37 protein-coding genes and 1 pseudogene (2 of these 38 only partly in view) are annotated in these 57,671 nt (G+C 66.9%); 24 read left to right on the forward strand and 14 right to left on the reverse strand.

Features of this window, described 5'->3' with window-relative positions; genetic code table 11:
- The 9 genes and pseudogenes from ACFFJC_RS00700 to ACFFJC_RS00740 all read left to right on the forward strand — a co-directional run.
- Positions 1-728: the 3' portion of a Crp/Fnr family transcriptional regulator gene (locus tag ACFFJC_RS00700; RefSeq protein ID WP_379485653.1), read on the forward strand. The gene continues 25 nt to the left of window position 1, outside the view; the window shows 728 of its 753 coding nt (coding positions 26-753); its start codon lies beyond the left edge, outside the window; it ends in the stop codon at positions 726-728.
- 211 nt (positions 729-939) lie between these two features.
- Positions 940-3,402, forward strand: a complete 2,463-nt coding sequence (locus ACFFJC_RS00705; RefSeq protein ID WP_379485654.1) for a PhoX family protein — start codon at positions 940-942, stop codon at positions 3,400-3,402.
- Positions 3,403-3,636: 234 nt separating this feature from the next.
- On the forward strand, positions 3,637-5,052 hold the full coding sequence (locus ACFFJC_RS00710; protein WP_379485712.1) for an aromatic ring-hydroxylating oxygenase subunit alpha: 1,416 nt from the start codon (positions 3,637-3,639) through the stop codon (positions 5,050-5,052).
- Positions 5,053-5,278: 226 nt separating this feature from the next.
- Entirely contained in the window at positions 5,279-7,708 is a 2,430-nt protein-coding gene (locus ACFFJC_RS00715) for a glycogen/starch/alpha-glucan phosphorylase (protein WP_379485655.1), read from the forward strand.
- The gene (gene glgB / locus ACFFJC_RS00720) at positions 7,705-9,879 is read left to right on the forward strand and encodes a 1,4-alpha-glucan branching protein GlgB (RefSeq protein WP_379485656.1); all 2,175 of its coding nucleotides are present in this window, start codon (positions 7,705-7,707) and stop codon (positions 9,877-9,879) included. The genes ACFFJC_RS00715 and glgB overlap by 4 nt, the downstream gene beginning before the upstream one ends.
- A gap of 30 nt (positions 9,880-9,909) precedes the next feature.
- Positions 9,910-11,169 (forward strand): glucose-1-phosphate adenylyltransferase, encoded by a 1,260-nt coding sequence (gene glgC / locus ACFFJC_RS00725; RefSeq protein ID WP_379485657.1) that lies wholly within the window; start codon positions 9,910-9,912, stop codon positions 11,167-11,169.
- Between the two features lie 7 nt (positions 11,170-11,176).
- Positions 11,177-12,637, forward strand: a complete 1,461-nt coding sequence (glgA, locus tag ACFFJC_RS00730) for a glycogen synthase GlgA (protein WP_379485658.1) — start codon at positions 11,177-11,179, stop codon at positions 12,635-12,637.
- Positions 12,634-14,433 carry a glycogen debranching protein GlgX gene (gene glgX / locus ACFFJC_RS00735; protein WP_379485659.1) on the forward strand — a complete coding sequence of 600 codons (1,800 nt, stop codon included), beginning with the start codon at positions 12,634-12,636 and terminating at the stop codon, positions 14,431-14,433. Before glgA ends, glgX begins: the two co-directional genes overlap by 4 nt.
- A gap of 46 nt (positions 14,434-14,479) precedes the next feature.
- Positions 14,480-15,106, forward strand: a pseudogene (locus ACFFJC_RS00740) (glycogen debranching enzyme); the annotation flags it as partial.
- Between the two features lie 594 nt (positions 15,107-15,700).
- On the opposite strand, the gene ACFFJC_RS00745 reads toward ACFFJC_RS00740, so the two are convergent.
- The 8 genes from ACFFJC_RS00745 to ACFFJC_RS00780 all read right to left on the reverse strand — a co-directional run bounded on the left by ACFFJC_RS00745 (position 15,701) and on the right by ACFFJC_RS00780 (position 25,556).
- Positions 15,701-16,480 carry a sugar transferase gene (locus ACFFJC_RS00745; RefSeq protein ID WP_379485660.1) on the reverse strand — a complete coding sequence of 260 codons (780 nt, stop codon included), beginning with the start codon at positions 16,478-16,480 and terminating at the stop codon, positions 15,701-15,703.
- A gap of 414 nt (positions 16,481-16,894) precedes the next feature.
- Positions 16,895-18,247 (reverse strand): HlyD family type I secretion periplasmic adaptor subunit, encoded by a 1,353-nt coding sequence (locus ACFFJC_RS00750; protein ID WP_379485661.1) that lies wholly within the window; start codon positions 18,245-18,247, stop codon positions 16,895-16,897.
- 4 nt (positions 18,248-18,251) lie between these two features.
- A complete protein-coding gene (locus ACFFJC_RS00755) occupies positions 18,252-19,979 on the reverse strand; it encodes a type I secretion system permease/ATPase (protein ID WP_379485662.1) in 1,728 nt (575 codons plus the stop codon).
- 77 nt (positions 19,980-20,056) lie between these two features.
- Positions 20,057-21,658 carry a TolC family outer membrane protein gene (locus ACFFJC_RS00760; protein ID WP_379485663.1) on the reverse strand — a complete coding sequence of 534 codons (1,602 nt, stop codon included), beginning with the start codon at positions 21,656-21,658 and terminating at the stop codon, positions 20,057-20,059.
- Positions 21,648-22,790, reverse strand: a complete 1,143-nt coding sequence (locus ACFFJC_RS00765; RefSeq protein ID WP_379485664.1) for a cell wall hydrolase — start codon at positions 22,788-22,790, stop codon at positions 21,648-21,650. Before ACFFJC_RS00765 ends, ACFFJC_RS00760 begins: the two co-directional genes overlap by 11 nt.
- Positions 22,791-22,933: 143 nt before the next feature.
- The gene (locus tag ACFFJC_RS00770; protein WP_379485665.1) at positions 22,934-24,181 is read right to left on the reverse strand and encodes an outer membrane beta-barrel protein; all 1,248 of its coding nucleotides are present in this window, start codon (positions 24,179-24,181) and stop codon (positions 22,934-22,936) included.
- Between the two features lie 62 nt (positions 24,182-24,243).
- Positions 24,244-24,837 (reverse strand): polysaccharide biosynthesis/export family protein, encoded by a 594-nt coding sequence (locus tag ACFFJC_RS00775; RefSeq protein ID WP_379485666.1) that lies wholly within the window; start codon positions 24,835-24,837, stop codon positions 24,244-24,246.
- 278 nt (positions 24,838-25,115) lie between these two features.
- A complete protein-coding gene (locus ACFFJC_RS00780) occupies positions 25,116-25,556 on the reverse strand; it encodes a hypothetical protein (RefSeq protein WP_379485667.1) in 441 nt (146 codons plus the stop codon).
- A 513-nt stretch (positions 25,557-26,069) separates the two neighbouring features.
- On the opposite strand from ACFFJC_RS00780, the gene ACFFJC_RS00785 reads away from it, so the two are divergent.
- The 5 genes from ACFFJC_RS00785 (at position 26,070) to ACFFJC_RS00805 (ending at position 33,965) form a co-directional block, all read left to right on the forward strand.
- Positions 26,070-27,083 carry a polysaccharide pyruvyl transferase family protein gene (locus ACFFJC_RS00785; RefSeq protein WP_379485668.1) on the forward strand — a complete coding sequence of 338 codons (1,014 nt, stop codon included), beginning with the start codon at positions 26,070-26,072 and terminating at the stop codon, positions 27,081-27,083.
- A gap of 404 nt (positions 27,084-27,487) precedes the next feature.
- Positions 27,488-28,645: an acyltransferase family protein gene (locus ACFFJC_RS00790; RefSeq protein ID WP_379485669.1), complete on the forward strand. Its 1,158-nt coding sequence runs from the start codon at positions 27,488-27,490 to the stop codon at positions 28,643-28,645.
- A 92-nt stretch (positions 28,646-28,737) separates the two neighbouring features.
- Positions 28,738-31,413, forward strand: a complete 2,676-nt coding sequence (locus ACFFJC_RS00795) for a family 16 glycosylhydrolase (protein WP_379485670.1) — start codon at positions 28,738-28,740, stop codon at positions 31,411-31,413.
- Positions 31,414-31,554: 141 nt separating this feature from the next.
- The gene (locus ACFFJC_RS00800; RefSeq protein ID WP_379485671.1) at positions 31,555-32,625 is read left to right on the forward strand and encodes an acyltransferase family protein; all 1,071 of its coding nucleotides are present in this window, start codon (positions 31,555-31,557) and stop codon (positions 32,623-32,625) included.
- Positions 32,622-33,965 (forward strand): O-antigen ligase family protein, encoded by a 1,344-nt coding sequence (locus ACFFJC_RS00805; RefSeq protein ID WP_379485672.1) that lies wholly within the window; start codon positions 32,622-32,624, stop codon positions 33,963-33,965. Before ACFFJC_RS00800 ends, ACFFJC_RS00805 begins: the two co-directional genes overlap by 4 nt.
- On the opposite strand, the gene ACFFJC_RS00810 is transcribed toward ACFFJC_RS00805, so the two are convergent.
- The gene (locus ACFFJC_RS00810; RefSeq protein ID WP_379485673.1) at positions 33,876-35,273 is read right to left on the reverse strand and encodes an MFS transporter; all 1,398 of its coding nucleotides are present in this window, start codon (positions 35,271-35,273) and stop codon (positions 33,876-33,878) included. The two genes, ACFFJC_RS00805 and ACFFJC_RS00810, sit on opposite strands and share 90 nt — an antisense overlap.
- Before the next feature lie 240 nt (positions 35,274-35,513).
- Here ACFFJC_RS00810 and ACFFJC_RS00815 point away from each other — a divergent pair, with 240 nt between their 5' ends.
- Positions 35,514-36,626, forward strand: coding sequence for a glycosyltransferase family 2 protein (locus tag ACFFJC_RS00815; RefSeq protein WP_379485674.1), 1,113 nt, complete (start codon positions 35,514-35,516; stop codon positions 36,624-36,626).
- Positions 36,614-37,615, forward strand: a complete 1,002-nt coding sequence (locus ACFFJC_RS00820; protein WP_379485675.1) for a hypothetical protein — start codon at positions 36,614-36,616, stop codon at positions 37,613-37,615. Before ACFFJC_RS00815 ends, ACFFJC_RS00820 begins: the two co-directional genes overlap by 13 nt.
- A 449-nt stretch (positions 37,616-38,064) precedes the next feature.
- Here the strand turns inward: ACFFJC_RS00820 and ACFFJC_RS00825 are convergent, their stop codons facing one another.
- The 3 genes from ACFFJC_RS00825 to ACFFJC_RS00835 are packed head-to-tail and all read right to left on the reverse strand — an operon-like array spanning position 38,065 to position 43,122.
- Positions 38,065-39,525 (reverse strand): lipopolysaccharide biosynthesis protein, encoded by a 1,461-nt coding sequence (locus ACFFJC_RS00825; protein WP_379485676.1) that lies wholly within the window; start codon positions 39,523-39,525, stop codon positions 38,065-38,067.
- Positions 39,526-39,548: 23 nt separating this feature from the next.
- Entirely contained in the window at positions 39,549-40,943 is a 1,395-nt protein-coding gene (locus ACFFJC_RS00830) for a glycosyltransferase (RefSeq protein ID WP_379485677.1), read from the reverse strand.
- On the reverse strand, positions 40,933-43,122 hold the full coding sequence (locus ACFFJC_RS00835; RefSeq protein ID WP_379485678.1) for a GumC family protein: 2,190 nt from the start codon (positions 43,120-43,122) through the stop codon (positions 40,933-40,935). The genes ACFFJC_RS00830 and ACFFJC_RS00835 overlap by 11 nt, the downstream gene beginning before the upstream one ends.
- A 165-nt stretch (positions 43,123-43,287) precedes the next feature.
- On the opposite strand from ACFFJC_RS00835, the gene ACFFJC_RS00840 reads away from it, so the two are divergent.
- From ACFFJC_RS00840 to ACFFJC_RS00850, 3 genes are all read left to right on the forward strand, one after another.
- The gene (locus ACFFJC_RS00840; protein ID WP_379485679.1) at positions 43,288-44,430 is read left to right on the forward strand and encodes a glycosyltransferase; all 1,143 of its coding nucleotides are present in this window, start codon (positions 43,288-43,290) and stop codon (positions 44,428-44,430) included.
- Positions 44,423-45,514: a glycosyltransferase family 2 protein gene (locus ACFFJC_RS00845; RefSeq protein ID WP_379485680.1), complete on the forward strand. Its 1,092-nt coding sequence runs from the start codon at positions 44,423-44,425 to the stop codon at positions 45,512-45,514. Before ACFFJC_RS00840 ends, ACFFJC_RS00845 begins: the two co-directional genes overlap by 8 nt.
- 110 nt (positions 45,515-45,624) lie before the next feature.
- Positions 45,625-46,326: an FMN-binding negative transcriptional regulator gene (locus tag ACFFJC_RS00850; protein WP_379485681.1), complete on the forward strand. Its 702-nt coding sequence runs from the start codon at positions 45,625-45,627 to the stop codon at positions 46,324-46,326.
- A gap of 565 nt (positions 46,327-46,891) precedes the next feature.
- Here ACFFJC_RS00850 and ACFFJC_RS00855 read toward each other — a convergent pair.
- Positions 46,892-48,985, reverse strand: coding sequence for a TonB-dependent receptor plug domain-containing protein (locus ACFFJC_RS00855; protein ID WP_379485682.1), 2,094 nt, complete (start codon positions 48,983-48,985; stop codon positions 46,892-46,894).
- Positions 48,986-49,104: 119 nt separating this feature from the next.
- Between ACFFJC_RS00855 and ACFFJC_RS00860 the strand changes: the two genes are divergently transcribed.
- On the forward strand, positions 49,105-49,659 hold the full coding sequence (locus tag ACFFJC_RS00860) for a hypothetical protein (RefSeq protein ID WP_379485683.1): 555 nt from the start codon (positions 49,105-49,107) through the stop codon (positions 49,657-49,659).
- Positions 49,656-50,645, forward strand: coding sequence for a cytochrome-c peroxidase (locus ACFFJC_RS00865; RefSeq protein WP_379485684.1), 990 nt, complete (start codon positions 49,656-49,658; stop codon positions 50,643-50,645). The genes ACFFJC_RS00860 and ACFFJC_RS00865 overlap by 4 nt, the downstream gene beginning before the upstream one ends.
- Before the next feature lie 123 nt (positions 50,646-50,768).
- Here ACFFJC_RS00865 and ACFFJC_RS00870 read toward each other — a convergent pair whose 3' ends face one another.
- A complete protein-coding gene (locus ACFFJC_RS00870; protein ID WP_379485713.1) occupies positions 50,769-51,440 on the reverse strand; it encodes a hypothetical protein in 672 nt (223 codons plus the stop codon).
- A gap of 318 nt (positions 51,441-51,758) precedes the next feature.
- Here ACFFJC_RS00870 and ACFFJC_RS00875 point away from each other — a divergent pair, with 318 nt between their 5' ends.
- The 3 genes from ACFFJC_RS00875 to ACFFJC_RS00885 all read left to right on the forward strand — a co-directional run.
- Positions 51,759-53,894: a BapA/Bap/LapF family prefix-like domain-containing protein gene (locus ACFFJC_RS00875; RefSeq protein WP_379485685.1), complete on the forward strand. Its 2,136-nt coding sequence runs from the start codon at positions 51,759-51,761 to the stop codon at positions 53,892-53,894.
- A complete protein-coding gene (locus ACFFJC_RS00880; protein WP_379485686.1) occupies positions 53,891-56,236 on the forward strand; it encodes a BapA/Bap/LapF family large adhesin in 2,346 nt (781 codons plus the stop codon). The genes ACFFJC_RS00875 and ACFFJC_RS00880 overlap by 4 nt, the downstream gene beginning before the upstream one ends.
- Before the next feature lie 160 nt (positions 56,237-56,396).
- Positions 56,397-57,671, forward strand: the 5' portion of a protein-coding gene (locus ACFFJC_RS00885) for a TolC family protein (RefSeq protein WP_379485687.1). It continues 255 nt past the right edge of the window; 1,275 of the gene's 1,530 nt are visible here — the first part of the coding sequence; its start codon is at positions 56,397-56,399; the stop codon falls past the right edge of the window.

Below are 57,671 nucleotides of genomic sequence, written 5' to 3' on the forward strand. Positions count from 1 at the left end.
CGGTTTCGGCAGCCGCGATCGCCGGGAGCGATCTGCTTTCCGCCCTTCGCCAGGACGACCTCGCGCTGCTGGAGGCGCGCATGGGCGAATGCCGGCTCAAGGCCGGCGACACCATCTACCACCCCGGCGACGACGTCGAGCACTGCTACTTTCCCACCCACGGGGCGATGTGCTCCTACTTCGTGGAGATGGAGGACGGCACCGCGGTCGAGACCATCCTGGTCGGCCGCGAAGGGGCGCTGGGCGGCATCGTCAGCCATGGCGCGCTGCCGGCCTATGCGCGTGCCAACGTGCTGCACGAAGGCGTGTTCCTGCGGATCGCCACGCGCGACCTGGAGGAGGCGAAGTCGTCCTCGCCGGCGATCTCGCACCTCTTCGCGCGCTATGCCGACTGCACCATGGCGCAGGTGTTCCAGTCGATCGCCTGCAACGCCGTCCACACCATCGAGCAGCGCGCCGCCAAGTGGCTGTCCTCGGCAGTCGAGCGGATCGGCCGCAACGACGTGACGATGACGCAGGAGCAGCTCGCCTCGATGATGGGCATCGGCCGCAGCTATGCCAGCCGCGTGCTGCAGCGCCTCAAGCGCGACGGCATGGTGCGCACCCGCCGCGGCGGCATCGAGGTGCTCGATCGCGAGCGCCTGAGGGCGCGGGCGTGCATCTGCAACCACCAGGTGGAGAGCCATTTCCGCAAGGTGCTCGGCGAAGTCTACCCGCAGGGCAACTGAGCGGCGGCCCGAAAATCGGGCGAGGTCCGGCGCCGCCGACCCGCAGGCGCACCGCGTTTCCCTCGCAGTTCAGGCGGTTCGGACGAGCGGTGCCCTGCCGTCGTCGAATATCCGTCGCAAATCAGCCATCGAAGCGCCATCGAACTTGCGCTTGGCTGTCATGAACCGCCCCTAGCAGTCGCCTCCGCGACCAACACACAGGGGCGACACCATGACCGAGATTAATCCAGCGGAACACTACACCGACGGCGACGTCGACACCAACGACCTGGGCCGGCCCTCGCTCGAGAGCATGGCCGCCGCGCGCTATTCGCGCCGCCAGACGATGTTCCGCGGCGCCGGCGCCACGACGATGGCGTTCATGGGCACGGGCCTGCTCGCGGCCTGCGGCGATGACGACGGCGAGAGCAGCCTGGGCGGCGTCACCGTCTCGGCGGGCGAGAACGCCGCCACCAGCGCGGGCCGCGTGGTCACGCTGACCGGCTCCGCCAGCGGCACGCTCAGCGGCAGCAGCGCGCCGAACTGGACCCAGACCAGCGGCCCGATCGTGCAGCTTTCGGGCACCACCGGCACCGTGACCTTCCTGGCTCCCGCCGTGTCCGCGGCGACCGACCTCGTGTTCACCTATACCGCCACCTCGGCCTACGGCGAGACCTCCAGCGCCAGCACCACCGTCCGCGTCTCGCCGGCGGCCCTGGGCTTCACCGCCGTGGCGCACAGCCTGGCCGACGTCGTCGTCGTGCCGCAGGGCTACACGGTCACCGTCATGACCCGCCTGGGCGACCCGATCACGGCCAACACCCCGGCCTACAAGAACGACGGCACCGACACCGACTTCGGCAACCGCATCGGCGACCATCACGACGCGCTGGCGTGGTTCGGCCTCTCCGCCGCCGGCGGCGTCGACGCCAGCAGCTCGACGCGCGGCCTCATGGTCCAGAACCACGAGAACATCACGCAGAAGTACCTCCACGTCTCCACGATCGTGCGCGACGAGGCGCAGGTCACCAAGGAGATGGAAGCGCACGGCGTCTCCATCGTCGAGTACAAGGACGCCGGCGACCGCAAGTGGGGCTACGTCCAGGGCAGCAGCTTCAACCGCCGCATCACCCCGTTCACCGAGACCGCGTTCCGCGGCCCGGCCGCCGGCTCGGCGATGCTGCGCACCAAGTACTCGCCGGACGGCACCAAGGGCCGCGGCACCATCAACAACTGCGCCAACGGTGTGACCGGCTGGAACACCTACCTCACCTGCGAGGAGAACTACGCCGGCTACTTCCGCCGCGACGCCTCGGACGACGCGCTGCGCTCGCCCCGCGAGCTGGCTTCGCTGCGCCGCAACGGCATCACCAGCCGTACCGGCAGCTACTCGTGGTCGACCGCGCCGACCACCAACACCGCGATCACGCGCTGGAATGCGACGATCAGCAGCGCCACCGCCACGTCGGCCGACGACTTCCGCTACGAGGTCAACCAGTTCGGCTGGGTGCTCGAGATCGACCCCTACGATCCCAAGTCGACCCCGCGCAAGCGCACCGCGCTCGGCCGCTTCGGCCATGAGGGCGCCTTCGTGCGGATCGCCGCCAACCAGAAGGTCGCCTTCTACATGGGCGACGACTCGGGCGGCGAGTACCTCTACAAGTTCGTCTCCACCGCCACCTGGAACGCGGCCGACGCCAACGCCACCGACCGCCTGGCGATGGGCGACAAGTACATGGACAACGGCATCCTCTATGCCGCGCGCTTCAACGCGGACGGCACCGGCGATTGGCTGCCGCTGGTGTTCGGGCAGGTTCCGCCGCGCCCGGCCAGCAGCAGCTACCCGGACGGCTACACCTTCGTCGACCAGGCGGACATCTGCGTGAACACCCGCTTCGCCGGCGACGCGGTGGGCGCGACGCCGATGGATCGCCCGGAGTGGACCACGGGTAACCCGGTGACCGGCGAGATCTATCTCACGCTCACCAACAACAGCGGCCGCACGGCGACCACCACCAACGCCGCCAACCCGCGCTCGTACTCGGATCCGAGGGTCACCGGCGGCGCCTCGTCCGGCAACCCCAACGGCCACATCGTCCGCCTGCGCGAGACCGGCGACAACACCGACGCCAAGACGTTCCGCTGGGACCTCTACATGTTCGGCGTCGACTCGACCGACTACGACGCCACCAAGACCAACGTGAACGTCTCGGGCCTGACCACCGCCAACGACTTCTCCAGCCCCGACGGCGCGTTCTTCTCGCGCGCGACCAACGCGGGCGGGCAGATCAAGCCGCTGCTGTGGATCGAGACCGACGACGGCGCGATGACCGACCGCACCAACTGCATGCTGCTCGCAGCCATGCCGGGCACGGTCGGCGACGGCGGCGCGGTGACGATCGACAACGGCGGCGGCAACACGCAGGCGACCATCGTCGGCGCCAAGGCGACCGCCGCCAACCTGCGCCGCTTCCTGGTCGGCCCGGTGGATTGCGAGATCACCGGCATCGACACCACGCCGGACGGCCGCACCATGTTCGTGGGCATCCAGCACCCGGGCGACAGCGGCACCGCTGCGGCTCCGGGCGGCCACTGGCCCTACACGCAGGACGGCAGCACGCCGGCCGCCAGCGTGCGCCCGCGCTCGGCCCTCATCGCCATCACCAAGAACGACGGTGGCGTGGTCGGGCTCTGACCTGACAGGCTCTCCCTCGGGAGAATGCAGGGGGAGGGGGCGCCACGCGGCGCTCCCTCCCTTCGCGTTCCAGGCATCGCCCGGGCGTTCCGCACACGACGCTCTGGCATCGCTCCCTGGCTTGTCCTAATAGACAGTGGTGTTGAATAGTGCGGTGCTTCGGCCAGGACGTCTCCGCTGCGAAGGGACGCTGACGGACGCCGCCATGGGAGACGTCACGTGAACAAGGGCATCATGAACCCTGGGGCCTTCGAGCCCTCCCGCCTTACCGCCGCCGACATGGACGCGGAGGTGCTCGCGACCTACCCGACCGAGGCGTTCCTCTCGAAGGACTACCTGGCGGCCGAGAAGAAACTGCTCTGGCCCAAGGTGTGGCAGATGGTGGAGCGCGAGAGCGACCTGCCCAACCCCGGCGACTGGATGACCTACGACGTCGCCGACGAATCGATCATCGTCCTGCGCAAGGACGACGGATCGCTCAAGGCCTTCCACAACGTCTGTCCCCACCGCGGCCGCCAGCTCGTCTCGGTGCCGGACATGCTGCCCGGTAAGGTCCACGATGTGCGCGGGTCCAACCGCCGCAACTTCATCTGCGGCTTCCACGGCTGGACCTTCGACCTCGACGGGCAGAACACCTACATCCTCGACCCGCAGGACTGGCAGAACAAGCTGACCCCCGAGATGACCTGCCTGTCGGACGTGCAGGTCGATACCTGGGGCGGCTACATCTACGTCAACATGGACCCCGATGCCGTCCCGCTGAAGGAGTGGATGGGCCGCGCCGGTGAGATCCTGTCGCATTTCGAGCTGGAGAAGATGCGCTACAAGTGGCGGCAGTGGGCGATCTACGACTGCAACTGGAAGACCGCGATCGAGGCCTTCCTCGAACCCTACCATGTCGCCGGCACCCATACGCAGCTGCTGGCCTACGGCGACTACTACGCGCTGTCGAAGCAGTACGGGCTCCACTCGGTATCCAGCTATGACACGCGCGATTCCAAGTTCCAGATGAGCGAGAGCGCGGGCACCACCCGCGCCGGCAAGGGCGACGACCCGCGCGTCTCCACTTACGAGCTGATCCGCGAGAACTACGAGACGGTGAACTACTCCGCCTCGACCGAGACTCTGGTGAACGCCGCCAGCCGCCTCCAGACCGAGCTGCCCGAGACGGCGACCCCGCAGGAGTGCATCGCCCACTGGCTCAAGTCCGCCAAGGCCGACGACGCCGCGCGCGGCGTGATCTGGCCCGAAGTGCCGCCCGAGATCAAGAAGGAGAGCGGCCTGGCCTGGGGGCTGTTCCCCAACCAGAACATCCTCCACGGGGAGACCTTCGCCCTGTGCTACCGCGTGCGGCCCTACAAGGACGATCCGGACAAGTGCGTGTTCGAGAGCTACGCCCTCGAGCGCTTCCCGGAGGGCGAGGAGCCCGAGACCGCGTGGACCTACGCCGACCCGATCGGCGAGAACTGGGGCTCCGTGCTGGCGCAGGACTTCTCCAACATGCAGTTCGTGCAGAAGGGCATGAAGTCCAGCGGCTTCCGCGGCCCGCTGCCCAACCCGCACCAGGAGCAGAAGGTCATCAACCTGCACCGCAACCTGGCGAACTTCATGGAAGGCCGCGGGGCGCCCACCAAGCTGCCGATCGACTGAACGAGGGCGCGGGCATGGGAGGGGCCGACCGCCCCTCCTTACCGACTGCAGCGGCGGGGAATTTCATGTGGCAGTGCACAATCGCACTTGCCGCGCCGTGGGCCTGTGCTAGCCATGCCGGTGAAGCAAAGGGGAGAGGGGGGAGGTCGCCCCGTCCTGGCGACAACCGGCACGTCTCGGCCCGCCGCGCGCGGCGCCCGGGGACGTCCTGCGAAGGAGTGCTCTCGTGGCCAGCGAACCCGTGTCCGACATCCAGCCCGTCACCTCGTCGGAACTCGACCAGCACATCATGCGAGTCCTGCGCAATCGCGTCGGCAAGGACGAGCGTGCCGCAAAGCAGCACGACTGGTACCGCGCCACCGTCTACGCGCTGCGCGACGAGATCATCGACGCCTGGTTCGAATCCACCCGCCGCACCTACGACGCCGGGGGCAAGCGGGTCTATTACCTCTCGATGGAGTTCCTGATCGGCCGCCTGCTGCGCGACGCCCTGTCAAACATGGGCCTGACGCGCGAGATGGAGAAGGCGCTGGCCGCCCACGGCCTCGACCTGGCCGAACTGGAAGAGCTGGAGCCCGACGCGGCGCTCGGCAACGGCGGCCTCGGGCGGCTGGCCGCGTGCTTCATGGAGAGCCTGGCGACGCTGGACATCCCCGCCTACGGCTACGGCATCCGCTACGTTAACGGCATGTTCCGCCAGCGCATCGACGAAGGCTGGCAGGTCGAGCTGCCGGAGACCTGGCTGGCGCACGGCAACCCCTGGGAGTTCGGGCGGGTCGAGAGCACCTACCGCATCGGGTTCGGCGGCGAGGTGGTCGCGCAGGGCGACGGCGTGGTGTGGAATCCCGCAGAGCAGGTCGACGCGACCGCCGTCGACACCCCTGTGGTGGGCTGGCGCGGCAAGCGCGTCAACACGCTGCGGCTGTGGACCGCGAGCCCGCTGGACCCGCTCAAGCTCGAAGCCTTCAACGCGGGCGACCACCTCGGCGCGCTGGCCGAGCAGATGCGCGCGGAAAGCCTCGTGCGCGTGCTCTATCCCGCCGACTCCAGCCCCGCCGGGCAGGAGCTGCGGCTGCGGCAGGAGTACTTCTTCACCGCCGCGTCGATCCAGGACATCGTGCGCCGCCACGTCCAGTATGCCGGCGACATCCGGACCCTGCCGGACAAGGCCGCGATCCAGCTCAACGACACCCATCCCTCGGTCGCCGTGGCCGAGCTGATGCGCCTGATGGTGGACGTCCACGGGCTGGAGTTCGGAGAGGCGTGGGAGGTCTGCAAGCGGACGATTTCCTACACCAACCACACGCTGCTGCCCGAGGCGCTGGAGACCTGGCCGCTGCCGCTGTTCGAGCGCCTGCTGCCGCGCCACATGCAGATCATCTACGCGATCAACAGCCGCGTCCTGCGCGAGGCGAGGAAGGCCGGCTGCACGGATGCGCAGATCGCCGCGATCTCGCTGATCGACGAGAGCGGCGAGCGCCGCGTGCGCATGGCGAACCTCGCCTTCGTGGGCGCGCACTCGATCAACGGTGTGGCCGCGCTGCACACCGAACTGATGAAGGAGACGGTCTTCGCCGATCTCCACGCGCTCTATCCCACCCGCATCAACAACAAGACCAACGGCGTCACCCCACGCCGCTGGCTGCAGCAGTGCAATCCCGGCCTGACGGGCGTGATCCGGGACGCCATCGGCGATGCCTTCCTGGACGACGCGGCGCGGCTGAGCGATCTCAACCCGCTGGCCGGGGATGCCGCGCTGGGCGAGCGGGTCGCGGCCGTCAAGCGGGCGAACAAGGTCGCCCTGGCCGATCACATCCGGCGGACGATGGGCATCCGCCTCGATCCGGACGCGCTGTTCGACGTCCAGATCAAGCGCATCCACGAATACAAGCGCCAGCTGCTCAACCTGATCGAGACGGTCGCGCTCTACGACCAGATCCGCAGCCATCCGGAGCGAGACTGGGTGCCGCGCGTCAAGATCTTCGGCGGCAAGGCGGCGCCCAGCTACCACAACGCCAAGCTCATCATCAAACTGGCGAACGACATCGCCCGGCGCGTGAACTCCGATCCTTCGGTGGGCGGGCTGCTCAAGGTCGTCTACGTCCCGAACTACAATGTGAGCCTGGCCGAGCGGATCATCCCGGCGGCCGACCTGTCCGAGCAGATCTCGACCGCCGGCATGGAAGCCTCGGGCACCGGCAACATGAAGTTCGCGCTGAACGGCGCGCTTACCATCGGCACGCTCGACGGCGCCAACGTCGAGATCAGGGACCACGTGGGCGACGAGAACATCGTCATCTTCGGGCTCACGGCTGAGGAGGTCGCGGCCAAGCGGGCGCAGGGCTACGACCCGCGCGAGGCGATCGAGCGCTCGCGCGAGCTGAGCCAGGCGCTTTCCACCATCGCCTCGGGCGTGTTCTCGCCGGACGATCCCGACCGCTACGCGGAGCTCATCGGCGGCATCTACGACCACGACTGGTTCATGTGCGCGGCCGACTTCGACAGCTACGCCGCAGCCCAGCGCGCCGTCGACGCGCGCTGGACCGACAATTCGGGCTGGCGTGCATCAACCATCAGGAACATCGCCAATGTCGGGTGGTTCTCGTCGGATCGTACGATCGCCGAGTACGCCAAGGAAATCTGGAAAGTCCTGTGAAACCCCCGGAAAGCGCCATCGATAGCCTGCTTCGGGGAGCCCACGCGGATCCGTTCTCCCTGCTGGGCACCCATGCCGGACCCGACGGCACGCACCTGCGGGCGGTCCTTTCCGGCGCCGAGACGGTGGAGGCCTTCAGCCTCGACGGCCACTGGCTGGGCACGCTGGACCGGATCGACGATCGCGGCCTGTTCGAGGGGCGGCTGCGCATCAAGCCGCAGCCGATCCGCTACCGCTGTGCCGCGGGCGGGCACGACTGGCTGGTGACAGACCCCTACAGCTTCGGGCCCGTGCTCGGCCCGGTCGACGACCTGCTGATCGCGCAGGGCACCCATTTCCGGCTGTTCGACAAGCTGGGCGCCCACCTCATCGAGCACGAGGGCGCACGCGGCGTCCACTTCGCGGTCTGGGCGCCCAACGCCCGGCTGGTCAGCGTGGTCGGCGACTTCAACGACTGGGACCCGGCCCGCCACGTCATGCGCAACCGCGTGGACATCGGCGTGTGGGAGATCTTCATCCCCGACATCGGCGACTACCGCGCCTACAAGTACCACATCGTCGGGGCCGACGGCTCGGTGCAGCCGCTCAAGGCCGACCCCTTCGCCTTCATGGCCGAGATCCGGCCGGCCAACGCCTCGATGACGGCGGTGCCTGCCAAGCTCGACTGGGGCGACGAGGCGCACCGCGCCCACTGGGCCTCGGTGGACCCCCGCAGGGTGCCGGTCTCGATCTACGAGGTCCACCCCGGCTCCTGGCGCCGCGACCGCTGGAACTGGTTCCTCGACTGGGACGCGCTGGCGGACGAGCTGATCCCCTACGTGGTGGAGATGGGCTTCACGCACATCGAGTTCCTGCCGATCAGCGAGCATCCCTACGATCCCTCGTGGGGCTACCAGACCACCGGCCTCTACGCGCCGTCCTCGCGCTTCGGCGAGCCGGCCGGCTTCGCGCGCTTCGTCGATGGCGCCCACCGCGCCGGCATCGGCGTGCTGCTCGACTGGGTGCCCGCGCACTTCCCGCGCGACGAGCACGGCCTCGTCCGCTTCGACGGCACCGCGCTCTACGAGCACGAGGACCCGCGGCTCGGCTTCCAGCCCGACTGGAACACGCTGATCTATAATTTCGGTCGCCGCGAAGTGCAGAGCTTCCTTGTCAACAACGCGCTGTTCTGGGCGGAACGCTACCACGTCGACGGGCTTCGCGTGGATGCCGTCGCCTCGATGCTCTACCGCGACTATTCGCGCCAGGCGGGCGAGTGGATCCCCAACCAGGAGGGCGGGCGCGAGAACTGGGAGGCGGTGGAGTTCCTGCGCGCCACCAATCGCCAGCTCTACGCCCAGCACCCCGGCTTCATGACCATTGCCGAGGAATCGACCGCGTGGCCCGGCGTCACCCAGCCCGCGTACGAGGGCGACGGCAAGGGGCGCGAGACGGCGCTGGGCTTCGGGTTCAAGTGGAACATGGGCTTCATGCACGACACGCTGCGCTACATGGCGCGCGACGCGGTGCATCGCCGCTACCACCATGACGACCTGACCTTCGGCCTGGTCTATGCCTTCTCCGAGAACTACGTCCTCCCGCTCAGCCACGACGAGGTCGTCCACGGCAAGGGCTCGCTGCTGTCCAAGATGAGCGGCGACGACTGGCAGAAGTTCGCGAACTTGCGCGCGTACTACGCGTTCATGTGGGGGTATCCCGGCAAGAAGCTGCTGTTCATGGGTCAGGAGTTCGCCCAGAGGCGCGAATGGAGCGAGGATCGCGCGCTGGACTGGGAGCTGCGCGAGGCGCCCTCGCACGAAGGCGTGCGCAATCTCGTCAAGGACCTGAACCGGCTGTACCGCGCCAAGCGGGCGCTTCATGCCGGCGACTGCGACCCCGCGGGGTTCGAATGGCTGGTGGTCGACGACAAGGAGAACTCGGTCTTCGCGTGGCTGCGCCAGGCGCCGGGCGTCGCCCCGGTGGCGGTGGTGGCCAACATGACCCCGGCGCTGCGCAGCGACTATCGCCTGCCGCTGCCGCTGGAAGGCAAGTGGAACGAAATACTCAACAGCGATTCGGTGCACTACGGCGGCTCCGGCAAGGGCAACCTCGGCCAGGTCAAAGCCGCCGACGGCCATGCGGTCGTCACCCTGCCGCCGCTCGCGACGATCATGCTCGAATACGCCGGCTGAGGCGGATAACGGACCGATGGAGAGAGAAGAATGAGACCAGCTTCCGGCTCGCCGCTCGCGCGCGATGCCATGGCTTACGTCCTGGCCGGCGGGCGCGGCAGTCGCCTGAGGGAGCTGACGGACAATCGCGCCAAGCCGGCGGTCTACTTCGGTGGAAAGGCGCGGATCATCGACTTCGCGCTGTCGAACGCGATCAACTCGGGCATCCGCCGCATCGGCGTGGCCACGCAGTACAAGGCGCATAGCCTGATCCGGCACATGCAGCGCGCCTGGAACTTCATGCGCCCCGAACGCAACGAGAGCTTCGACATCCTGCCCGCCAGCCAGCGCATCTCGGAGCTGCTGTGGTACGAGGGCACCGCCGACGCGGTGTACCAGAACATCGACATCATCGAGGCGCACGATCCCAAGTACATGGTGATCCTGGCGGGCGACCACGTCTACAAGATGGACTACGAGCGGATGCTGCAGCAGCACGTCAACTCGGGCGCCGACGTGACGGTGGGTTGCCTCGTGGTCCCGCGCATGGAGGCGACCGCGTTCGGCGTCATGCACGTGGATGAGACGGACCGCATCACCGCGTTCGTGGAGAAGCCCGCCGACCCGCCGGGCATCCCCGGCCAGGAGGACATGGCGCTCGCCTCCATGGGCATCTACGTGTTCGACACCGAGTTCCTGTTCGACCAGCTGCGCCGCGACGCCGCCGACCCGGAAAGCAACCGGGACTTCGGGGGGGACATCATCCCCTACATCGTCAAGCACGGCAAGGCGCAGGCCCACCGCTTCACCGACAGCTGCATCCGCGCGGCCGAGGAGATCGGCGAGTACTGGCGCGATGCCGGCACGCTCGACGCCTACTTCGAGGCCAACCTCGATCTCACCGACACCGTGCCCAAGCTCGACATGTACGACCGCGAGTGGCCGATCTGGTCGGACGCGGTGGTCGCCGCGCCGGCCAAGTTCGTCCACGACGAGGAAGGCCGCCGCGGCCACGCGATCTCGTCGCTGATCTCGAACGACTGCATCGTCTCGGGCGCACTGGCCAAGCGCTCGCTGCTGATGACCGGCGTCAAGATGGGCAGCTTCTCCTGCGTGGAGGAGGGCGTGATCCTGCCCTACTGCAACGTCGGCCGCCACGTCCGGCTCAAGCGCGTGATCGTCGATTCCGGGGTGCGCATCCCGGAGGGGCTCGTCGTCGGCGAGGATCCCGAACTCGACGCCAAGCGCTTCCGGCGCACCGAAAGCGGCGTCTGCCTCATCACCAAGCCGATGATCGACCGGCTGGCTTGACCGCGGCATGACGCTCCGGGTCCTGTCGGTCGCCTCCGAAGCGGTGCCCCTGGTGAAGACCGGGGGCCTCGCCGACGTGGTCGGCGCGCTGCCGGCGGCGCTGGCGCCCCATGGCGTGGAGACCACCACGCTGCTGCCGGGCTATCCCGCCGTGCTCGCCGCGCTGCGCCGTGCCCGCGCCGTCCATGCCTGGGACTCGCTGCTGGGCACGCCCGCCCGCCTGCTGGCGGGGACGCTGGAGGGCAGGCACCCGCTGCTCGTGCTCGATGCCCCGGCGCTCTACGCCCGCGAGGGTGCGCCCTACACCGATTCCGCCGGGCGCGACTGGGCGGACAACTGGCAGCGCTTCGCCGCCCTCGGGCGTGCCGCCGCCGATCTCGCCGGCGGGGCGATGGCGCGGCGTGGGAAGCCGCAGCGCTTCGACCTGGTCCACGCGCATGACTGGCAGGCGGCGCTCGCCTGCGTGTACTTGCGCTACGCTCCGCTCGGGGGCATCCGCGTCCCCTCCGTCATCACCATCCACAACATCGCCTTCCAGGGATGGTTCGGTGCCGAGGTCTTCCCCCGGCTCGGCCTGCCCGATGCCGCCTGGACCATCGACGGGGTGGAATACCACGGCGGCGTCGGCATGCTGAAGGGCGGCCTGGCGAATGCCGACGCGGTGACCACCGTCAGCCCCACCTATGCCCGGGAGATCCGCTCTCCCGCCTTCGGCATGGGGCTGGAGGGGCTCGTCGTCGCGCGTGGGAATGCGGTGCACGGCATCCTCAACGGGATCGACACGCAGGTGTGGAACCCGGTCGCTGATGCCACGCTAACCGCGCGCTATGGACACCGTACGCTCGAGAAGCGCCGCGCCAACAAGCGCGCGCTGGAGGCCGAGTTCGAACTGGCGGAGGAAGACGGCCCGCTCTTCGTCGTTATCACCCGCCTTACCTGGCAGAAGGGAATGGACGTCCTGTGCGAGGTGCTCGACCACCTCGCCGGCCTCGGAGGCCGCCTTGCGCTGCTGGGATCGGGCGACGGCGGGATCGAGCGCGAGCTGCTCGCGGGCGCCGCCCGGCACCCGGGCCGCATCGCCGTCCGCCTCGGCTACGACGAGGCACTCTCCCACCGCATGCAGGCCGGCGGCGATGCCATCCTGATCCCCTCGCGCTTCGAACCTTGCGGCCTGACGCAGCTCTACGGCCTGGCCTATGGCTGCCTCCCGGTCGTCGCCCGCACCGGGGGACTGGCCGATACGGTGATCGACGCGAACCCCGCCGCTCTGGCCGCCGGCTGCGCCACCGGCGTTCAGTTCGACGGTGTCACCTACGATTCGCTGGCCGCGGCGATCACGCGCACGATCGCGCTCTACCGCCAGCCGGCGGTCTGGCAACGCATCCAGAAGAACGCGATGAAGTGCGACTTCTCCTGGGCTGCCAGCGGCAAGGCCTACGCCGACCTCTACGCCGCGCTCACCGCATGACCGCACTCGGCGCGCGGGTGGAGGGCGGATCGACCGTCTTCGCCGTGCGCTCGCCCCATGCCGAGACGGTCTGGCTCTGCCTGTTCGCGGGCGAGCGCGAGACCCGCCATGCGATGGAACGGCGGGGCGAGGACTGGGTGATCGCGCTGGAGGGCGATCTCTCCGGCAGGCGGTACGGCTACCGCGCGCAGGGCGAATGGGCGCCCGAGCGCGGCCGCTGGTTCGATCCTGCCAAGCTCCTGGTCGATCCCTATGCGGTGGAGATCGACCGGCGCTTCGTCCAGGATCCGCGCCTGGCGCAGTTCGGAGAGGACACGGCCGACCTGGTGCCCCGTGCGCTGGTGCCGCGCCCCACGCCGCCGCTGCCGCCGCAGGCGCCGCGCTTCGCGCCCGGCGGTCTCGTCTACGAGGTGAATGTCCGCAGCTTCACCCGGCTTCACCCCGAAGTCCCGGAGCCCTTGCGGGGGACCGTGGCGGCGCTGCGGCATCCCTCGATCCTGGCCCACCTGCGCAAGCTGGGCGTGACGGCCGTCGAACTGATGCCGGTGGTCGCCTGGATCGACGAGCGCCACCTGCCGCCGCTCGGCCTGGTCAACGCCTGGGGCTACAATCCCGTGGCGATGATGGCGCTCGATCCCGGCCTCTGTCCCGGCGGGGTCGCCGAACTGCGCGAGACCGTGGCGGCCCTCCATGCGGAGGGCATCGGCGTGCTGCTCGACATCGTGCTCAATCACTCCGGCGAAAGCGACGTGCACGGCGGCGTGCTGTCGCTGCGCGGGCTGGACGACGCGGCCTATGCCCATGCGCCCGACGGAACCCTCATCAACGACACGGGCTGCGGCAACACCCTGGACTTTGCCAATCCGGCCGTGCGCCGGCTCGCGCTCGACAGCATGCGCCATTTCGTCACGGCCTGCGGCGTCGACGGGTTTCGCTTCGACCTCGCGCCCGTCCTCGCCCGCGGACCCGGCTTCAGCGCCAGCGCGCCGCTGTTCGACGAGATCGCCGCCGATCCCCGCCTGGCCGACCGCATCCTGGTCGCGGAGCCGTGGGACGTGGGGCCGGGCGGCTATCGACTGGGCGCCTTTCCCAGCCACTGGTTCGAGTGGAACGACCGCTTCCGCGACGATGTCCGCCGCTTCTGGCGAGGGGACGGGGGCATCGGCACCCTGGCGACGCGGCTGGCCGGCTCGTCCGACCTGTTCGGAGTTCCGGCACCGGGGCAGAGTTGCCGCTCGGTGAACTTCCTTGCCGCGCATGACGGCTTCACGCTGGCGGACACGGTCGCCTACGCCGAGCGCCACAACGCTGCCAATGGCGAGGGCAACCGCGACGGTCACGCCGACAACTGCAGCTGGAACAACGGCGTCGAGGGCCCCAGTCAGGATCCGGCGGTCCTCGCCGCACGTCGGGCCGACCTCAGGGCGCTCCTTGGCACCCTGTTCGCCTCCACCGGTACCATCCTGCTCACCGCGGGCGATGAATTCGGCCGCAGCCAGGCCGGCAACAACAACGCCTACTGTCAGGACAACGCCATCGGCTGGGTCGACTGGACCCACCGCGATCGCGGCCTGGAAGCCCACGTGGCCGAACTGGCGCGCCTGCGCAGGGCCCGCCTGGAACGGCACGCCCGGTTCCCGGAGACGGTGCGCTGGCTGACGCGAGGCGGAACGGACATGACGGTCGAAGATTGGGAGCGCCCTGGCGAATCCTGGCTGCAATGCCGGGTGGCGGAAGGCGAGGACACCCTGTTCACGATCGACCGCGAAGCCCGCATGGTGACGATCGGAGCCTGAGCGTCCATCCGGAATGCGTCAGGTGGCGTCTTCGGCGCGATTGTAGATCGCGACGCGGTTGGCCGGCTCGTCCGACCTGTTCGGAGTTCCGGCGCCTGGGCAGAGTTGCCGCTCGGTGAACTTCCTTGCCGCGCATGACGGATTCACGCTGGCGGACACGGTCGCCTACGCCGAGCGCCACAACGCGGCCAATGGCGAGAACAACCGCGACGGTCACGCCGACAACTGCAGCTGGAACAACGGCGTCGAGGGCCCCAGTCAGGATCCGGCGGTCCTCGCCGCACGTCGGGCCGGCCTCAAGGCGCTCCTTGGCACCCTGTTCGCCTCCACCGGCACCATCCTGCTCACCGCGGGCGATGAATTCGGCCGCAGCCAGGCCGGCAACAACAACGCCTACTGCCAGGACAACGCCATCGGCTGGGTCGACTGGACCCACCGCGATCGCGGCCTGGAAGCCCACGTCGCCGAACTGGCGCGCCTGCGCACGGCCCGCCTGGAACGGCACGCCCGGTTCCCGGAGACGGTGCGCTGGCTGACGCGAGGCGGAACGGACATGACCGTCAAAGACTGGGAACGCCCCGGCGAATCCTGGCTGCAATGCCGGGTGGCGGAAAGCGAGGACACCCTGTTCACGGTCGACCGCGAAGCCCGCATGGTGACGATCGGAGCCTGAGCGTCCATCCGGAATGCGTCAGGTGGCGTCTTTGGCGCGATTGTAGATCGCGACGCGGTTGGTGGCGAAGGCCGGGATGGTGACCACGTCGCGCCAATGCGGATCGAAGCCGGGCAGCGCCTCGAAGCGAGCCATGACCGCGTCAAAGTCCGGAATTTCCTCGTGGATGGTTCGTATCTGCGCGCGGTCTCCCGGGCTCGTCGCGATGTCGCAGCAGACGAGATCGGGGCCATTTCGTCGATCTTATAGGCAACGATGGCGCGCACCTCGGCGAGGGGAGACCGCGTGCGTCCCCTTGGCCGTAACGATCGCGAACCCGTCGCCGGTGATGATGATCTTGGCTTTGCGCATCCAATGTCCATGGAGGGAGGGAGCCAGCCGCCGGAGCCGGTTACCGTCCCAGTCTTCCTCCAAAAGCGTTGAACCGACCCTTCATCCAACCCGCCGCTTTCCTGCCGCTCTTCCGCCACTGCAGCGCCGCTCTCCTGCCGCTCTTCCGCCACTCTTACGAGCTCGGAACCGGTGCGGCCGGTCGTTCTTGCGGAGGCGCGGTGCGCCTCGTCCTGCGACGCAAGGCACGGCAGAACGGCTGCATCAATACACGCCTCGAGAGGCGAGCACCGCGGGAATGGTGCGCAGGCAGATGGCCATGTCGTACCAGGTGGACTTGCGGCGGGCATAGAGGGCGTCGAGGCGCACGCGGGCTTCGTACCGGACTTCGTTGCGTCCGCTGACCTGCCACAGACCGGTGAGGCCGGGGCGCACGGAGCAGTAGGCCTCGAACCGGGGGCCGTAGCGCGGGATCTCGGCCGCAATGATCGGCCGCGGTCCGACCACGCTCATGTGCCCGGCCAGGATGTTGAACAACTGCGGCAGTTCGTCCAGGCTGGTCTTGCGAAGGATCGCTCCGACCTGGGTTATGCGAGGGTCGCAGCGGAGTTTCTGGTCCCTTTCCCACTCCATCCGGGCTTCGGTCGAGCGCGCGAGGAGGTCTTCGAGCACATCCTGCGAATCGACCACCATCGAGCGAAACTTCAGGCACGGAAAGGTTTGCCCGTTGCGCCCCACTCGCGGCTGGATGAAGAGCACCGGACCTGGCCCGGACAGCGTGATCGCCAGCGCGGTGAGGATCAGGAAAGGGAGGAACACCAGGATCGCCAGCAGAGCCACGCCGATGTCGAACGCGCGGGCCCCAAGCTCCCGCTGTGCGCGATGGGCCGCTCCGTTCGCAAGCGATGGGCGACCTTCGTCGATCCGGTCCACCGCCCGGACGCGCGGCGCGCTGGAGTCCCCCAATCCGATCTGATCGAGAGCGAAGGGCAACGCGACCGAAGCGGGCACGGCATCACGATACGGCGTCGAAAGAGCTTCCATGATCCACCCTTCAAAGGAACCCGAGTCTGCGCTGGTTGAGGTCAATCGTCCTTGTGAACCCATCGTAATGCAAGTTAACGAAGCGTCAACTTTCTCTGCTGCGTCGCATCAAAGTAACGGATCTATATTGGACCAAGTTCTCATCTGAATCAGCGGCAATTCTTGCGACAACGCGATGGCTTTCCGTTTCGACAGTGATGATCGAAAGACGAACAGAGCTTCGAAGGCATCATTCTTGGAGATCGCGGTCGATCGGTCCGGCGCGGTGACCCGTCCCAGCGCAGCCCATTCCAGCCTTTCAAAGCGCAGAAGCGTTCGTATCGGACGCACGAAGTGCGGTTATTCGTACTGCGCCGCCGTCCCCAAGGCGGTGCGGGCCAGAGATGTCGTCCCGAACATCGGCGCGGCTCACGGCTATTGCTCCCTGAAGGCCCGGGCAAGCTGGTCCGAAAGCGGCTTGAGGATGTAGCTGAGCATGGTCCGTTCACCCGTCTGGATGAACGTTTCTGCGGGCATCCCAGGCCTCAGGCGCAGCCCGCCCAGCTTGGGCAGCTCGCCGCGATCGAGCCTGACGATCACCTGGTAGAACGAATTGTGAGTGACGGCGTCCTCGGCCCGGTCCGCGGACACGTGCGACACCGTCCCCTGCAGTTCGGGAGTGGTGCGGGCGGAGAAAGCGCTGAAGCGCACCGTCGCGCGTTGGCCGACGCGGACCTGATCGATGTCCGTCGGCGAAGCCATGGCTTCGATGATCATCCGGTCGGTGTCCGGCACGAGTTCGAGAATGGTCTGTCCGGGGGGGATCACACCGCCCACGGTGCGGAATGCGAGCTTGTCGACGACGCCCGCATGGGGCGCGCGGATCACCGATCGTTCATAGCTGTCGTCCGCGGCCACTTTCGCGCGCCGCGTCTCGCTGATCCTGGCGACCACGTCGAGCAACTCGGCGGCGGCGCTGCTGCGCGCGTCGGTGGTGACGGCCCCGATCTCCACTTGGAGTTCCTGGATGCGCGCCGCGCCGGCCGCGGCGCTTTCGCGGGCGCTGCTCGCCTCGGCGGTCAGCCCGGAAGCGGATCGTTCCAGCGCATTCAGGCGATCGAGCGTGGTGTAGCGCTTCTCGTAGAGCCTTCGCGTGGCATCCAGTTCCTCCTGTATGAGGTGGGCCTGCTCGGCGTAGCTGCGCGACTGGGCGCGCGAACTCGCGACGTCGGCACGGGCCTGGCGGATACGCTCGCTCAGCTGCGAGGCCATTGCTCGGCGCGCCGCGCGCCGCAGCGCGTGCGTCTTGCGCTCCTGCGCCAGGAGTGCGGCGACCTCGGGCGAATGGGATCGGCGGGTGAGTTCAGCCGGGAAGACGATGTCCGCGGCATTGTCCCGCTCCGCGGTGAGGCGCGCAGCGCGTGCGAGAAGCTGGTCCACGTTTTCGCCGGTGTAGCTCGCCGTTGCGCCCGTGACCCTGGAGTCGAGGCGGATCAGCGGCTGTCCCTCCTTCACGTGGTCGCCGTCGCGGACCATGATGTCTGCGACCACGCCGCCGCTCGGATGGCCGATTTCCTTCACGTAGTTGGCCACGGTGACCTCGCCGGGAGCGATCACCGCCCCTGTCATGGGGAGCGATGCGGCCAAGCCACCCAGCCCGAATACCAGCGCGGCGGACAGGACGAGCCCCGTCCGGACATCCTTGCGCAGGCTGCTCTCCGGTTCATACACGCTCTCGCCGTCGGCGTCCGGCGCCGCATCCGGTGGCATGACGATGGGGCTGCTCATGCGCTCAGCCCGCCCGAAGATCGGAGCCGGCGGGGGCAGGGCTGAAGTTGATCCGCTTGAGCATCTCCCCCCGCTCTCCCATCTGCGCGATCTGCCCGTCCGCCATGATCATGATGTGGTCCACGTGCGCGAATATCGTCGGGCGGTGGCCCACGATGATGACCATGGCGCCGCGCGCCTTCGCGTGTCGCACGGCCGCGACCAGGGCGTCTTCCCCGGGTGCATCCAGATTGGAATTGGGTTCGTCGAGAACGATGAGGAAGGGATCGCCGTAGAGCGCGCGGGCGAGCGCCAAGCGTTGCTTCTGCCCGCCGGAGAGGCCGCCTCCGCCCGGTCCGCCCAAGCGGTAATCGTAGCCCCCGGGCAGCGAGACGATCAGGTCGTGCACGTCTGCACTCCGCGCGGCCGCGATGACCGAATCGGCACTCGCGGCCGGATCGAAGCGCGCGATGTTCTGCGCGATCGTCCCTTCGAACATCTCGATGGTCTGCGGGACGTATCCGAGGTGCGCTCCGAGTTGGACCGGATCCCATTGCTCGAGCGATGCGCCGTCCAGCCGCACCGCTCCGCGCAGCAATGGCCAGGCCCCCGTGATCGCCCGCATGAGCGACGACTTGCCGGACCCGCTGTGCCCGATCACCGCCAGCGCCTCGCCTGCGCCGAGCCGGAAGGAGGCATGGGCCACGGTCACCTTCTGGCGCCCCGGCGGGCCGCATGCCACGCCCTGGACCTCCAGGCTGCGCCTCGGAGGGGGAAGCGGCATGGGGGCCAGGCGCGGCGGAACGCGATCCGTCAGCCCGTGCAGCCGGTTCCAGGCCTGGCTCGCCTCGGTCATCGCCTTCCACTGCCCGATCGTCTGTTCGACGGGCATCAGCGCTCTGGCGCTGAGGATCGAACCCGCGATGATCACGCCGCCCGTCGCATCGCCGTCGATGACGAGGAACGCGCCCACGGCCAGGACGAAGGACTGCAGGAAAAGGCGGAACGCCTTGCTGATGACCTGCACTCGTCCGGATACGCCGGCGAGTTCGTCGTGCGCCGCTATCAGCGCCAGGCTGACCTTGTCCCAGCTGCTCCGGCGGCGGCCGCTCATGCCGAGCACGCGGATCGCTTCGCCGTTGCGCCGGATGTCCTCCGCCATGGCGAAGCGGGCGCCCGCCACCGCGGCGGCACGGTGCGCCGGAGCCCGGGTGCGCCGATCGCCCAGCACCATCAGCGCGACCATCACCACCACGCCGGCCACCGTGGCCAGCCCGAGGGCCCAGTGGAAGATGGTGAGGATGAGAAGGAACAGCAGGACGTAGGGCAGGTCCAAAAGAGCCAGCGGGCCCGGCCCGGTCAGGTAGCTGCGCACCAGGTCGAGATCCCGCACCGGCGCCAGTCCGGCCGGCAGGGGACCGATCTCCTGCTCGTAGCGGCTGATCACGTCGTACAGCCTGTCGCACAGCCTGCGGTCCGCCTTGGCCCCGGAATGCAGCAGCACGCGCGCCCGGATGACGTCGATGGAGCCCTGGAACGCGTAGGCCACGGTGACCATGAGCAGGAGGCCTGCCAGCGTCGCTTCGCTGCGGCTGGCGAGGACGTCGTCGTAGACGAGCAACATGAAGAACGAGCCGGCGAGAAGGAGCACGTTGAAGATGGCGCTGAACGCCACCACCGGCCACAGGACCGGCGCGAGTACCTGCAACATGCCGCGCAGACCCGGCACCAGATTGTCTTTGGCCGGATCCATCTAGGGCCTTCCTGGTGCCGCGGGCCGGCGCGGGGGGCGAATGGTGTGCGCAGGCAGGCTGCGCCGCCTTGGAGAGGTCATGGCGTGGGACTTTCCGGCTCGGGCGAGAGGTCGTGGCCGGGCTCCTGGTCCTGCTCGCGCTGGACAGCGGGCGCGGCGAACCCGGCGTCCGCTGCCGCCGTGTCGAGCGCTTCGACCAGCGGTCCCGTAGGCAGCCCGGCCCAGGCGGTGGCGCGATACGTGTCCGGATCGTAGGCGGGCGTGTCGGCGGCGAAGCTGTCCGGCCGGAGCACGCCGATCGAGGCGACCAGCAGAGCATGTTGCACATAGAGCTGCGCTTCGGCCTGGGCCTGGGCCTGGCGCGAATTGAGGAGATCGCGCGCGATGTCGAGCACGTCCAGCGACGTGACCTGTCCGGCGAGCTGCTGTTCCCGTGCCGCGTCCAGCGCCCGCGTCGCTGCCGCGACCGCGCGCCAGTACGCCGGCAAGGCGCTGCGGGTGGCGGAGAGTTGGTCCCAATAGCTCGCCACGTTCTCCCGGACATCGCGTGAAGCCTGTTCGAGCTGCTGCGTGGCCCCTTCGGCAAGTTGCCTGGCTTCGCGGATGCGGGCTTTCAGCAGGCCGGCGGAATAGAGCGGCACATTCAGGCCGACCTGCAGCTGCGCGCTGACCTCGGAAGGGTCGTCACGCTCGATGCTCAAGGCGGAACGGGACACGCTGCCCTGCAGGCCCAGGTACGGCCGGGCGTTGCCGCGAGCCTGCGCGATGCGCGCCTTCGCTGCGGCCAGGTCGAACCGGGCGGCTGAAATGATCGGGCTCGCGCTTTCGGCCAGCGCCTGCGCATCGTCGATGGTGCGGGGCAGGGGGGGGAGCTGTGGCAAGGGCGCCAGCGGCCCAGGGTAGTGCCCGGTGAGATTGCGGAAGGTGTTGCGGCTCGCCAGCAGACTGCCTTCCGCGAGCTCAAGCTGCGCCTGCCCGCTGAAGATGCGGTTGCGCGTCTGCTGGAGATCCGTCTCGGTGGCGTAGCGTGCCTCGTATCGCCCGCTCACCTGGTCGAGCTGCTCGGTGAGTTGCGCGAGATTTTCGCGCGCGATGCCGACGAGCTTTTCGTCGCGCAGCACGGCCGCGTAAGTGATGATCACGTTGGCCAGCAAGTCCTGCTCGGCACTGCGCATGTCGGCCACGGAGGCGCCGTAGCCGGCGTCCGCAACACGCCTCTGCGCCGCGAGCCGTCCGAAGGTGAACAGCGGTTGGTCGAGCGAGAGCGAAGCCTGGGGCGTGAAGCCGTCCTGCCGCAGGACCGGAATGCCGCTCTGGCTGACGCGCCGCCAGGCGTACATATAGCTGAGGTTGCCGGTCAGCGTCGGTCCGAACTGGGCCTTGGCCTGCTGGACCCGCTCTGCCGCGGCACGGGCGGACGCGCGGCTTGCTTCCACTCCCGGATTGTGGCGGTAGGCCAGTCTGATCGCATCCGCCAAGGTCTCGCAAGGGGCGGGTGTGGCGGGCCAAGGGCTCAGTAGCACGATCGCCAGCCCCAGGAGTCTTGCGGCTGCCCCGCGCAGGCGCGTTCGCAGCCACGTGCCTGCGTGCGCAGCGATAGCGGCGGCGAGGCGCGCCGTCCGTCCCGGCTGCCTGGCGGCGCAAAGCGTGCGTGCAGCGATGGCGGCATCACAGCGCACGGGAAAGACTGCCTTGGAACGTCGCCCACTGTCTGTTCCGGTCTGACAGGCACTGCGCGTCCGCGGGGCGATTGAACCGGGTGCAGTCCCAAAGGACGATTTCCACTCCGGTTCGGCGATCTCGCACGTAGAGAAACGCGATGGTCGTGATGGCGGGAGCATCCGGAGAGCCGTAGGTCCGTGACCTACGATCCCAGCCGATCACCTTGCAGAACACCCGCTCGGCGCATCGCTCCAGGCTTTCCAGGGCCAGCGCGCCGCCATTGCCGCCCGCATCCACCAGCATGGCGTGGTCGACCGGACCGAGAAGGCGGCGATTTGCTTCGATGGCATCCGGCGCGATCGCGGGGGCTGCCGGAGCCAGGGTGAGGGTCGGGAGTCCCGCTCCTGCGCCCCTGGAATCGTGGGCATCGGAGAGGGCGGACAGCTTCGCGATGACCGGCTCGCTGCCGGCATAGCCATGCGTGAAGGCGAACTTGCGCCCCCAGCCGCCGCGCCACCGGAAGAAGAGGTGCGTCTCGACACGGGCGATCTTGTCCAGCGCAGCGCTCCAGAACGGATGGACCCAGTCGGTGTGGTAGTGCGTGGCGAGGCCGACGGATGGATCGATGCGGCCGGTCAGGAACGCGGAGGCTCGCGTGCGCGCGGCGCTCCAGGCGGAGGCCGCTGGCTTGCGAGCAAGGGATCCGTCGCAGGTGAAAGTGAACTGGCATCCGGTCGTCCGCTCGGAGCCTTGGTAGACCACGGCGCAGACGGAGTGCGGGAAGGCAGGATGGCGCAACCTGTTCAGGACCACCTGGGCGACCGCGGCTTGTCCGCTCGCGCTCTCCCCCGCTTCGTACAGCATGGCGCTGGCGAGGCAGTCCAGGGCACGGGCGAAGGCGGGATCGGACGGGGACAGATGGAACGGTGCGGGGCGTTCTGTCCCCTTGTTCGCGAACGGAATGGCGGCGTTGATCTGCTGCGGGGTGATCGCCGGCCTTTCTCCCAAAGCGTTGATGGCGGGCCCGGGCGCTGTCGGCCTCGGGACCCGACCCGGCAGGGCCTGGATAGCGGTGGCGAACGCCGGGCCCGTCGTGCTGCGAGGCGGCGACAGGGGCAGCATGATGATCGCCGTTGCGAACAGGACCATCACCACGGCGGCAGCGACCCATCGCCGCCCTGTCCGGCCCGTCAAGGGGGGCTGGAACCCCGGTTCATGCCGCCATCCGGCCCGTGCCCGCACCCGCGGAGGGACGGCGATGCCCGTGAAAGCGGGCGCCAGAGATACGGCTGTCATCGCGCTAACGTCACGCTAATGCCGCCATACACGCGCGAAAACGGCTCGAACGGCGCCGGCCCATGGACCCAGCGCCGCGCGTAATTCACGTTCGCCTCGAGAGTGAGCCAACGGTTGACGCGAAAGCGAGGCCCGCCGCCGAGTTCGAGGCGCCGCCCCGAATAGTCGCGGTCTCCATAGTCCTCGACGGTGAACTTGGCGGCAGCGAGCCACGAGATGCTGCGACGCATCTCGTACTCCAGCTCCAAACGCCCAGTCGTCAGCGTGACGGCACCCACGAAATCATAGGGGCTTGTCGTGTTGGTCTGGTCGAGGTGAGCGCGTACGGCAAGTAACCGCGACGGATAGTACTGCAGGTCGCCCGAAATGGCGATGCCGTCTATCGCGTCGAGTGCGGCGTGCTGGAATGCGTAACGGCGGTATCCCAGCCCCAGCTGGGCGTACAATAGGGGCGTAAGTTTCGAACGGAAGCCGCCCGTGATGCTCCAGTTTGTCGCATCCCGGTTCAACAGCGCGGGCGAATGGGCATAGTCGAGACAGTCGTACTGCAGAGCGGAAAAGAGCGATGTGCGTCCGCCGATATCGTAGTCAATCACGCCTTGCGCGCCGTATCGGCTCACGTTTCGGAAACTCTGGTCCGTGGCGATGCTCGAGGGCTCGGTGCCGCTCCCCACGTCTTCGAACCGTTGACGTACAAACGCGCCCCGAACCTCCATCCGAAACCGGTTGAAGCGCTTCGTCGCCATGAACGATGCGTGGGTTACGCGGCGCATGAGCGGTTCGCCGCCGACAAGGTCATTCTCGACAGTGCCTCGCTGGATGGCTTCCCGGCGGTATCCGAGCGAACCTGCAAGCGAACTGCTGCGGCTGACCTGATAGGTGTGCGAAGCGGCCAGCCGGTATTCCGTCGCGCTCTGCTCCGAATGAGCCAGGTATTCGCTTCGCCGAAGGCCGGCGTCGACCTGGTAGTCCCTCGACGCGTCCTTCCGCCTGAGCCGAATCTGCGGTTCGCCGATGAGGATGAGGTCGGACTTTTGCACGGTGGTCCGGCTGAACACATTGCTGTCCGCTTGGCCCGCAATCACTACGGACGGGAACACGTCAAAGCCGGCAAGCTCGAAGCCCGGAGCTGTGTACTCGGGAATGACCCCTCGGCCGGGTACGTCATCCGGCTCGCCCCAGTGCGCGTCGATCGTCTGGGCTGCCGAGGGCGAGCAGATGACCGTCGAGCCGACGATCCCCATCCCTGCCAGGCACGACGTTGCTTTCCCAAGACTGCCTTCGAGCGGTGAAAATAGCGCCACGGCTAGAAACGCCGTTCCAGAACACGGATAGTGTCACCCGGCTGCACAGGCGTGGTGCCGTCCAGCCGATACAGGATCTCGGCCGGAGCGTCCTTGTGGCGGATGTAGATCCGCTTTTCGTCGGCCCGGTAGGTGAAACCTTCCGCCTTCGCCACGGCGCTGAACACCGTGAGGCCATCGGCGAACGGGTATTCGCCCGGCTTATTGATTTCGCCGAGGATGTAATAGGGGCGAAAGTTCAGGATATCGATGGAGATGCTGGGATTGTCTATGTATCCGTTACCGAGAGCGGTGGCGAGCCGTGCCGCCAAGTCCGATGCGGGAAGGCCCGTGGCCGGGATGGATCCGACCAGCGGGAACGCAATCGTGCCGGCGCCATCGACGAGATACTCGCCGGTAAGCTTCTCCTCCCCATAGACCGTGATCCGCAGCTTGTCCCCGGCGCCCAGTCTGTAGTTTACCTCTGCATCGCTGAGCGTGCGTTGCGGCAGCGCATCGCTGCCGGCGCACCCGGCGACGGTGCACAGGAGTGGGAGAAAGAGACGATAAGCCACAAACTTCCGCATGATCCCCTGCTCGTTCATGATGCCGATCACGGCGCTGAGTGTGCGGGCAGTTGTGGCGCAACGGTGCTCATTTATTCAAAGGAAGACCCGTTCAATAGCGATGAAGTTCACCCTTGTTTGGTCCAAATCGAACAGGATCAGGGTTGCCATCATTGGTAGAGGCAACGTGGACGCGCCGCCCACTACTCAGGCGAACGCACGTGCCGCGTTGTGGCGAACGCAGGTGGAGGGGCGAAAAGGGAAGGCGCTGCGACGCCTTCCCTTTCCAGCACTTCAAGCATCCTTGGTCGGCAGAGTTGCTGTCGAACTCAGTTGTAGAAGTTGTAGTCGCCCAAGATGAGTTGGTTTCCGTTCATCGAGCCGACCGCCACGATGTAGTCGAGGCCCGTGGTCGTGCTGTGAATGGAATAGTAGTGGGCCTGGATGTCGCCATCGGGATAAGCGCTGCTTTTCCCATATCCTGCGAAGGTGATGCTTGAACCCACGCCGAAGCCATCGAGATAGAGGAAGTCATTGTTGCCTTCCTGGTAGAGGCCCGCGCCGTAGAAATCGTAGATGACGTCCTGAACCTGGTTGCCGAGCGAGGCGCCGGTCACCAGCGAAGCGTCCAGATCGGACAGGCGGATCACGAAGGCATCGTTTCCGCCGCCGCCGTAAAGATAATCGACGCCCTTGCCCCCGGCGAGCGCATCCTTGTCGTTCGTGCCGCCGATGTGATCGGAGCCGCCGGTACCTAAGAAGATAGGCATTGTACTTAGCCTCCTGAGTGATGCTGCGGCGAATAGGTAAAATCACTGTAAGGTGAGTTTTCTTGCTACCCCGCAGAAGTCTACAAAATTGTCGAAAGTTACTTTACCTCGACGCATCATTATATTTCTACTCGGTGTCTCAGCTCAAGAGAAACCATGTGACGGGCACGCCCTGGCGGTGTTGCAGACGTATCGAAAGTGGAGATTAAATGTGTTCGCGGTATGTTCTTTCGTCACTATTGCGGCATCGCGTCAATCCAAACGTCTGCAGACCTAAGCGGCATCAGCAGTGAGGAACATGTCACCCATGCATCGGCACACAGGTTCAAAGTGGACAAAATCCCCCTCTTGTTGCGTGATTTCTCCGGGGCACCAGCAACGCTCGAATCGTCCTGTCGCAGCGCTTGCGCGGAGCGGGGTACCGCCCTGCCTGAGAGGGCACCTGTGGTGGATCCGTGATGCTCGAACGTGCTTGGGCGACAGCAAGCCGGGCGCGGCGGCGGAGCGCCGGCCATGAGGCTTCTGCGATATGAGCCGAAGATTCCCAACTTCGGCGATGACCTCAACGCGACCTTGTGGTCGACATTGATGCCCGGCCTCTTCGCAGAGAGCCCACGTCCTACCGCTGCGGAGGAAGGGTTCGTCGGCATCGGAACCATCATCGGCATTGATCCCGGCGACTGTCGGCGTTTGCACGTGTTCTCGAGCGGCGCGGGCTACACGTCCGCGCGGCGGTGGAAGGATCGGGAGGTTCAATTCCACTGTGTGCGTGGGCCGCTCACGGCGCGCATTCTGGGGCTGGCAGACGATAGGGTGCTGACCGACGGGGCGGTGCTTTGCCCCAGGATAGGGCGATTCTCCGAGTCTCCGCGGGCACCGGCGGATACCGCCGCGGCTGTCATCCCGCACTACGAGACGATCGCCTTTCCTGGCTGGGCGGAAGCCGTGCGCCTGGCCGGGTTCAACCTCGTGGACCCCCGCGAAGCTCCCGAGGTCGTGATCTCGGCCATTCGGCGCTCGCGCCTTGTACTCACGGAATCATTGCATGGGGCGATCTTGGCAGATGCGTTCGGCATTCCCTGGCGCGGCATGGCCGTCTCGGGAAACTTCTCGACGATCAAGTGGGCGGATTGGGCCGGATCGCTGGCGTTGAAAATCGACATCGCCATCGTCCCGCCGCCCGATCCCTTGGTGCTATTTCGCTACGGGAGGCGGCCCGAGCCGTTCGGCGCATCGCTTGCGCTCGATCCTGAGCTGTCGCTCGACGAGTTTCGTCATCGGATCACCACCCAGCGCGAGACATCGCGGCTGAAGAGCCAGGCGAAACGTCTCCTCGAGGCTCTGCCTCCGGCGCGCCGCTTGCTGGGATACAACGCCGAGAGAACGGCTGCGGCGCTTGTCGATCTGGCGGCGCAGGAGCCCTTTCTCAGCGCCCAAGGCAAGCGGACCGCCCTCCAGGACGAGATGCTGTCCCGGCTCGATGGTCTCGCGCGGCAGCACGGCGCGGAACTGACCGGATTGTTATAAGGCGGGGCGAGCTGCCTCGAACGGCCCCGTCGGTAGTACGCAGGGTGGCGCAGGCGGTCACGCGGGCGGTTGGATGTGAAAGCCGCCTGACCGGAGAGTCCTCAGCAGTTCTCCCGGTTGCTGCTTAACCCTGTTCTATGGGCAAGGTGTTACACGGAGCGTGTGCATCCGAACAACGACGACATCTCGGCCAAGGGGGCAGGGCGATCATCGCCCTCCGGTCGGATCGGTGCGCCCGCGATCAGGTGGGCGGGATGGTTGGCCGGGGCGCTGGTGAGCCTCGCGCTCTGGGCGATCGTTGCCGCCTTGCTGGTCGGCTGAGACGTCCTTCCAGCTAGCTGGATTTCGGATGTACTTGCGATTGTAGCGCATCAGATGGCGGCTAGCCTGTCGATGCGGCATCCATGCCGCACGACAGGAGACAGCCGCTGACCAGAAACGTTTCCCTATTCATTGATCTGCTGCGGCTGTTCGCGGCTTTGCTTGTGCTTGTCGGGCATGCGGGCGAGGTTTATCGCCTCGACCTGCCGGACACTGTCGAGCATTCCGCAAAGGAAGGCGTGGCGATTTTTTTCGTCCTGTCTGGGTTCGTCATCGCATTCGTCACGGCGCGCAAGGAACACGACTGGCGAGCGTTCGCCCTGGCGCGATCGCTGCGGATGTACTCGGTCGTGCCGTTGGCATTGCTGGTGATGCTGGTGTGCTACTTCGTCGGCGCGGCGGTGCGCCCGGAGGTATATGGCGTCGGGCCGGGGGGCGCGAACGCGGCGAATCCCGGCGCTTTCGGATCGCCGCCCGATGCTTGGACGCTCCTGCGGTACATCACCTTCAGCAACGAGCTGTGGTTTGATCGGTCCGTCATCAGCACCGGCGCGCCGTTCTGGTCGCTTGGCTTCGAGGTCTCGTACTACGTTGGTTTTGCCGTGCTGTTCTATGCGCGAGGGGGGTGGAGATGGGCGCTTGCGCTGGCATGGCTGCTCGCGTGCGGGCCGCGCATCGCCGTGGCCTTTCCCCTCTGGCTCGTGGGCGTTGTGGCTTGGAAGGGTCTGGAAAGAGCGCCCAGGCTCCGTCCGCTCGCTGGTATCGCTTCGCTGGCCAGCATCCTTCTGCTTGCGCTGGCCTGGCGCAGGTGGGTGGCGTTCGTGGCTGTGCCGCTTTTCGAGTGGCCGGATTCGGCAGCCCTGCTTGCCAGCCTGGCGTATTACCTGGTGCTGGGAATGCTGGTGGCCCTTGCCATCGTCGTCTTCGGGGCCACCGCGCCGGTTGATCGCTCGATATGGCCGCGCGGGATGGAACGGATCATCCGTTACTGTGCAGGGGCGAGCTTCACCATCTACATCGCCCATCTTCCGGTCATGGTGCTGTTGGCAGCTCTTTGGCCCGGAACTCTCGCCCATACGGCCGCGGGTCTGGCGGCCAGCGGGCTCACCCTCGCGCTTATGTTCCCGCTCGCCGCTGCGGGGGAGAGGCGCAAGGCCAGCTATGCGCGCTGGATCGAACGCTGGGTCCCGCGTCGTGAGGCTTCCCAAGTCTGTGCGATGGAGGGGATTAAGACCGATTAACTGCACTCAGTATGCCAATATTGTGAATGAAAGACCTAATCGGCTGCCAGCAAAGGAGGGCAATGAAGCCTCCTTGTCAGGATAGTTGGTTTATGTCATTTTCGTACAAGAATGCATATGGAGTATTACTTAGCAGTTCTTCTGGAGCGGTTAAGGCGTTTATGGGTACGTCGGCGGCAGACACGTTGACAGGTACTGCGCAGGCGGATGCGATGCGCGGCTATGGGGGTGGCGATACCTACCGCGGTGGCCAGGGTGATGACACGTATGTCATCTCGCCCGAAAAGGATCGAGTGTTCGAAGCGAAGGGCGAGGGCATCGATACCATCCGCTCGTCGGTCTACCATGTCCTCGAGGCCAACGTGGAGAACCTGGTCCTCGAAGGGAGCGCGTGGCACGGTGGCGGCAACGCGCTCGACAACGTGATCCTGGGTAACGACTACGCGCAGCAGCTGAATGGTGGAGCCGGCAACGATGTCTTGGTCGGCGGCGGGGGTGCGGACCGCTTCATCGTCAGCGCCGGCAACGGCAGCGACGTCATCCAGGATTTCGCCGGCGGCACCGACACGATTCAACTCGGCGGCTACGGCGTCACCAACTTCGGCCAGATTCAGTCTGCCGCTCGGCAGGCCGGCGCCGACACCGTTCTGCACTTCGGCAACGGCGAGGATCTGATCTTGCGCGGGGTGAAGGCCACCAGCCTCGTCTCTTCCGACTTCACCTACGAGATGGACCGTTCGGGGCTGGCCCTCAACTTCGGCGACGATTTCGATGCGCTCAGCCTGTACTACAAGGGCGGGACCTGGCGGACCGAATACGGCAACGGCGGCCCTGGCACGATCGCCAGCCGCACGTTGCGCACCGAGGCCGAGGTCTACATGGATCCCGAGTGGGCCGGCACCGGCACCAAGCCGTTGGGGGTGAATCCGTTCGGGATCGACGACGGCATTCTCACCATCACGGCAGCACCGGCCACGCCCGACGTGCTGCCGTACATCGGCGATCATACCTGGACGTCAGGGTTGCTGACCACGAAGTTCACGTTCGCGCAGCAGTACGGCTTTTTCGAGATCCGTGCGGCGCTGCCAGCCGGAAATGGCTTCTGGCCCGCCTTCTGGCTGCTGCCGACAGACAACAGCTGGCCGCCGGAGCTCGACGTGTTCGAGATGCTGGGGAAGGATCCCAACGTCCTGTACATGACGACCCATGGCAACAGCAAACCCGGCACGACCATGGAAGCGCAGGATCGCGCCGTGCTCGATACCACGCAGTTCCACACGTACGGCGTGGACTGGAACGGTGAGCGCATCATCTTCTACATCGACGGCGTGGAGGTCGCACATCAAGCGACGCCGGCTGCGATGAACAAGGAGATGTACATGCTCGTCAACCTCGCCGTCGGGGGCGATGCGAGTTGGTCGGGTCCCGCCGACGCCACCACCGGCATCGGCGAGATGAAGGTCGACTACGTTCGCGCGTACCGGACCGCTGACACCGTGTCGTCGACAATCAACGGCACGCACATCACCTATGACGCGAATGATAGCCCACCGACGCAGATCCCCACGCCGGGCGACGGGGTGACGCCGCCCGCGGAACCGGCCGAGCCGACGCCGTCGCAGCCCACGGAAGAGCAGGGAGGCGGCACCGTGACCGGCAAGACCTACGCGGGCACCGCCGGAGACGACGCATTCCGTGTCGGCTCTCGGCTGGACAAGATCGTCGAGACGGCGACGGGCGGCACCGATCGCGTGCAGGCGAGCGACAGCTATGTCCTGCCGGACCATGTGGAGAACCTCAGCCTGTCCACGGACAAGGCCTTGGAAGGCACGGGCAACGCTCTCGACAACCGGCTGATCGGCAACAGCGCCGCGAACCTGCTCAAGGGCCTGGGCGGCAACGACTACCTGGACGGCGCGGGCGGGGCGGACACCTTGGCGGGCGGCGCCGGGGACGACATGTACCGCGTCGGCACAGCCTCGGCGGACATCGTCGAACACGCCGGCGAGGGCGCTGACATCGTGGCCAGCTCGGTGAGCTACACGCTGTCCGACAACGTCGAGAACATGCGGCTCGAGGGCACCGGCAACCTGAACGGCACCGGCAACCTGGAGGACAACCGCATCATCGGCAATGATGGCGTCAACGTCCTCACCGGACTGTGCGGCAACGACTATCTCGATGGCGGCCTCGGCAACGACATGCTCGTGGGCGGCAAGGGTGACGACATCTACGTCGTCGGGCAGAGCGGCGACCGCGCGATCGAGCAGGCCAACGAGGGCAACGACACCGCGGTGTCTTCCGTGGCTTACACGCTCCCCGCCAACGTCGAGACCCTGCGTCTCGCCGGAACCGCGGGCATCGACGGGGCCGGCAACGCGCTCGCGAACAAGATCTTCGGCAACGGCGGCGCCAACACGCTGTTCGGGTGGGCCGGCATCGACGTGCTCGATGGCGGCCTTGGCAACGACGTTCTCAATGGCGGAAGCGGGGACGACGTGATGACGGGCGGGGCCGGCTCCGACACGTTCGTCTTCGCCGCGGGCTACGGCAAGGACGCGGTGACCGACTTCCAGCATGGCGTCGACAAGCTTGTGCTGGTGGAGGCGGAGGCGAGCGCCTTCGCCATCGCCCATGGTGCCGGCGCGACCGTCGTGACCATCGGCGCTGAATCGATCACTTTGACCGGTGACCCGCACTTCGGCCTGTCCGACATCACGTTTATGAGCGCTGCTGACTACGGCAGCACTCTTGGCCTGATGGCCTGAGACCAGCGCTTCAGGAGCGATTCCGGAGCGACTTGATCCGAAACGAAGCAGTCTTTCCGGTGGTGCGGTCGACCCATCAATCCGGGGCATGTATCGAAGCCGGGGTACAATCCAGTACCTCGGCTTCGAGGCGTTCGGCGCATGCTGCTCAACATACAGGTCTTGCGTGCGACGGCAGCATTGCTCGTCGTCGTCGTCCATCTTGAGGCACTCGGTCGTCCTCTCGGTCTGCAGAGCGAGATATTCGATCTTTTCGCAGTCGGCGTCGATCTGTTCTTCGTCATCAGCGGGTTCATCATGGTGCATGCCACGCGCCGTCACCCGCTTTCCCCGGGCCGGTTCCTGCTGAACCGGCTGCTGCGCATCGCCCCCCTCTACTGGCTGCTCACGCTGGGCGTCTTTGCGCTGGCACTTGCATCGCCGGGCCTGCTAGGGACGACGGCGGCAAGCTGGCCCGACTTTCTGCGGTCGCTGGCCTTCGTTCCCTACCAGCGCATGGACGGCACGATGCGTCCCATGCTCTTCGTGGGCTGGTCGCTGAACCTCGAAATGGCGTTCTATGCCCTCTTTGCGGCAACGCTGACTCTCAAGGACCGCAACCGCGGTGTCCTCGCAGGAGTCCTGATGCTGGCAGGCGTGGTCGGGCTTGGTGCCGTCATGGGAACGGCGCTACCGGCCGAGCTGCGCTTCCTCAGCCAGCCGCTGCTCCTGGAGTTCGCCGGTGGCATGGCGATCGGCTGGCTCTATCCACACCTGCCTGCCTCGGCAGCAATGGCGCGAGGGGCGGCGATCGTCGGCATCATCGCCCTATCGATCCTCGTCCTCGTGGCACGATGGCCCCTGCCGGGAGGGTGGCCAGTCTCGCTGCCGCCCGCTTGCCTCGCCGTGCTAGCCGCGCTCGTGGCGGAAAAAGGAGGGCTGCGCATGCACTGGCAGCCAGCGTTGGTCCTTGGAAATGCGAGCTATGCCCTCTACCTGACGCATCCCTTCGTCACGCAGGCCTGGGCGATCGCCTCGATCCGATCGGGGCTGCTCTCCCCCGCCACCGCACCCGCGTTGATCGTTGCCGCGATCGCCTGTGCCATCGCTGTGGGCCTCCTGGTTCACCTTGCCGTGGAGCGGCCGCTCGAACGCTTGACGCGGCAGATACCAGCGACGCCCATGTGGCAGGCTCGGCTCCGAAACACGCCCGCGGCGGAGCATGCACGGTGAAGCCCCGTCCAGCCGCGCGCCCGCTGCCGCAGAGTCAGCTGACGGCGGCTCTCTCGAACCGCAGCGTACAGGACGGTGCCTTCGCCGCCTCGATCGTGGCTTGCCGCCTCCCCGCCAACCTGGGCATGCCGGGCGCGCTCGGCTGCTTGCTGCTGACGGGACTCTACGTCCTGGTCCGCCGCGGCCAGGCCCGCGACGCTCTGGCGCGCGGCTGGTCGCAGCTTGCATACCCGGCCTTCGCACTGCTTTCGGTGGCCTGGACGATCTACCCGGCCGTGACCTTGCGAGCCGCCGTGCAGATGATTCTCACGGCCTTCGCCGGGCTGGTACTTTCGCAAGCCGCGCGACCGCGAGCGGTCCTGACCGGGCTCTTCGTCGCCTATGCGACCTACACGCTGGCGTCGCTGCTGGCCGACAACGTTCACCCGGATGGCCACTCCGGAGCCCTCGCGCTCTACGGGATGGGGGGAGAGGCGAAGAACTTCTTCGCAGACACGGCCGGAACCGCGTTCCTGCTGGCCGTGGCGACGATGGCGATGGGCCTGGAGCGGCGCGCGATCCTGGCAGCGCTCTCCAGCGCCGGGGTCGCGGTCGCCTGTGCGATCGCAACGGTCAGGGCTCATTCCGCCGGGGCGGTGGCAGCGCTGGGGCTGGCGGGCGGGCTGCTCGTGGCGCTGCTGGTGCTCCGGCATCGATCCCCCACGCTCAAGCTGGTCGCGGTCCTGGCGGTGCTCGGACTGCTGGTGCTCGGGGCCGTGTCTTTCCAAACCCTGCTCACTTCGATCCAGGAACTCTCCGGAAAGGACGCTGGCCTCACCGGTCGAGGATACCTTTGGTATCGCGCGGACTTCATCATCGCGGAACGACCATGGCTGGGAACCGGATACTTCGGCTTCTGGACTCCGGGCAACCCGGACGCGATTGGCTTCTGGCGTCACTTCAACGTGCGTCAGGAGGCGACCGGCTATTCCTTCCACAACAGCTACATACAGACCCTGGTCGAGACCGGCTGGATCGGTCTCTCGATCATGGTGGCGTGCTGGATCGGGGGAACCCTGGCGCTCATGCGCAGGTTCGTCCTGACGCCGTCGCTCGCAACCTGCTTCTGGTTGAGCTACCTCGCGCTGCAGTTCAGCAAGTCGCCCGTCGAGCCTATCCGGCCCGCCGGGCTCATCGCACCCACCATCATGCTTTTTGCGGCGCTCGGGTTCGGCTGCTTTCCCGTTGCGCGGCGCATCCGCTCGCCCGTCTCAGGCCGAGGCGTTCCTGAGCCGCGCTTCGTCCTCCCGGTCGATGGCCAGCAGGGATACGCCTTTGCTCTCCCTGAGCATCACCGCTGAGGCAAAGCTGATGGCACCGGCCACGAGCACGTATACCGCGATGGGCTTCCAATCGCCGTATTCGCGCAGAAGCGTGGTGCCGATAAGCGGTGCCCAGGAACCGGCGAAGATGGCGGTGACCTGGTAGCCGAGCGATACGCCCGAGTAGCGCATCCGGGTCGGGAACATTTCCGCCATGATCGCCGGCTGTGGCGCGTACATGAGCGCGTGTACGAACATGCCGATGAAGATGCCGCCCAGGACCACGCCCGTGTGCGCGCTGTCGAACATCGGAAACGCCACGAACGGCCAGGCCATCGTCAGCAGGGCTCCCAGCATATAGACGGGCTTGCGACCGATCTTGTCGGCGGCCGCCCCGAACAGGGGGATGAGGACCACGTGGAGGATGTGCGCGCAGAACAGCAGCGCGAGAATTCGGGTCGTGTCCACGCCGATGTGCGCGAGGTAGGTGATCGAGAACGTGACCACCATGTAGTAGAGGATGTTCTCTCCCACGCGCAGCCCCATTGCCGTGAATACGCCCCGAGGGTAGCGCCGGAACACTTCGATCAGCCCGTATCCCTGGTCGGCGCGCTCTTCCGCCTCCGCCTTCGCGGCCTCGAAGATCGGCGAATCTGCGACCTGGGTGCGGATGTAATAGCCGATGCCGACGATTGCGGCGGAGAGCCAGAAGCCGATGCGCCATCCCCAGGACAGGAATTGCGCGTCCGACAAGACTGCGGAAAGAACCAGAAGCACGACGGTCGCAAGCAGGTTGCCAAGGGGAACTCCGGCTTGCGGAAAGCTCCCCCAGAAGGCGCGGCTCCGCTTGGGGCTGTGTTCCGCAACCAGCAGCACCGCGCCGCCCCATTCACCTCCCAACGCAAAGCCCTGGATGAACCGTAGCGCCACCAGGAGACCGGGCGCCCAGTACCCGATCGCGCCGAAAGTGGGGAGGCAGCCCATGAGGAAGGTGGAGCAACCTATCAGCACCAGGCTGAATTGAAGCAGCGACTTGCGCCCCAGGCGGTCGCCGATGTGGCCGAATACGACACCGCCCAGAGGACGCGCGATGAAGCCGACCGCATACGTCGCGAAGGCGGCGATGATCCCGTCCAGCTCGTCGCCGGTTTCGGGGAAGAAGAGCTTGCCGAAGATCAGCGTCGCGGCGGTCCCGTAGAGGAAGAACTCGTACCACTCGACCACCGTGCCCGCCATGGAGGCGCCGACCACCTTGCGTAAGTAGGGCAGGTCCGCCGCGTCTTCGTGCTTCATCGCTTCCACATCCAGTTCCCTCGCTCGTGCCCGTTGCGCCGTGTCGGAGAGCACGGTCGCTCGGTCATCGCGGCCACCTGTCGCAGCGGATGCAGAGGAACTCAAGGCTTCAGAAGGATAGGCCAAGAGGACCGATCGGGGCCTTCCTGTCGAGGTAGATGGGGCGGGTCCGGTCGCGGCTGAGCGCAACTGCCTCGAAAACGGACGTCGTTGCAGTGCGCAGCTCACTTGACCCGGGTTAGCATCGCGACGTTGCGCAAAGCTTGGCGCGTTTCGCGATCCTGTCGAGGCTGCATGTCCCTACCGCTTGTATCGATCCTGATGGTGGCGCGAAATGCAGACGCATTCATCGATGAGGCGATCCGGTCGGCGCGTGCGCAAACCGTCAGCGACTTCGAACTGATTGTCGTCGACGATGGCTCCGGCGACGCCACCCGGGACATCGTCCGTCGCCATGTTTCGGAGGACGATCGGGTTCACCTCCGCCCGGGGCCGCAAAGGGGGCTCAGCGCTGTCCGGAATGCCAGTCTTCAGGCAGCCCGCGGCCGATACGCTCTCATATTGGACAGCGATGACATCCTGCACCCGCGTCACGTGGAAGGATTGCTCCACGGCCAGAAGAGGCACGGGGCGGAGGTCTGCGCCACCAACATGGTCGAATTCGCGCAGCGTGATCGGCGTGTGCGAACGCGGATCTTCGCCGATGCCCCACCCTGGATCAGCGAGCGCCCGGTCACCGCAAGGGAATTCATCCGCAGAGGCGACATTGGGCAGGATATCTCCCTTGGCTATCTGAAGCCTCTGCTCGATCTCGGGTTTCTGGCAAGGCAAGGCATCCGTTACGATGAACGCCTTCGCATCGGGGAGGATTTCGACCTGGCCTTGCGCGTCATGATGGCCGGAGGATCGTATGCCTATCTTCCGCAGCCGACGTACTTCTACCGCCGCCATCCGAACTCGACGTCACACCGGCTCACGCGCGACGACCTCGAAGGGCTCATCGAGGCAACCGATCGCTACCGCGTGCTGACGGGCGAAGCAGGGCTGCGGGCCCTGTTGGAAGATCGGCGCTACAATCTTCAGGGCGCCCTCCTTCAGTTGGAGGCGCTGTCGGCGATCAAGGCAGGGCGACTGCTGGACGCGTTGCAACTCGTGGCTGGGCACCCGGGCGCTCGCAAGCTGACGGCGCGTGCGCTGTCAGAGGCGTTCGTCAAGAGGCTTCCTTCCCCGTCCGCCGTCCGCGACGGAAGCAGGTTGGCCGAACACGAGAGTGTTACCGATCACCTGAATGCCTTGGTAGACGGCTTGGCCGATCCTCCGAGATCCCAGCGCCTTTCTCGAGGGCATGCCGATCCCCCGGGCGGCGACGCTGCCGTGACCATCTCGAGGACGCGATGCGCCCGCTGATCTTTCTCTTCCCGGATCATTCGATGACAGCCGGAGGCAATTCGGCGCAAGCCCGCTTCGCGCGCGCGTGCAGCCGCTTCGCCCCCACGTCGCTCGCGTACTACGGTGAGAGAGCAGCCGGCCAGTTGCACCTGTCCGACGTCCTGGAGCGCGGGGCCGAGACGGTCTCGCCGGCCGACTCGCCCATTTTCGTGATCCACTGGGGCCCTGACGTCGCGATGCTTCTTCAGGCGCTCAACGGAAGGGACGTCGTCTACTTCGCCCACAGCACAGGTTGGAAGATCACGCTACCGCCCGAAGTGCCGATCCTGTGTGTCAGCCGACATACACTGGGATTCTGGGGGCGGCATGCGCCGAATTCGTACATCGCATATACGCCCAACATCGTGGAGACGGCGCCTGCCGAGCAGCCGCAGCGCCGAGACGTCGATGTGCTCGTGCAGCGGCGCAAGTCGTCAGGGTACCTGCTCGATGAACTGGTTCCGGCGCTTGAGCAGCGCTGTCGCGTCACCGTCCTGGACGGGTGGGTGGATGATCTGTCGCTCTGGTTCCGGCGCGCGAAGGTCTACCTCTACGACTCCATCGAGCACTGGATCGACGTGGGTGCGACCGAAGGCTTCGGTTTGCCACCTCTTGAAGCGCTCGCCCACGGCTGCACGGTCTTCTCCAGCGTGAACGATGCCCTTGCTGACTACCTGGACCCCGGATTCAACTGCCGAAAGATCCGCGTCCATTCGCGGGAGTGGGACGTGGAGGCAGTGCTCAGGGCTGTCGCCGAAGGATCACCGGAAGCTCCGCAACCGGAGTGGTTCCAGCGCTATTCTGATGACAACGTCGCAACACGGCTCGAGAGCATTTTCGCCGATCTCCACCAGTTCTTCGCGGAGACCCGTGGGCGCGCTTCCGACATCGCCGACCTCTGGCTTCTCCGCCGACCGACGCCCCTCCAAAGGGCCAAGCGGGCTATCAAAGTGTTGGCGGGCCCGTGAAGCCGCGGAAGTCCGTATCGCCCTGACCGGCGGCGTGCATATCGGCGCGCACGATGCGGTTTCGTCGCTGAACGGCTGGAAGGCCCCGGAGTCTATGTGACTTGGAGATTTGGCTTCGGAAAAGCCAAGATGCTACACAGTCTCGTTCCTGGAGACGCGTGAGACATAGGACTGGTCCATACGACGAGGTGTTACAACGCTGGCGCGGCCTTCTCCCCAGTTTGTCCCCGGAGGCGCTGCACCTCGGAGGAAGCGCATGTGTCGTCGAGGAGCCGCATCGAGGGGGCATGAGCGTATCGTTGTTCAACCCGCAGCATGGCGTCGGCGGCACCATGGTATTCGCCTCGGGAGGCTGATGACCTAGGCAAGGCGGGACGCTGCTGGGGCAGGGGATGGCCGCTGCGCCCGAGCAATGCCCGCTCTAAGACTGGGCGCCGAGCGGATTTTTCTCAGCGCTCAGGAGAGGCTCTCGCCACAGGTGCGGAAGCGGTCCTGCGCCAAGGTAGCAGAGCACAGACCTGGCGGATGAGGTCGGGATCCTGCCAGAGGTAAGCGCAGAGATAGCTCAACACGCCGATCGGCAGCCAGATGCCGACCACGAGGATGGATGGCAGGTGCGGCTCGGTCGCAAACACGCCGGCCAGGACGATGGCAGCCATCGACAACCCACTTGTCAAAGCCGGGCGCAAGCTTGCGAGCACCTCGCGTGCGCCAATGCCCGCGTGTCTCTTCAGCAGGTGCAGTCCATAGGGAAGGATCAGGTAGCCCCTGGCAACGCCGGTCATCAGCATGGCCTGCCACCCCCACGGGGCTGCGGCGACAGCGGCGAGCAGGCCCAGGGCAATCTGCGCCGTGGTCCAGGAAAGCACCCTTCGGGACGCACCGCAGGCCGTGATCGTCGCTACCATCAGGTTGTTCATTTGCGACGCGACCACCGCACAGCCGAAGATGCGCACTGCGTCGGCAACGGCCTCCCAGCCGCGCCCCAGCACCAGTTGCACGATCGGACCGGCGAGCGCCAGGGTGCCGAGGAAGGCGGGGAACATGACAAAGGCCGAAAGGCGGCTGAGGCGCTGGAATGTGTCGCGGAGCACCGCGAGATCATCGGCGCTGCGGGCCAGAACGGGCACCGCGATCTGCTGGAAAGGCATGTAGGTGACCTGGTTCAGCACCTCCACGATGCGCGAGCCGGCACGGATGAAGGCGACCGGCAGGGGGCCCAGCAGCCCGCCGGAGATGATCTCGGCGCTTCGTATGTTGATCTGGTTCAGCGTTCCGGCGACCCCGATCCACGAACCGAAGCGCAGCATCTGCGCGGCGGCAACGCGATCGAATTGGCACCGCGGAATCCAGCGCAGGCAAGCCCAGCCGCTGGCGGCGAGAATAAGCGCGGTGGCGATCCGCTGACCGACCAGTGCCCACGCGCCGTACCCCCCCAAGGCAAGCGGTATGCCGACGGCGGTACCGGCGAGCGCGGCAGCGAGATTGCGCCCTGCGATGGCCCTGAACGTCAGGCTCCGTGCCATTCTGGCGGTATGGATGGCCCCGAGCGGGGTAATCACGAAGATGCCGGCAAGGACCATGATGAGCGGCGTCAGCTCCTGGTGGTCGAACAACCCCGCGATGGTGGGCGCGAGCGCCACGGTAAGGGCGCAGAAAACCACGCCGGAGCCCAGGTTTAACCAGAATGCAGTGTCGGCATCCTTCTCCGTCAGGCTGGGCCGCTGGACCACCGCTTCGCTGATCCCGGCATTGCTGGCCGCCTGCAGCAGGTCGACCACGAGCGCGGCCAAGGCGACGAGGCCGAATGCAGAGGCGCCGAGCAAGCGCGCCAGGATCGCGAAGGTAAGGAAAGACAGCGCCTGGGTGCCAAGGCTCGACAGGGTCGACCAAGCGAGCGGCACCGCCACCCCCACGCGCGGCGCTGTCAAGCTCAAGGGGCTACCCGACAGGTTGCGGCGCCATCATGGGGTCGTTCGGAAAGCCATGCGACGAATTGCGCGTGACACACCTCTGGAGAGAAATGTTCGCGCGCCGCACGCAAGGCGGCAATCCCGAGTTCATTTCGGCGCTCTGGCTCATCGAGGCTGAGGATGGCGTCCGCGAACAGGGCCGGGTCATCGGCGCAGAGTACGGCCTGGGCGCATTGCGCTTCCACACCCTGCAACGTCACGCTTGTGGCAACGACGGGCTTGCCGTGCGCCAGAGCCTCGACCAGCTTGATCTTCAACCCTGAGCCGAAAGTGAGCGGCGAGACGACGACGCCCGCGCGCGTGTAGAAGGGGGAGAGGTCGTCGACCAGGCCGTGGAAGGCAACGCCCGCGGGCACGGAGCCCGTGAAGCCCGCCGCCACCGATCCGACCACGTCGAGCCTGCAGCCCGATGTCCTTGCCTGGAGCCGAGGCCAGACCGCTTCGAACAGCCATTTCAGGCCGACCACGTTGGGGGCGGTGTTGCTCCCTACGAAGAGAAGCCGGCGGCTCTCACCCGGCTGCGGTTCCCTCACGGGCGCGACCGCCATCGGCGCCAGGATGGGCCGCGTACCGGGGACGTGGTCCGCCACGAAGTGCGCTTCGTCAGCCTGGATCGCGATCACCGCCTCTGCGCGGGACAGCAGCGCGATCTCCGAGCTACGATCGAGCTGGACCACGGAATCCCGCCCGTTCGCACCGGCACTGCGGCTGTGGAACAGGTCGTGCATGATGATGGCGGTTCGCCGGCCCGGCAGGCTGTCGAATGCCTCTGCCTGGAAGGCGTAGTCCGCGATGACGATGCCTGCCTCCGGCATGGCTCTGCTGCACACGAACTCATGATCGTCTGCGGTCCAGGCCGAAGCGATGGCATAGGGTCGCGGCCTGTCGGCAAGCCAGCGCCATTCCAGTCCCAGGCGAGCTATTGCTCGCACCGCCAGGCCGCGAAGCGCATCTGTGCAGACACCCGGATCCTTCGTCACGACCCATGACCCGAGGCGCGCTACACCTCGAATTCGATGCGTTTCGAAGGCCTTCATCTCCGGGCGCAGGCGCATTACAGGCCAACGGCCCATGAGATCCGGAGAGGGTTGGATCAGGTGCGGCGTGAATCCGGCGCGCCGCACAGCAGCGGCCAGGTCCAGCAGGTATGCGCTGCTGCCATTCGTGCGGCCGATGATCCGCTGGCGGCTGACAAACAGGACGTGGCCTTGTGTGGCGGGCTTTGCAGCCTCGCTTGCACTCGCCGGAGCAGAGGCTGCCCTGCGGCCTGCCGGCCCGATCATCCTGGCGAGCGCGAGAAACGGCATTGCGATGCCGTGGCGAAGATCGTTCGCCCGCGCGGCCTCAATCGACATAGTAGCCTTTGAACTTCTTGTAGTAGCCGAAAGCATCGGTGAGACCGGCGCTCGCGTATTCCCGGATGTTGACGCGCGTCAGGGCGACACCACCGATCTTGCAGCCATTCTGGACCAGCAGATCGATCGCGGTGCGCATGGCCTTCATCGGAGTTCGGCGCCAATGGGCGACCACCAGGGTCGTGTCCGCCAGTCGAGCCAGAATGCGTGCTTCGGCGATCCCAAGCACCGGCGGGCAGTCGAGGATGACGACATCGAAGCGCTGCTTCAAGGCGGTGAGCAGGGCGCACAGGGAGTCCTCCGTGATAGTGGCGGAGGGGCAGGAGGGGGGCGTGGTTGGAAGAACCTGCAGCGCGGTGTGCGGGTCCTTCACCAAGGCTTGGTCGAGCCGAAGTGTGCCGTCCAGGACCGACGGCAGTCCTTCGCGCGCTTCACCTGCAAGAAACGCATTGCTCGCCGATCGGTGGCGCGTGTCGCCGTCGACGAGCACCACCCTGCATCGGCCGGTCGCCAGCGAACGGGCCAGACACATGGAGGTCGTGGACTTGCCTTCGCGCGGCAGGGGCGAGGTTATCGCGACGACGCGCGGCCGATCGAGGGCGGACAGCCCGAGATAGGTCGCGAGATTGCGAAAGCTCTCGGTGAACAGGGACATGGGGCGCGCCACGACGTAGTCCTGCGGCGCCATCGACCCCGCGATCGTGCGTGCTCGGCTTGCGGAACTCAGCGTCGGGATGGCCCCGGCGTAGACGGCTTGCAGGCCTCCTTCCACGTCGGCGCGAGTGGCGATCGTGCTGTCGGTGTATTCGGCTATCCCCGCCGCCAGCCCGCCGACCAGGATGGCCAGGGCGATGCTGGCGGCCGCAGCGGCCATGTAGCGCGGCGAGGACGGCGCGGTCGGCACCCGTGCGAGGGATGCGATGGCGGCATCGGCATTGGGAAGTTCCCCCGCCTGCGCTGTCTCCTTCGCGCGCGTGAGATAGGCGTTGTAGATCGCCCTGCTGGCCTCTGCCCGGCGCTCCAGTTCAAGCCGCCCCACTTGCGCGGAGCTGTTCTGCACCAGCGAGCCCTTTGCACGCCCGCGGCTTGCCAGCAGCGACGCCAATCGCGATTCCGCCACCTGGACGTCGGCACGCAGGCCGGAGACTATGCGCGACAGTTCCGCTCCGAGTTGCACGCGGATGTCCGCCAGCTCGTCGCGCGCCTGGATCACATCCGGGTGGCGGCTGCCGTAGCGGGCATCGCGTTGCGCCAGGCTGGCGCTGGCCTGTGCTTCCTGCTGGCGCAGCTGTCGCACCGTTTCCGATGCCAGGGCAGCGCTGATGTCGGCGCCTCCGCCGCCGCGGGCGATCTGCGCCTGGGCAGCGTTCAATTTGCCGCGCTGCTCGGCGACCTGGGCCTGTGCGTCGGCGATCTGGCGGTTCAGTTCGGAGACCTCCTGCTCCGCCATGGTGGCCCCTTCGGCGCTCATCAGGTTGTGGCGGATCATGTAGCGCTGCAGGGCTGCGTCGTCTGCCACCGCCTGCCTGCGCAGCATCGCCGCCTGGCTTTCCACGTAGCGGGCGGCTTGTGCGTTGCGGGTCTGCTTCTTGGCCCCGTCGAGAGCGATGTAGCGGCGGGCCAGGGAATTGGCGATGCGCGCGGCGAGCTCGGCATCGGCGGAGGAAACGGAAATTTCGACCAGGTAGGTCACGCCCACGCGCCGCACCGAAGTGCGGGCGAGCAGGGCCCCTGCGGCGCGGCGCTCCGCGGCGGAGGCCGATGCGCTGCCGAGGCTTTTCGCGCCCACGGCCCCGGGGGCGTCGGGACTGCCACCGAACTCGGCCGAGCGGTCGAGACGAAGACTGCGGACCACGTCGAGGACGAGGTTGGGAGAGCGGATGATCTGTACGGCCGTATCGATGAGGTTGTCGTCCGCCGGGGCAACGAAGCCGCGGTCGTTCACCTTGACCGGTTCGGCTTGGCGGGGCTCCAGCAGGAGGGCGCTGGTCGCCGTGTAAGTGCGTGGAAGCATGGCGAGCGTGGCAAGCGCGGCCGTCAGCGTCGCCACGAAGGCAAGCGTGAACACCCACCGCCGCCGCCACAGAGCTGCAGTCAATTCCAGCGGGTCTGGAAGTAACCTCCGCGACGATGTGACCGAAATCTCGTCAGCCTGCGTCTCGTGCGTCCTGTTGCTCAAGTCATTGCTCCGAAAAGGATGAGATCAGCTTTGCGAGAGTTCAAACAAGATGCGTAAAGAACGCAGCAATAAACTTGCGCATGACCATTTAGGTATACTGCCCAAGCCGCGACGCGGAGCAAATCAGAGTTCAATCCGATAGTGAGTGATCGGCGGGGTTTTCAAATGAGTTTGGATGAAAAGGACCGACCGTTCGTCGCCTATCTGGTGCACGATCTGAACGATGCCGCGGTGTGCAGGCGGCTGGAACTGATGCGGGAGGAGGGCATGGCGGTGAAGCTGGGCGGCTTCCGCAGACAGGAGGAGCGATCTGCGCGGGTCGAAACATTCTCCGCGGTGGATCTCGGGCGCACGCGGGACGCTCGCCTGCTGCAGCGGGCGGCGTCGATCGGCTTGCTGCTGATGTTCCCGTGCAGCCTACGCAAGCTGTGTGCCGGGGCTGGTGCCATCGTCGCGCGCAACCTGGAGATGCTGATCCTGGCCTGGCGCGTTCGCCAGCCGGGGCAACGCCTCGTGTACGAATGCCTCGACATCCATCGCCTCATGCTGGGATGCGGGCGCAAGTCGCGCGCGATGCGCTGGATAGAGCGACGGCTGCTATCCGGCACGGATCTCGTCATCGTCAGCTCGCCCGCCTTCGCGCAGGACTACTTTGCGCAGCGGCAGGGAAGGCGCGATGGCGTGCTGCTCGTCGAGAACAAGCTGCCGCACAGGCCAGGGCAAAAGCCTCGAAGTCGGCCCGATCGCCAGCCGGACGGCGCCTGTACGATCGGCTGGTTCGGCATGTTGCGGTGCAGGAAGTCTCTGGAGCAGCTTGCCGCGCTCGCCGCTGGCTCAGCAGGACGAATCCAGGTGGTGATCGCTGGGCGTCCCAGCCCGGCGGAATTTGCAGACTTTGCGGACGAGGTGTCTCGCCGTCCCGGCCTCCGCTATCTCGGCCCCTACGGGCCCGAGGACCTGCCGCGTCTCTATGCCCTGGTCGATTTCGTCTGGGCCATCGATTACTTCGAGGAGGGCCTCAACTCCGCATGGCTGCTGCCCAATCGCTTGTACGAAGGGCTGGCCCACGGCGCCGTGCCCATAGCCCTTCGCAGCGTCGAGACTGGGCGCTGGCTGCATCGACGCGGCGTCGGGCTGCTGGTCCAGGATCCGCTGGCCGAGCTTCCCGTCCGGCTTGCGGCACTGGCTGGCGGTCGGCACGCGGCCCTGCGGCAGGCGATCGCAGAGCTGCCGCAGGCCGCGCTCTACCAAACGCGGGACGAGAGGTGCGCCATCGCCAGCGCCATCGTCGGGTGCGGTCATGGCTGATCGGGTGGCGGACGACGTGCTTGCCGTCGTGCCTTGCCTGAACGAGGAGGCGCACCTGCCCGAATTGCTGTCGTGGCTGGCGGCGGATGCGCGCGGAGCGCTGGTGGTGGTGGCGGACGGGGGCAGCACGGACCGCAGCCGCGCGATTGTCTCCGAAATGGCGCGGCTGCATCCGCAGATCGTCCTGCTCGACAATCCGCGCCGGATCCAGAGCGCCGCGGTGAACCTGGCAACCCGGCGCTTCGGACGCGGCCGAAGATGGATGGTGCGGCTGGATGCCCACGCCCGCTACCCGCGCAGCTTCATCGACCGGTTGTGCCGTTCCGCGCTGGAGACCGGCGCGACCTCGGTGGTCGTTCCGATGGTCACGTCCGGATCGCGGTGCTTTCAAAGGGGAGTGGCGGCGGCGCAGAACACGCTGCTGGGCACGGGCGGGGCGCCCCACCGCCATGTCGGGGACGGTGCCTGGGTGGAGCATGGGCATCATGCGCTTTTCGACCTGTCCTTGTTCATGGCCGTGGGCGGCTACGACGAGGCCTTTACGGCGAACGAGGATGCAGAGCTGGATCGCAGGCTCATCGCAGCAGGAGGGCGCATCTGGCTTGAGCCGCGCGCTGCGATCACCTACTTCCCCCGGAGCGGGGCCACGGCCCTGTTCCGCCAGTATCGCGCGTACGGTCGTGGCCGGGCCCGCAACCTCAAGCGCCACCCGGCGCCAGTTCGCCTGCGGCAGATGCTGCCGCTGGCGGTCGTTCCCGCGTCGCTGGCGGGCGGCGCCGGCTTGGCCTTTGCGCCATGGTGGGGCGAGGCGCTGCTGTTCGCCGTTCCGATGATCTTGTGGCTGGGCGCATCGCTGCTCGGCGGGCTGTGGCTGGGCTGGCGCGGGAGATCGCTCTGCGCCGCCGTGTCCGGCCCGGCGGCGCTGACGATGCACTTGGCCTGGTCTCTGGGGTTCATTGCCGAAGCCTTGAGCAGGCGCCCGATGCCGCCGGCGCCCGAACCGCTGCTCTTCGCCGATTGCGCAAGTCCCCAGGGCGCCACGGCGCCCGTGCTCGAAGCGGGGGCGCTCGCGGGAAGCCGTTGAGCGGGCCCGGGGCCAGCGCTGGCCTGGCGTTCTGCGGCAAGGCCTTGCGCGATCTCTGCGGCGCGCGAGCCTGATCGCTTTATCGTCAACGGTTCTCCCTCGCGGCCCCGTTGCTGGCCGAGCTTGATTTCTGCAGCGAACATGCGCTCAGTCGAGCCTCAGGTTCGTGGAGGCAGGAAAAGGTGTATTGTCCATCCGTATTCGCCGAAGAACGGAGCGAGGTCCTGCACGCGGCGATCCGGGCCCATCCGCTGGCGACGCTGGTGACCCATGGCGCCGCCGGGCTGACGGCGAACCTGGTTCCGTTCACCCTCGTCGAGCTTGAGGATGGCGGCGCCTGCCTGCGGGCGCACCTGGCCCGGGCGAATCCGCAGGTCGCGGAGCTGCGCCTCGGATCGGAAGTGCTCGTGATCTTCCAGGGTCCCGCCGCCTATGTGTCGCCCTCCTGGTATCCCTCCAAGCAGGAGCACGGCAAAGTGGTTCCGACCTGGAACTACATGGTCGTGCAGGCGCGGGGCTGCGCGGCGGTGATCGACGAAGCCGATTGGCTGCGCCGCCAGGTCGATCATCTCACCCGATCGCAGGAACAGGATCGTGAGCAGCCGTGGTCGCTCGAGGATGCACCTGAAGCCTACCTGGCCGGCCAGCTGAAGGGCATCGTCGGGGTGGAGATCCCGGTCGAGCGGCTGGAAGGCAAGTGGAAGGTCAGCCAGAACCAGCCGCCAGCAAATCGGTCCGGCGTGGTAGCGGGCATGACTGCGGACGGCCACGCCGCCATGGCCGCGCTCGTCGCCGGCCGCGAGGTGACCTGAACCCTCGCCATGTCTCGCGCTCGCCTGCTCTCCAGAGAAGTCCGCCCCTATAGCAAGTGGAGAACTTGCGCGGCGGCTTGCGTCCCGTTGCCGTCATACATAGTGCCGGTAGTATGGGCTCAATCTGGAGCCATCAATGCGCTTACTGTCTGTAATACGGTATAGATCGAACGAGACCGGGTCTCTCGGTTACGGCAATCGAGTGATGTTAATCGGTCTCGCACCCTACGTTCCACTGCTTGTTTTCGACGTCTAGCCAAGGACTTCGATATGGACGGAAAGCTACTTTTGGCTTTCCACGATCTGGTTCACGGCGATATCTGCATATGGCGTCAGACAGATGTGAAACGCAATTTGGTCCGAATAGCGAGCAGCGCTTCGCGTCGATAACCACCCACATCCGACCTTTCCACACCACCCAGCCTGAGCCTGTCGAAGCCCTGAGGCGTGAGCGCGAGGTTCCATGCTTCGGCAGGCTCAGCAGGAAGCGGGGCGGGTGGGCCGGAGCGCAGCTCTCCACCTTTTTCCGGCGGCGATGCGCTGCGAGTCGTCAGGGCTGGTCGCCTCAGTATTTCGCGCGGATGCTGGCGAACAGTGTGCGACCCGCTTCCGGGAAGCCGTCGGTCAACGTGTAGTCGTCGTCGAACAGATTGCGGCCACCCACACCGAGCTCGATGCTATCAATGATCGCGTAATCGACCCGCAGGCCCGCGTTCAGGTAGGCTCCGGTGCGGTAGTAGGCCTGAGGTGCCGTGGCCGGCAGGGCGGTAAACAGCGTCCAGCGGTTCGATGCCACATCCATGCTGGGGATGATGTGGAGGCGCTCGGTGGGAGCCCAGTCCAGATAGGTGAACGCCTTGTGCGTCGGAACGCCCGTCGGGTGGAACAGCGGGTTGGCATCGTAATCCAGCTTTCGCTGGATGCCCGTGTAGTTGAAGCCTGCATCCAGCCCCGGCAGGATCGTGGCGGACACGGACAGTTCCACGCCGTAGTACTCGCCTTTGCCGACATTGCGGCTCTGCGTCATGTTGCGCACGGCGCATCCGGGCGTCGAGACGGCGGGCGGCGTCGTCGATGCGGTGCAAGGGTAGCCCGCGACCGGCACTCCGAAGATGGCGACGTCGATCCAGCTGTAGAACAGCGCGCCTTCCACGCGCACCGTGCCGCGAGTCCAGCTGCCACCGATCTCGGCATTGGTGGCCCGCTCGCTTTTCAGATCGGGATTGGGAATGGCCGAGTTGAAGCGCTGGCTGAACCGTTCGAAGATGGTCGGGAAACGCGCGCGCGACGACAGGCTGGCGTGCAGGTCCAGCCCATCGTCGCCGCGCCAGTCGAGCCGGCCCTGCAGGTTCCAAGTGTCTGCGTCGCGGCGAGGGTAATTGTAGATCACCGATGGCGTGCCGGACGTGCCGAGGGGGGAGCCATAGTCCTCCGCCAGGATCAGGTTGCGCCAGTCGTAGCTGCCGCCGACCGTGAAGCTGAGCCTGGAGGATAGCTGCAGCTCATTCTCCAGCGCGGCCGAGAAGGTGTCTTCGGTCTGCGTCTGGCGCGGCTCCGTGCTCGGCACGCCTGCGGTCGAGAAACTGGTCTGGGATTCCACGTGCTTGTCGTGGCGGTAATGGAAGGCCAGGCGGAGCGTGTCGGCCTCGCTCGCTGCGAAATCGAGCTGAGCCGACCCACCCCAGGCACGGTCCTCGTACGGGGAATCGAATGCGTAGGGGCGGCTCTGGGTCGCAAGCGTCCGGTCGTCGAACGAGCGCAGGATGGAATCGAACTGGTTGTAGTAGGCGCGCGTCTTGAGCGTGGCGCGGTCACCCAATGCCGTCGAGGACAGGAAATAGACGCTGGTGATGTTCCATTCCGGCCAGTTCCAGAAGCGGGGCGTCGTCACCAGGTCGCTGATGTGCAGCGGCGCGCCTTTCGAGCCTTCCTGATAGGTATAGCTCAGGGCGTATTCGTCCGTCGCGTTCGGTGTGAAGCCGACCTTCGCGTTGACACGCCAGTCCTCGGTCCGCGAAAAGTCGCGCGCGCCGCCGTCTTCCAGCGCGGGAACGCGCGGCATGAAGTCGTTCGGCAGGTCCCAGTGGTCGGTGAAGCTGCGGGCATAACCGGCTTGCGCATACCAGCGCTCATGCCGAGTGCCGATCGCGCCGGACACGTTATAGCCGGCGTAGTCGGCGTCGTTGTCGAAGTTCACCGCCCCACGCAAGTCGATGTCCAGCGCCTTCGTCGGCTTGCGCGTGACGAGGTTGATGGCGCCGCCCATCGCGCCGGGCCCGTCGAGTACCGAGGCATAGCCCTTGGCCACCTGCACTTCGGCGATATCGGTGGTCAGGAAGCGGCCATAATCGAGACGGTTGTCGGCAGGCAGGTAGACGCGGATTCCGTCGATCGAGAGCGGCACCTGAAACCGGTCGAATCCACGCACGAAGACGAGGCGTTCGTTGCGAGTGCCGCCGCTGTTGCCCGCCGACACGCCCGGCATGAGGTTGACGGCATCGTCCAGGGCAGTGCGCCCAAACGTATAGATCGCTTCGGACGACAGCGTGGAGCTGTCGATGGCGATGCCGTCTGCGGGCGGCGCGGTCACGGTGATTTGGCCGAGCGAGAAACGGTCGCTGAGCTCGGGCGCCGCCTCCTGCGCGTAGGCTGTCGGCATGACGGCGCAACTGCCGAGCAGAACTGTGAAAAGCCGTCGCATGAAATTTCCCCTGTTGTGCCCGTTCGATTCTCTATATCTCGCCGTATATAGCTTTATTCCTCAGGGGGAAGTCGTCCATGCCCAAGCCCGTTCTGCCCTCATGCCTGCTGGGTGTCGTCGCATTGCTCGCGGGTGCGCCTATCGTTGCGCAGGCGCCCATGCCGCCCATGCCGCCGACGGATGCTGCGCCGGACTGCGCTGCCCCCGCGACCCTGCCTCCGCCGCTGGCTGCGTGGACCAGACCGGTGCCGATGGCGGCGGTCGGCAAGGCCGGAGCGTTGAGGCGGGCAGTGTTGCAGCCGGATCAGGCCGTCACACTGGCCTTGATGCCCACGCCGAAGGTCTCCTATCCCGTGCGCCCCGAAAAGCCGGGCGGTTCGGTCAGCTACGGCGGCCTCGCCCGTTTCGCCGTGACCCAAGCCGGCACTTGGCGCGTGGCACTGGGATCGGGTGCGTGGATCGACGTCGTCAAGGACGGCCGAGCCTCAGTGTCGGTTGCGCATGGCCACGGCCCGGAATGCTCGGGCATACGCAAGATGGTGGATTACGACCTGTCGCCGGGCACTTATGCGCTGCAGGTCGCTGCCAACGGTTCGCACAGCATTCGCCTGCTGGTGACACGCTTGCCGTGAAGGTGTTCTTGGCCGCTGCAGCGCTGTCGCTGTTCGCTGCGGCGGCCCCGCCGCCGTGGCAGTGGTCGCTTCCACGCGGCATCGCGCCGCCGCCGGTCCCTCCCGAAAATCCCATGTCGCAAGCCCGGGTGGAACTGGGGAGGCTGCTGTTCTACGACGCTGACCTCTCGGCCGACGGTACCCTGGCCTGCGCCGGGTGCCACGAGCAGAAGCGCGGTTTCGCCGACGGCAACGCCACCCATCTGGGCGTTCATGGCGATCCCGGTCGCCGGAACGTGCCAGGGCTGGCCAACGTCGCATGGCTACCGCGCCTGACTTACGCCGATCCTTCCGCCACCACCTTGGAAATGCAGGCCTTGATACCGCTCGTCGGCGAGAGGCCGGTCGAGATGGGCATGAAAGGGCTGGAAGCACAGATCGGCCGCCGGCTCGGCGCAAACCCTTGCTATCGCCGCATGTTCCGGCGGGCATTTCCCCAAGGCCGCGGCCGGATCGATCTTGCCGGCGTCGCGGCTGCCCTGGCCGCGTTCCAGCGGACAATGGTCGCGTTCGACAGCCCGAACGATCGCTTCATGGCCGGGGACGAGACCGCGCTGTCCGCCGATGCGCTGCGCGGCAAAGCCGTCTTCGACCGAGTTGGTTGTGCCGTCTGCCATGGGGGCCGGGACTTCACGGACGCAGCCTACCACCGTGTCGAGGCGGTCGGTGGTCGCGATCCCGGACTGGCGGAGCATACGGGACAGCAGGTCGACATAGGGCGCTTTCGCACGCCTTCGCTCCGCAATGTCTCGATCACCGGGCCTTGGTGGCACGACGGCAGCGCCAGCCGGCTCGAACTGGCCGTTCGCCGACATGGCAAGGGCGCGGGGTTGTCCGCGCGAGACATGGGGTTGCTGCTCGCCTTCCTGGACGATCTTACTGATCGGACGTTCCTGGCCGATCCGCAATTCTCGCGCCCAGACAGGGCCTGCGGCAAGCCCTTGTAACATCCGGAGCTGACCATGCGGATGGCCGCAAGCATGCCTTCGGTATGATCGGTCTGCGCCGGCGCGCGCTTGCTGCCGGCACCGTCGCGGGGCGGGACCGCATGAGCCATTCAGCACATGGCGCTAGTCCGGCAGCCGGCCGAAAGGGAGCAGCTTGCGCGCGAGCATTGCGGCTTTCTTGCCGTCGTTTGCCTGAAGCGCGGGGAGGATGGCGAGTGCTGCGCGCTTCATCTGCATGTCCAGCACGGAGGGGGTCTGCGCGGCCGCGGCGGCTTCGGCCCAGCGCCGGGCGCGTGCGACGTCGGCGTGATCGTTGCGGATCTGCAGCAGCGCGGCCATCCCCGGGTAGAAGGCGCGGTGTCCACCAAGTGTGACCGCCCGGTTGAGCGCGGTCTCGCCCACTTTCGCCTTGGCTCCCAGCGCGGTGCGCGCCAGCAGGCTCCCGAGCTGGTCTATCGCCCCGAGATGCCAGCCGGCGATGACCATCTGGGCTTCGGGATCGCGCGCGTCCTCGGCCGCGAGCCGCTCGAACTGCTCCAGCGAGGCGCGCACGTCCGACCGGCTGCGCGTCAGCTTGCCGCGATAGCCGATGGCGATGGCGCGTTGGAGCGTCGCCTCCCGGTCCCGCGGGCGTGTCGTCAGGATCCTCTCGGATCCGGCGATCGCCTGTCCGATCAAGGCCAGGGCCCGGCCCTTGTCGGTCGTCTGGAAGGCGGCGGTCGTGAGCAGTTCCCTGGGGGTGTCGGCCGAGGCGACGGAGGGGCATGCGGCAAGCAGTGGACTCAAGGCTATCATCGTCTGACGGTACACGCGACCTCCTGTCAGGCTGGAACGGCACGATGGCCGATCCTCGACGCTGACACCAGCGCTTATCGTCCGCCGGTGCATGCGAACGTCCGGAAGGATGAGGCCGGGACCGGGGCAGAACGCGCGGGCTAGTCGAGCAGGAACAATTGCTTCCGGAAGCGGAACGATCCCGGCCGAGGCGCGCCCGAGCGCGTTGCATCTTCCGAAGTATCGCGTGCGATGCCGCGTCCGGTCCGGAAGGTCTCCGGCCGGGGTGCGCGCCGTTGCAGGTAAGTGCGCTTGGCGTGATTCAGACAGGGGAGTGGCATGGCTGTCGAAATTTTTGACAAGGTGACGGGCGAAAAGCGGTCGGTAGCCATCGACGCGATCGACCTAGACAACCCGAGCGTGGTGAAGCTGCAGCTTAACCGCGCGGACGTCTCGAATTTCGAACAGCAGGGGAACGATCTTCTGGTTCGGCTGAAGTCCGGCGAGGTCATCCGCATCGTCGACTTCTACGCCGATGCTGCCAGCGTCCAGAGCGAGGTCGTCCTGGAGGAAGCCGATGGCGGCCTGTGGGTCGCGCGCCCGAGCAGCGGCGTCGAGTACTTCGAACTCGGAAAGATCGAGGATCTCCTCGCGCCCGCATCCTCGGTGGCGAGCGAAGGAGAGGGGGCAGGCGCGGGGTTGCTTCTCCCGGCCCTCGGCCTGCTGGGCGGCGCCGGCCTGATCGCGGCATTGAGCAGCGGTGGGTCGGATGACTCTGATGCGGATGCGGATGCGGATGCAGACGCTGATGCCGATGCCGATGCCGACGCGGATGCTGATGCTGACGCTGATGCTGACGCCGACGCCGATGCGGACGCAGATGCGGACGCTGACGCGGACGCTGATGCAGACGCGGATGCGGATGCCGATGCGGATGCGGATGCTGACGCTGACGCTGACGCGGATGCTGATGCAGACGCCGACGCGGATGCCGATGCTGACGCTGATGCTGACGCTGATGCTGATGCTGATGCTGATGCAGACGCGGACGCTGATGCAGACGCGGATGCGGATGCAGACGCGGACGCTGATGCAGACGCGGATGCGGATGCAGACGCCGACGCGGATGCGGATGCGGATGCAGACGCCGACGCGGATGCGGATGCGGATGCGGACGCTGACGCCGATGCTGACGCGGACGCGGACGCTGATGCTGACGCGGACGCGGACGCGGACGCTGACGCAGATGCCGACGCGGATGCGGATGCCGATGCGGATGCGGATGCCGACGCCGACGCCGACGCCGACGCAGACGCCGACGTCGATCCGCCCGCGGAGCCGACGGCCGAGCTGGAGAACGACACCGGCGTCTCGGGCACGGATGGCGTGACCAACGATGGCACCATCCTCGTCGGCGGCCTGGAGCCGGGCGCGACGTATGAGTACAGCACGGATGGCGGGCTCACCTGGGAGGACGGCTCGGGAACCAGCTTCGAGCTGGACGAGGGCGCCTATACCGATGTTCAGGTCCGCCAGGTCGACGCGGCCGGGAACGAGGGCGATGCGACTTCGCTCGGCCCGATCACCGTCGACCTGAGCGTGGGCACGCCGTCGGCCGCGCTGGAGGAGGACACCGGCGCCTCGGCCACCGACGAGGTCACCAGCAACGGCACGGTAGAGATCACCGGGCTCGATGCCGGCGCGACCTACGAGTACAGCGTCGACGGTGGCCAGAACTGGCTGCCGGGCGCGGGCGACAGCTTCGTCCTTGCCCCGGGCACCTACGCCGACGTGCAGGTGCGCCAGACCGACACGGCCGGCAACGTCAGCACACCCATCTCACTGGGCGCGATCACCGTCGACGCCGCGGCCGCTGCCCCGACCGTCGCGCTCGCCGATGACACCGGGGCCTCGGGCACGGACGAGGTCACCAACGACGGCACGGTCGAGGTCACCGGACTCGAGCCCGGCGCCACCTACGAGTACAGCACCGATGGCGGCCTCACCTGGGAGGACGGCGCGGGCGACAGCTTCGTCCTTGCCCCGGGCACCTACGCCGACGTGCAGGTGCGCCAGACCGACGCGGCGGGCAACACTGGCCCGGCGACCTCGCTGGGCGCGGTCACGGTCGACGCCACGGTCGCGCCGCCCGACGCCGACCTTGTCACCGACACCGGAACCTCTGGCACCGATGGGGTGACGAGCGATGGCACCATCGTCGTGGCCGATCTCGAGCCCGGCGCCACCTTCGAGTACAGCACCGACGGCGGGGTGAACTGGACCCCCGGCACGGGGACCAGCTTCGAGCTGGGTGAGGGCGTCTATGCCGATGTCCAGGTGCGCCAGATCGACCTGGNGCGGCGGGCAACACTGGCCCGGCGACCTCGCTGGGCGCGGTCACGGTCGACGCCACGGTCGCGCCGCCCGACGCCGACCTTGTCACCGACACCGGAACCTCTGGCACCGATGGGGTGACGAGCGATGGCACCATCGTCGTGGCCGATCTCGAGCCCGGCGCCACCTTCGAGTACAGCACCGACGGCGGGGTGAACTGGACCCCCGGCACGGGGACCAGCTTCGAGCTGGGTGAGGGCGTCTATGCCGATGTCCAGGTGCGCCAGATCGACCTGGCCGGCAACGTCAGCACCGCCACCTCGCTGGGTCCGATCGAGATCGCCTTCCCCGTCGCCGTGGACGATGCCGCGACGCTGGACATGGGCGATCCGACCAGCACCACCCAGCCGCCGGTGACCGACACGGCGGTGACGGTCGTGGGCCTCACCGAAAGCGACATCGGAGCCGACAACAGCCTCACGGTCAGCGTCTCTCCGGACACCACCGGATCGGTCCGCATCGAGATCAGCCAGACCGCGCTGGTCGCCGTGGCGGACGCCTTCCGGCTCGACATCGTCGATGCCGATGGCAACGTCGTCTACTCGGCGGTGACGGAGGACTCGCTGCTGGGCGATGTCGCGGGCCTCGAATTGCTCGGCCTCACGTCCGACAACACGCTGGTCGCGATCGTCGAGGGGCTGCCCCCGGGCGACTACCAGGTGGTCGTGCGCAACGACGCGGGCGAGCTTGAAGGCCTGCTCGACACCAACGGCGATGGCATCACGTTGGCGGAGCTGGGGGATGCCGGCGTGGTCCTCGGGCCGGACAACCAGACCCTGGTGCTCGACACCGTCGAGGATGCGCTCGGCGGCGGGGTGCTGGGCTCCACCGTCCGGGACCTGCTGGAGACCGCGCTCGACCTCAGCACCGACCTCGGCGCCGGCGACCTCGTCGATATCCTGAGCGACATCCTCGAGACGGTCGGTGCGACGGAGCTGCTGGACACCGTGGTTGACGCGGTCGCCGACAACCTCCTCAGCAACACGCTGACGGTCCTGCAATCCACCTCGATCACCGCCACCGTCACCGAGTACGACTTCGCCAACGAGACGCTGACCGGCAACGTGATCGGCGGCGGGGCGGACGCCGGGGCCGACGATGTGGGCGGCGGCGCCACCGTCACCCAGGTCACGAACGCGGAGGGCACGGTCGTCACGGTGCCCGACGGCGGCACGGCCACGATCGCGGGCGCTTACGGCGTCCTCGTGATCGCGGCTGACGGCAGCTACACCTACACGGCCAACGGCGATCCCGCATCGGTCGGCGAATCGGAGGTCTTCACCTATACGCTGGGCGATGGCGTGACGTCCGATACCGCGACGCTCACCATCGCGCTCGAGGGCACGGCGGTGGACGTGGCGGACGACACCGCCACCGCCGAGGTCGAGTTCGCCAACGTGGTGGACGACGGCTACTTCGACGGCGGCGGCACGCTCCAGGGCGCCGTCCTGGGCGAGAACGAGTACATCGGGTCCAGCTTCGTCATCGAGGACAACATGGCTGTCTCCGGCACCGTGTCGGTGGATGCCACGGTGGCGCTCCTCTCCAGCGGGACCCTGTTCCTCGAGGAAGAGGTCGCGCCCGGGAGCTGGGTGACGGTGGAGGAGCGCGACTACACCGTCTTGCTCAACGCCCTGGGAGAGGTCGTCACGCTCGATCTGGGGCCGCTCAATCTCGACGAAGGCACCTATCGGGTCCGTTCGACTCTCGGCGGCGCACTGTCGGTGGTGAGCATTACAACCGATGTGGATGTAACCTACCTCGACCAGTTCACCGTCGACGGCACCACTCCGGCGACGGGCAATCTGCTCGACAACGACGAGGCCGGCTCGCTCCTCACCGAGCTGCAGGTCTTCGATCCCGACACCTCCAGCTACGTCGAGGTCGAGGCCGGGACGGCGGCCACGGTGGACGGCACTTACGGCACGCTGACGCTCGATGCAGACGGCAGCTACACTTACACACTGCTCCCGCAGGTGCCCTACTTCGACGAGCCGCAAGTGGAGACGTTCAGCTACCAGCTGGTCCATCCCACCGGCGAGATCGCACAGGGTACGCTGGAGGTGACGGTAGAGCCCTCGGGCGCCGGAGTGCCCGTGCCGCTCGCGGCCACTACCCTGGCGTTCGACTTCGACACGATCCCGATCGAGAGCCTCGAACTCCGGGTGGAGGACCGTGCCGAGGCCCGCGCGACCGGCTACTTCGAGTACGACCTGTTCGAGGGCCAGGGCACGCTCGAGGACGTGCTGGAGGGCTATCTCGACAGCCGCGAGGCACCCCTCGACGCCGAGGTCGGTTCGACCTCGCCCGACGAGGGCACGGACATCGCCGCGGTGGCTCCGGTCGAAGATCCGCTTGGCTACCTTACCCTCAATCCGGATCTTTCTCCGGACGATCAGTGGAACAATCATTCTGTGATCTAATTCTCCGGTGTTATGCAGGCGGGGCCGTACAAGTACCGAAGTACGGGCCCGCCGATAACAACATGTCGATCGTCCCTTTAGGGGCGGCTGGAGGATTATGCTGCGGAAGGGCTTTAAGGGGTGCGGGGACGCGCCCTGTCTCCGCTCACTTTTAGCTTTGGTGTTCGTTTCCTTTTCGGTCGGCGCACAGGCACAGGCAACGGGGCAGGCGTTCGGGGGCGAGGCCCTCACACTGGAACAGGCCGTCCAGGAGGCGGTAGCCTGGCACCCTTCGGTCACCGAGGCGGTCGGCAGGCTCAAGGCACGGGGAGAGGACGTCAGGGTCGCGCAGGCCGGCTATCTGCCCCAGGTCAACGCCGGCCTCGGCAGCGGCTACGACAGTGTCAGCCGCAGCCGCTGGCGCCCGCGGGCCAATCTCTCCGCTTCGCAGATGCTCTACGACTTCGGCAAAGTATCCAGCAGCGTGGCGATCGCCGAGGCCGGTACCCGCATCGGCCGGGCTCAGCTGCTGCTGGCGGTGGACAGCCTGGTGCGCGACACCGCCTATGCCCTTATCGAGATCCAGCGCGGCGCGGCCCTGCGCGAAGTGGCGCTCCAGCAGCTGGAAAGCGTGCGCAGCATCAGCGAACTGGTGGACCATCGCTTTCGCCGGGGCGCGGCAACTCGGTCCGATGCGCTTCAGGCCCAGGCACGCGTCCAGTCGGCCGAGGCGGCCATCCAGCAGATCGCGGCCGAGCAGCAGCGGTGGGGCAGCAATCTGGCCTACCTCGTCGGCCGTGACGCACTGCCTCCGGTGTCCGCCGAGGTGCCCGACTGGTTCCTGCGATCGTGCGAGAGCGGCGAACCCGACTGGACGCAGGTGCCGGCCATCATGCAGGTTCATGCAAGCCGCGAACAGGCGGAGGCGGAGCTCGACAGGAGCCGGGCGGAAGGGCTGCCCACCCTTTCCGTCGGCGCAGGCGCCTCGACCGACGTCAACGACCCGCTCTCCGACCGGGCCGACTACAACTTCGGCATCAGCATATCGAGCGCGCTCTACAGCGGCGGCGCCTATCGGGCGCGGACGCGGGGCGCCGCCTTCGCGCTCGGCGCTGCCGACGCCGCGGAAGCCAGCGTGCGCAACGAGGTGAGCCGGTTGCTGGCCGAAGCGCAGCGGCAGGTGGACAGCTTCCGAGACGTGCTCGCCACGCTCGTCGCGCGCGAGGAGAGCATGCGGGAGACCGGCACGCTCTACCGATTGCAGTACCTGGAGATGGGCACGAGGACGCTGGTGGACCTCCTCAATGCACAGCAGGAGCTGCACCAGGTGCGCTTCGACCTCGTCAACACGCGGCACGACGAGTTCGTGCGGCGCCTGCGCGAAGGGCTCCAGTATGTCGTGCAGGAAGGCGGTGAGGGGCTCTCGGGCGGGCAGGTGCAGTCGCTGCTGCTCGCC

This window comes from Novosphingobium soli (assembly GCF_042432915.1).
Lineage (GTDB): Bacteria > Pseudomonadota > Alphaproteobacteria > Sphingomonadales > Sphingomonadaceae > Novosphingobium > Novosphingobium soli.

Bases quoted from the DNA above. Each gene is read 5' to 3' on its own strand.
- ACFFJC_RS00705 (WP_379485654.1), top strand. From the start codon at position 940: ATGACCGAGATTAATCCAGCGGAACACTACACCGACGGCGACGTCGAC.
- ACFFJC_RS00710 (WP_379485712.1), top strand. From the start codon at position 3,637: ATGAACCCTGGGGCCTTCGAGCCCTCCCGCCTTACCGCCGCCGACATG.
- glgC (WP_379485657.1), top strand. From the start codon at position 9,910: ATGAGACCAGCTTCCGGCTCGCCGCTCGCGCGCGATGCCATGGCTTAC.
- glgA (WP_379485658.1), top strand. From the start codon at position 11,177: ATGACGCTCCGGGTCCTGTCGGTCGCCTCCGAAGCGGTGCCCCTGGTG.
- glgX (WP_379485659.1), top strand. From the start codon at position 12,634: ATGACCGCACTCGGCGCGCGGGTGGAGGGCGGATCGACCGTCTTCGCC.
- ACFFJC_RS00745 (WP_379485660.1), bottom strand. From the start codon at position 16,480: ATGGAAGCTCTTTCGACGCCGTATCGTGATGCCGTGCCCGCTTCGGTC.
- ACFFJC_RS00750 (WP_379485661.1), bottom strand. From the start codon at position 18,247: ATGAGCAGCCCCATCGTCATGCCACCGGATGCGGCGCCGGACGCCGAC.
- ACFFJC_RS00755 (WP_379485662.1), bottom strand. From the start codon at position 19,979: ATGGATCCGGCCAAAGACAATCTGGTGCCGGGTCTGCGCGGCATGTTG.
- ACFFJC_RS00765 (WP_379485664.1), bottom strand. From the start codon at position 22,790: ATGGTCCTGTTCGCAACGGCGATCATCATGCTGCCCCTGTCGCCGCCT.
- ACFFJC_RS00770 (WP_379485665.1), bottom strand. From the start codon at position 24,181: ATGGGGATCGTCGGCTCGACGGTCATCTGCTCGCCCTCGGCAGCCCAG.
- ACFFJC_RS00780 (WP_379485667.1), bottom strand. From the start codon at position 25,556: ATGCCTATCTTCTTAGGTACCGGCGGCTCCGATCACATCGGCGGCACG.
- ACFFJC_RS00785 (WP_379485668.1), top strand. From the start codon at position 26,070: ATGAGGCTTCTGCGATATGAGCCGAAGATTCCCAACTTCGGCGATGAC.
- ACFFJC_RS00790 (WP_379485669.1), top strand. From the start codon at position 27,488: ATGCCGCACGACAGGAGACAGCCGCTGACCAGAAACGTTTCCCTATTC.
- ACFFJC_RS00795 (WP_379485670.1), top strand. From the start codon at position 28,738: ATGTCATTTTCGTACAAGAATGCATATGGAGTATTACTTAGCAGTTCT.
- ACFFJC_RS00800 (WP_379485671.1), top strand. From the start codon at position 31,555: ATGCTGCTCAACATACAGGTCTTGCGTGCGACGGCAGCATTGCTCGTC.
- ACFFJC_RS00815 (WP_379485674.1), top strand. From the start codon at position 35,514: ATGTCCCTACCGCTTGTATCGATCCTGATGGTGGCGCGAAATGCAGAC.
- ACFFJC_RS00820 (WP_379485675.1), top strand. From the start codon at position 36,614: ATGCGCCCGCTGATCTTTCTCTTCCCGGATCATTCGATGACAGCCGGA.
- ACFFJC_RS00830 (WP_379485677.1), bottom strand. From the start codon at position 40,943: ATGTCGATTGAGGCCGCGCGGGCGAACGATCTTCGCCACGGCATCGCA.
- ACFFJC_RS00840 (WP_379485679.1), top strand. From the start codon at position 43,288: ATGAGTTTGGATGAAAAGGACCGACCGTTCGTCGCCTATCTGGTGCAC.
- ACFFJC_RS00845 (WP_379485680.1), top strand. From the start codon at position 44,423: ATGGCTGATCGGGTGGCGGACGACGTGCTTGCCGTCGTGCCTTGCCTG.
- ACFFJC_RS00855 (WP_379485682.1), bottom strand. From the start codon at position 48,985: ATGCCGACAGCCTACGCGCAGGAGGCGGCGCCCGAGCTCAGCGACCGT.
- ACFFJC_RS00860 (WP_379485683.1), top strand. From the start codon at position 49,105: ATGCCCAAGCCCGTTCTGCCCTCATGCCTGCTGGGTGTCGTCGCATTG.
- ACFFJC_RS00870 (WP_379485713.1), bottom strand. From the start codon at position 51,440: ATGATAGCCTTGAGTCCACTGCTTGCCGCATGCCCCTCCGTCGCCTCG.